This is a genomic window from Microbacterium sp. A84, assembly GCF_051842815.1.
In the GTDB taxonomy this organism is placed as follows: Bacteria; Actinomycetota; Actinomycetes; order Actinomycetales; family Microbacteriaceae; genus Microbacterium.
Genome location: NZ_JBPXMS010000002.1, coordinates 112,919 through 170,589, shown reverse-complemented (window position 1 = coordinate 170,589; position 57,671 = coordinate 112,919). Strand labels below are relative to the sequence as shown.

Annotated in this window: 51 protein-coding genes (2 of these 51 running past the window's edge); 40 read left to right on the top strand and 11 right to left on the bottom strand. The window is 64.9% G+C overall.

All coding sequences use genetic code 11. The features are described 5' to 3' along the window. Window positions 1–166, top strand: partial view of an FAD-dependent oxidoreductase gene (locus tag ACSU04_RS11190; protein ID WP_439289549.1) — the 3' portion only. 1,160 nt of this gene lie to the left of the window's left edge; 166 of the gene's 1,326 nt are visible here — the last part of the coding sequence; its start codon lies off the left edge, out of view; the stop codon is at window positions 164–166. 16 nt (window positions 167–182) lie between these two features. Here the strand turns inward: ACSU04_RS11190 and ACSU04_RS11185 are convergent, their stop codons facing one another. Then, complete coding sequence (locus tag ACSU04_RS11185; RefSeq protein WP_439289548.1) at window positions 183–1,790, bottom strand: peptide chain release factor 3; 1,608 nt, start codon at window positions 1,788–1,790, stop codon at window positions 183–185. A gap of 218 nt (window positions 1,791–2,008) precedes the next feature. Here ACSU04_RS11185 and trxB point away from each other — a divergent pair, with 218 nt between their 5' ends. The 7 genes from trxB to nhaA all read left to right on the top strand — a co-directional run bounded on the left by trxB (window position 2,009) and on the right by nhaA (window position 9,096). Next, window positions 2,009–2,989 carry a thioredoxin-disulfide reductase gene (gene trxB / locus ACSU04_RS11180; protein ID WP_439289547.1) on the top strand — a complete coding sequence of 327 codons (981 nt, stop codon included), beginning with the start codon at window positions 2,009–2,011 and terminating at the stop codon, window positions 2,987–2,989. Beyond that, window positions 2,986–4,083 (top strand): ACR3 family arsenite efflux transporter, encoded by a 1,098-nt coding sequence (gene arsB, locus ACSU04_RS11175; RefSeq protein ID WP_439289546.1) that lies wholly within the window; start codon window positions 2,986–2,988, stop codon window positions 4,081–4,083. Before trxB ends, arsB begins: the two co-directional genes overlap by 4 nt. Next, entirely contained in the window at window positions 4,080–5,081 is a 1,002-nt protein-coding gene (locus tag ACSU04_RS11170; protein ID WP_439289545.1) for a metalloregulator ArsR/SmtB family transcription factor, read from the top strand. Before arsB ends, ACSU04_RS11170 begins: the two co-directional genes overlap by 4 nt. A gap of 33 nt (window positions 5,082–5,114) precedes the next feature. Further along, the gene (locus tag ACSU04_RS11165) at window positions 5,115–5,522 is read left to right on the top strand and encodes an arsenate reductase ArsC (protein WP_439284850.1); all 408 of its coding nucleotides are present in this window, start codon (window positions 5,115–5,117) and stop codon (window positions 5,520–5,522) included. Window positions 5,523–5,579: 57 nt separating this feature from the next. Beyond that, entirely contained in the window at window positions 5,580–6,947 is a 1,368-nt protein-coding gene (locus ACSU04_RS11160) for a TrkH family potassium uptake protein (RefSeq protein ID WP_439289543.1), read from the top strand. A gap of 41 nt (window positions 6,948–6,988) precedes the next feature. Further along, window positions 6,989–7,684, top strand: coding sequence for a potassium channel family protein (locus ACSU04_RS11155; RefSeq protein ID WP_439284844.1), 696 nt, complete (start codon window positions 6,989–6,991; stop codon window positions 7,682–7,684). A gap of 95 nt (window positions 7,685–7,779) precedes the next feature. Next, on the top strand, window positions 7,780–9,096 hold the full coding sequence (gene nhaA / locus ACSU04_RS11150; protein WP_439289541.1) for a Na+/H+ antiporter NhaA: 1,317 nt from the start codon (window positions 7,780–7,782) through the stop codon (window positions 9,094–9,096). A 3-nt stretch (window positions 9,097–9,099) separates the two neighbouring features. On the opposite strand, the gene ACSU04_RS11145 is transcribed toward nhaA, so the two are convergent. Genes ACSU04_RS11145 through ACSU04_RS11135 form a run of 3 tightly spaced genes read right to left on the bottom strand, consistent with a single transcriptional unit; the run spans window position 9,100 to window position 11,179 of the window. Continuing rightward, the gene (locus ACSU04_RS11145) at window positions 9,100–9,867 is read right to left on the bottom strand and encodes an ABC transporter permease (RefSeq protein WP_439284840.1); all 768 of its coding nucleotides are present in this window, start codon (window positions 9,865–9,867) and stop codon (window positions 9,100–9,102) included. Then, window positions 9,867–10,622 carry an ABC transporter ATP-binding protein gene (locus ACSU04_RS11140; RefSeq protein ID WP_439284838.1) on the bottom strand — a complete coding sequence of 252 codons (756 nt, stop codon included), beginning with the start codon at window positions 10,620–10,622 and terminating at the stop codon, window positions 9,867–9,869. Before ACSU04_RS11140 ends, ACSU04_RS11145 begins: the two co-directional genes overlap by 1 nt. Next, window positions 10,619–11,179, bottom strand: coding sequence for a TetR family transcriptional regulator (locus ACSU04_RS11135; RefSeq protein WP_439284836.1), 561 nt, complete (start codon window positions 11,177–11,179; stop codon window positions 10,619–10,621). Before ACSU04_RS11135 ends, ACSU04_RS11140 begins: the two co-directional genes overlap by 4 nt. Before the next feature lie 131 nt (window positions 11,180–11,310). Between ACSU04_RS11135 and ACSU04_RS11130 the strand changes: the two genes are divergently transcribed. Beyond that, entirely contained in the window at window positions 11,311–12,561 is a 1,251-nt protein-coding gene (locus ACSU04_RS11130; RefSeq protein ID WP_439289539.1) for a glycosyltransferase, read from the top strand. A 13-nt stretch (window positions 12,562–12,574) separates the two neighbouring features. On the opposite strand, the gene ACSU04_RS11125 is transcribed toward ACSU04_RS11130, so the two are convergent. After that, complete coding sequence (locus tag ACSU04_RS11125; RefSeq protein ID WP_439289538.1) at window positions 12,575–14,041, bottom strand: alanine/glycine:cation symporter family protein; 1,467 nt, start codon at window positions 14,039–14,041, stop codon at window positions 12,575–12,577. Window positions 14,042–14,145: 104 nt separating this feature from the next. On the opposite strand from ACSU04_RS11125, the gene ACSU04_RS11120 reads away from it, so the two are divergent. The 3 genes from ACSU04_RS11120 to ACSU04_RS11110 all read left to right on the top strand — a co-directional run bounded on the left by ACSU04_RS11120 (window position 14,146) and on the right by ACSU04_RS11110 (window position 17,109). Then, complete coding sequence (locus tag ACSU04_RS11120) at window positions 14,146–14,493, top strand: PLD nuclease N-terminal domain-containing protein (RefSeq protein ID WP_439289537.1); 348 nt, start codon at window positions 14,146–14,148, stop codon at window positions 14,491–14,493. Then, on the top strand, window positions 14,490–16,163 hold the full coding sequence (gene menD / locus ACSU04_RS11115; protein ID WP_439289536.1) for a 2-succinyl-5-enolpyruvyl-6-hydroxy-3-cyclohexene-1-carboxylic-acid synthase: 1,674 nt from the start codon (window positions 14,490–14,492) through the stop codon (window positions 16,161–16,163). The genes ACSU04_RS11120 and menD overlap by 4 nt, the downstream gene beginning before the upstream one ends. 91 nt (window positions 16,164–16,254) lie before the next feature. Then, window positions 16,255–17,109, top strand: a complete 855-nt coding sequence (locus tag ACSU04_RS11110; RefSeq protein ID WP_439289535.1) for a PPK2 family polyphosphate kinase — start codon at window positions 16,255–16,257, stop codon at window positions 17,107–17,109. Between the two features lie 76 nt (window positions 17,110–17,185). On the opposite strand, the gene ACSU04_RS11105 is transcribed toward ACSU04_RS11110, so the two are convergent. After that, window positions 17,186–18,469, bottom strand: coding sequence for an isochorismate synthase (locus ACSU04_RS11105; protein ID WP_439289761.1), 1,284 nt, complete (start codon window positions 18,467–18,469; stop codon window positions 17,186–17,188). A gap of 105 nt (window positions 18,470–18,574) precedes the next feature. Here ACSU04_RS11105 and ACSU04_RS11100 point away from each other — a divergent pair, with 105 nt between their 5' ends. The 7 genes from ACSU04_RS11100 (at window position 18,575) to ACSU04_RS11070 (ending at window position 25,843) form a co-directional block, all read left to right on the top strand. After that, window positions 18,575–19,150, top strand: a complete 576-nt coding sequence (locus ACSU04_RS11100) for a hypothetical protein (protein WP_439289534.1) — start codon at window positions 18,575–18,577, stop codon at window positions 19,148–19,150. A gap of 126 nt (window positions 19,151–19,276) precedes the next feature. Beyond that, window positions 19,277–20,188, top strand: a complete 912-nt coding sequence (locus tag ACSU04_RS11095; protein WP_439289533.1) for a hypothetical protein — start codon at window positions 19,277–19,279, stop codon at window positions 20,186–20,188. 158 nt (window positions 20,189–20,346) lie between these two features. After that, the gene (locus ACSU04_RS11090; RefSeq protein ID WP_439284820.1) at window positions 20,347–21,072 is read left to right on the top strand and encodes a class I SAM-dependent methyltransferase; all 726 of its coding nucleotides are present in this window, start codon (window positions 20,347–20,349) and stop codon (window positions 21,070–21,072) included. Between the two features lie 10 nt (window positions 21,073–21,082). After that, window positions 21,083–22,144, top strand: a complete 1,062-nt coding sequence (locus ACSU04_RS11085; RefSeq protein WP_439284819.1) for a polyprenyl synthetase family protein — start codon at window positions 21,083–21,085, stop codon at window positions 22,142–22,144. 37 nt (window positions 22,145–22,181) lie between these two features. Beyond that, on the top strand, window positions 22,182–23,555 hold the full coding sequence (locus ACSU04_RS11080; protein ID WP_439289532.1) for an FAD-dependent oxidoreductase: 1,374 nt from the start codon (window positions 22,182–22,184) through the stop codon (window positions 23,553–23,555). Between the two features lie 158 nt (window positions 23,556–23,713). Then, entirely contained in the window at window positions 23,714–24,766 is a 1,053-nt protein-coding gene (locus tag ACSU04_RS11075; protein WP_439289531.1) for a hypothetical protein, read from the top strand. 27 nt (window positions 24,767–24,793) lie between these two features. Then, complete coding sequence (locus tag ACSU04_RS11070) at window positions 24,794–25,843, top strand: alpha/beta hydrolase (RefSeq protein WP_439289530.1); 1,050 nt, start codon at window positions 24,794–24,796, stop codon at window positions 25,841–25,843. On the opposite strand, the gene ACSU04_RS11065 is transcribed toward ACSU04_RS11070, so the two are convergent. Together ACSU04_RS11065 and ACSU04_RS11060 are read right to left on the bottom strand one after the other, a co-directional pair. Then, a complete protein-coding gene (locus ACSU04_RS11065; RefSeq protein ID WP_439289529.1) occupies window positions 25,828–26,418 on the bottom strand; it encodes a GntR family transcriptional regulator in 591 nt (196 codons plus the stop codon). The two genes, ACSU04_RS11070 and ACSU04_RS11065, sit on opposite strands and share 16 nt — an antisense overlap. A 412-nt stretch (window positions 26,419–26,830) precedes the next feature. After that, window positions 26,831–26,965, bottom strand: coding sequence for a hypothetical protein (locus tag ACSU04_RS11060; protein ID WP_439284810.1), 135 nt, complete (start codon window positions 26,963–26,965; stop codon window positions 26,831–26,833). Window positions 26,966–27,146: 181 nt separating this feature from the next. On the opposite strand from ACSU04_RS11060, the gene ACSU04_RS11055 reads away from it, so the two are divergent. Both ACSU04_RS11055 and ACSU04_RS11050 read left to right on the top strand, forming a co-directional pair. Then, window positions 27,147–28,898 carry a sensor histidine kinase gene (locus tag ACSU04_RS11055; RefSeq protein ID WP_439289528.1) on the top strand — a complete coding sequence of 584 codons (1,752 nt, stop codon included), beginning with the start codon at window positions 27,147–27,149 and terminating at the stop codon, window positions 28,896–28,898. Continuing rightward, window positions 28,886–29,536 carry a response regulator transcription factor gene (locus tag ACSU04_RS11050; RefSeq protein ID WP_439289527.1) on the top strand — a complete coding sequence of 217 codons (651 nt, stop codon included), beginning with the start codon at window positions 28,886–28,888 and terminating at the stop codon, window positions 29,534–29,536. The genes ACSU04_RS11055 and ACSU04_RS11050 overlap by 13 nt, the downstream gene beginning before the upstream one ends. Before the next feature lie 14 nt (window positions 29,537–29,550). On the opposite strand, the gene ACSU04_RS11045 is transcribed toward ACSU04_RS11050, so the two are convergent. Continuing rightward, on the bottom strand, window positions 29,551–29,964 hold the full coding sequence (locus tag ACSU04_RS11045) for a DUF2255 family protein (RefSeq protein ID WP_439289526.1): 414 nt from the start codon (window positions 29,962–29,964) through the stop codon (window positions 29,551–29,553). A gap of 151 nt (window positions 29,965–30,115) precedes the next feature. Then, complete coding sequence (locus tag ACSU04_RS11040) at window positions 30,116–30,604, bottom strand: YajQ family cyclic di-GMP-binding protein (RefSeq protein WP_439289525.1); 489 nt, start codon at window positions 30,602–30,604, stop codon at window positions 30,116–30,118. A gap of 188 nt (window positions 30,605–30,792) precedes the next feature. Between ACSU04_RS11040 and ACSU04_RS11035 the strand changes: the two genes are divergently transcribed. From ACSU04_RS11035 to ACSU04_RS10950, 18 genes are all read left to right on the top strand, one after another. Next, entirely contained in the window at window positions 30,793–32,037 is a 1,245-nt protein-coding gene (locus ACSU04_RS11035) for a sugar ABC transporter substrate-binding protein (protein ID WP_439289524.1), read from the top strand. Window positions 32,038–32,131: 94 nt separating this feature from the next. Beyond that, window positions 32,132–33,745: an ABC transporter permease subunit gene (locus ACSU04_RS11030; protein ID WP_439284777.1), complete on the top strand. Its 1,614-nt coding sequence runs from the start codon at window positions 32,132–32,134 to the stop codon at window positions 33,743–33,745. Window position 33,746: 1 nt separating this feature from the next. Then, window positions 33,747–34,682, top strand: coding sequence for a sugar ABC transporter permease (locus ACSU04_RS11025; RefSeq protein WP_439284775.1), 936 nt, complete (start codon window positions 33,747–33,749; stop codon window positions 34,680–34,682). 120 nt (window positions 34,683–34,802) lie between these two features. Continuing rightward, the gene (locus ACSU04_RS11020) at window positions 34,803–36,680 is read left to right on the top strand and encodes a glycoside hydrolase family 13 protein (protein WP_439289523.1); all 1,878 of its coding nucleotides are present in this window, start codon (window positions 34,803–34,805) and stop codon (window positions 36,678–36,680) included. A gap of 156 nt (window positions 36,681–36,836) precedes the next feature. Then, on the top strand, window positions 36,837–37,169 hold the full coding sequence (locus tag ACSU04_RS11015; RefSeq protein ID WP_439284771.1) for a PadR family transcriptional regulator: 333 nt from the start codon (window positions 36,837–36,839) through the stop codon (window positions 37,167–37,169). Next, entirely contained in the window at window positions 37,166–37,819 is a 654-nt protein-coding gene (locus ACSU04_RS11010) for an HAAS signaling domain-containing protein (protein ID WP_439289522.1), read from the top strand. The genes ACSU04_RS11015 and ACSU04_RS11010 overlap by 4 nt, the downstream gene beginning before the upstream one ends. Before the next feature lie 153 nt (window positions 37,820–37,972). Beyond that, the gene (locus tag ACSU04_RS11005) at window positions 37,973–38,158 is read left to right on the top strand and encodes a hypothetical protein (protein WP_439289521.1); all 186 of its coding nucleotides are present in this window, start codon (window positions 37,973–37,975) and stop codon (window positions 38,156–38,158) included. Between the two features lie 83 nt (window positions 38,159–38,241). After that, window positions 38,242–39,360 carry an ABC transporter gene (locus ACSU04_RS11000; RefSeq protein ID WP_439289520.1) on the top strand — a complete coding sequence of 373 codons (1,119 nt, stop codon included), beginning with the start codon at window positions 38,242–38,244 and terminating at the stop codon, window positions 39,358–39,360. Between the two features lie 71 nt (window positions 39,361–39,431). Then, window positions 39,432–39,866: a hypothetical protein gene (locus tag ACSU04_RS10995; RefSeq protein WP_439289519.1), complete on the top strand. Its 435-nt coding sequence runs from the start codon at window positions 39,432–39,434 to the stop codon at window positions 39,864–39,866. A gap of 54 nt (window positions 39,867–39,920) precedes the next feature. Then, window positions 39,921–40,568 carry a spermidine/putrescine ABC transporter substrate-binding protein gene (locus tag ACSU04_RS10990; protein ID WP_439289518.1) on the top strand — a complete coding sequence of 216 codons (648 nt, stop codon included), beginning with the start codon at window positions 39,921–39,923 and terminating at the stop codon, window positions 40,566–40,568. Between the two features lie 596 nt (window positions 40,569–41,164). After that, window positions 41,165–41,641, top strand: coding sequence for a DUF2975 domain-containing protein (locus ACSU04_RS10985; RefSeq protein ID WP_439289517.1), 477 nt, complete (start codon window positions 41,165–41,167; stop codon window positions 41,639–41,641). Then, a complete protein-coding gene (locus tag ACSU04_RS10980; RefSeq protein ID WP_439289516.1) occupies window positions 41,641–41,886 on the top strand; it encodes a helix-turn-helix domain-containing protein in 246 nt (81 codons plus the stop codon). Before ACSU04_RS10985 ends, ACSU04_RS10980 begins: the two co-directional genes overlap by 1 nt. Next, on the top strand, window positions 41,886–45,644 hold the full coding sequence (locus tag ACSU04_RS10975; protein WP_439289515.1) for an SCO7613 C-terminal domain-containing membrane protein: 3,759 nt from the start codon (window positions 41,886–41,888) through the stop codon (window positions 45,642–45,644). Before ACSU04_RS10980 ends, ACSU04_RS10975 begins: the two co-directional genes overlap by 1 nt. 980 nt (window positions 45,645–46,624) lie before the next feature. Then, a complete protein-coding gene (gene rpsL, locus ACSU04_RS10970) occupies window positions 46,625–46,993 on the top strand; it encodes a 30S ribosomal protein S12 (protein ID WP_439284754.1) in 369 nt (122 codons plus the stop codon). A 5-nt stretch (window positions 46,994–46,998) separates the two neighbouring features. Continuing rightward, complete coding sequence (gene rpsG / locus ACSU04_RS10965; protein ID WP_439284752.1) at window positions 46,999–47,469, top strand: 30S ribosomal protein S7; 471 nt, start codon at window positions 46,999–47,001, stop codon at window positions 47,467–47,469. A gap of 86 nt (window positions 47,470–47,555) precedes the next feature. Then, the gene (fusA, locus tag ACSU04_RS10960) at window positions 47,556–49,670 is read left to right on the top strand and encodes an elongation factor G (RefSeq protein ID WP_439284750.1); all 2,115 of its coding nucleotides are present in this window, start codon (window positions 47,556–47,558) and stop codon (window positions 49,668–49,670) included. Between the two features lie 153 nt (window positions 49,671–49,823). Further along, complete coding sequence (tuf, locus tag ACSU04_RS10955; RefSeq protein ID WP_439289514.1) at window positions 49,824–51,017, top strand: elongation factor Tu; 1,194 nt, start codon at window positions 49,824–49,826, stop codon at window positions 51,015–51,017. Window positions 51,018–51,513: 496 nt separating this feature from the next. Continuing rightward, entirely contained in the window at window positions 51,514–51,960 is a 447-nt protein-coding gene (locus ACSU04_RS10950; protein WP_439289513.1) for a hypothetical protein, read from the top strand. Between the two features lie 180 nt (window positions 51,961–52,140). Here ACSU04_RS10950 and ACSU04_RS10945 read toward each other — a convergent pair whose 3' ends face one another. Beyond that, on the bottom strand, window positions 52,141–54,837 hold the full coding sequence (locus ACSU04_RS10945; RefSeq protein WP_439289512.1) for a LuxR C-terminal-related transcriptional regulator: 2,697 nt from the start codon (window positions 54,835–54,837) through the stop codon (window positions 52,141–52,143). Between the two features lie 345 nt (window positions 54,838–55,182). Between ACSU04_RS10945 and ACSU04_RS10940 the strand changes: the two genes are divergently transcribed. After that, window positions 55,183–57,671: the 5' portion of a DUF7507 domain-containing protein gene (locus ACSU04_RS10940; RefSeq protein ID WP_439289511.1), read on the top strand. 3,988 nt of this gene lie beyond the right edge of the window; only the first 2,489 of its 6,477 coding nucleotides appear in the window; it begins with the start codon at window positions 55,183–55,185; its stop codon lies off the right edge, out of view.

Genomic DNA, 57,671 nt, shown 5'->3' with positions numbered 1-57,671 from the left:
TCACGAAGCCGCCGCACGCAATGATCTCGTCCTCCCTGACACGGGAGTGTGCGGTGGTTCAGGTGACTTCGATGACAACGCCGGCAGTTGCTGCGCCGCACCATCAGTGCTGCAGATCGGTGCCCGTCCGGTCGCCGTCGGCCTGACCCTGCTCGCAGGGAGCTAGAAGCGTTCGAGCGACCCTATCCGCGGGTCCCTGAGGGACGATGCGTCGCGCGCTGTCCGGGCGCTTCGAGGTTCAGGTCGGGAAGCTCGCGCAGGAGGGCGCGAACCCGCCATTCATCGAGGAACAAGACCAGATGGTCGTCGTGGCGGGCGACCACCTCGCAGTCCCGGCGATCTTGCAACAGAGCAGCGGTCGCAGAGTCGGTGGGGCAGGCGACTGTATAAGGGAGGTCGGAAACCCGGATCTCGACGCCGAAGTCGCTGAGCATCCTTGAGGCGAGAACTTCGAACTGCATCTGCCCAACGGCACCGACCATCGGCGTCTGCGGTCCGCGTCGTTCAGATACAAGGAGCTGAACCACCCCTTCCTCTACCAGTTGCGTCAGCCCCTTGCGGAACTTCTTGACCGCGCTGGTGTCGGCGGGCGAAACGAGAGCAAACAGCTCAGGGGTGAATGTGGACATCCCGACGTACTCCACACGGTCGGTCGCGTAGAGAGTGTCACCGGGGTGAAGCATGGTGGCGTTGACGAGTCCGACGATGTCGCCCGGCCAAGCGGTGTCGACCGTTTCGCGCTCGCGGCCGAACATCTGCTGGGCGTACTTGGTGGCAAAGGTGCGACCGCTCTGCGCGTGAGAGGTGACCATCCCGCGCGTGAATTGTCCCGAGCAGATCCGCACGAACGCGACGCGGTCGCGGTGCGCGCGGTCCATGCTGGCCTGCACCTTGAAAACCTGGGCCGAGAAGCCACCATCGACCGGGTGAAGGTGACCTTCTGTGGACGTCCGTGGCGTTGCCGATGGCGCATGGTCATGGATGAACTGGAGAAGCTCGCCGACCCCGATGTGTCGCACTGCGGCACCGAAGAAGACTGGCATCCCTGAAAGCTCGAGAAAGCTCTGTCGGTCGTACTCGCCACCATCGAGGGCCACGAGGTCGGCCTCTTCGACCGCGGCATGCCATGCATCTCCGACATTGGCGGCATCGGCGGCGTCGTGTTCGGGGACACGGTGAACGAGGGGCACATGCGCGCCGCTGCCATCGCTGTCGAACACAAGAAGATCCCTCGAGGCGACATCCAGAAGTCCTCGGAAATAGCCGGCGTCGCCGACCGGCCAGTTCACCGGCATCGGCTGACGGCCGGTGAGTCTGGTGATCTCGTCGAGCAGTTCAAGCACGGCGCGGCCGGGGCGATCCCACTTGTTGATCATGACGATGACCGGTAGGTCACGCTGAGCGCAGACCTCGAAGAGGCGAATGGTCTGCGCTTCCATTCCCTTTGAGGCATCGATGAGCATGATGGCCGCATCGACGGCCGCAAGCACGCGATAGGTGTCCTCTGAGAAGTCCGCGTGGCCGGGTGTGTCCACCAGATTGAACACGACGTCATCGACGGTGAACTGGACTGCCGCGGATGAGATCGAGATCCCGCGGTCCTTCTCGATCTCCATCCAATCGGAGACGGTGGAGGTTCGGGTTGACTTTCCGTGGACGGCACCTGCTTGGGTGACGGCACTGGCATGGAGTAGGAGCGACTCGGTCAGCGTTGACTTACCGGCGTCTGGGTGGGAGATCACGGCAATCGTTCGCCGTCTCCCCGCTTCCCTCTTAATTTGTGAACTCACGAAACCTCTAACTTGACCGTTATGAGAGATTCTACTCTGCGGTTCCCGCTCCCTCTGGGGCGCCCATGGCCGATGCCATCCCCCGTGGAAACTGCAGTGGGCTTTCTGGAAACTGCAGCGGGATCGCTGCATCGGAATGATCTACTCGGAAGGTGACGAGCAGGTGAACTCTCCTCAGCATGTTTGCACTCGGTATCGATGGGTGTCAATATAGACACATGTCGATTCAAGAGGTTGAGCTGGTCATCATCGGTTCCGGTCCTGCCGGGTACACCGCTGCGGTCTACGCTGCACGCGCGGGGCTTACGCCCATTGTCCTCGCCGGTTCTGTCACCGCGGGTGGCGCGTTGATGACGACAACCGAGGTGGAGAACTTCCCCGGGTTCGTGGACGGTGTCCAGGGCCCCGAGCTAATGGAGTCGATGCGCGCGCAGGCCGAGCGCTTCGGCGCTCGCATTCAGCTCGACGACGCGGTTCGCGTCGATCTCGATGGCCCGGTCAAGGTCATCGAAACTGGAGCGGGGGAGACATTCCACGCGCGTGCGGTCATCCTCACCATGGGTTCCGCCTACCGAAAGCTCGGCATCCCGGATGAGGAACGCCTGACCGGGCACGGGGTGTCATGGTGCGCGACGTGCGACGGGTTCTTCTTCCGTGAGCAGGAGATCGTTGTCGTCGGTGGCGGAGACTCCGCAATGGAGGAGGCGCTGTTCCTCACCCGCTTCGCGTCGAAGGTGACCATCGTGCACCGGCGTGAGGAGTTCCGGGCCTCGAAGATCATGGCCCAGCGCGTGCTTGACCACCCCAAGATCGAGGTCGCCTGGAACAGTGAGGTCGCCGGCCTCATTGGCGCCGAGAAGGTCGAAGCGATCACCCTCCGCGACACCGTCACCGGGACGGAACGCGAGTTGTCCACGACAGGCGTGTTCATCGCCGTCGGCCACGACCCGCGCTCCGAGCTTGTCACCGGTGTCGTCGATACGGATGCCGAGGGGTATGTCCTGGTCGAGCATCCCTCCACGCGTACAAATCTCGCGGGTGTCTTCGCCGCTGGCGACCTGGTCGACCACACCTACCGGCAGGCGATCACCGCAGCCGGCACCGGATGCGCGGCGGCACAGGATGCTCAGCACTACCTGTCCGCTCTCGAAGAGAGCATCACCACCATTGAACTCGAAACCGAGGAAGTGTTCGCATGAGCGCCGTGACTGCTCCCGCACCGGCCCCGATGTCGCGACGCCTATCGACCTTGGATCGCTGGCTGCCACTGTGGATCGGCCTCGCCATGGTCGTCGGCATCCTGCTCGGCCGATTCATCCCCGGCGTCTCTCCGCTGCTCGCGAGCCTCGAGGTCGGCGGCATCTCCGTTCCGATCGCGCTCGGCCTTTTGGTGATGATGTACCCGGTACTCGCGAAGGTCCGCTACGACAAGGTCGCTGCCGTCACCGGCGACAAGAAGTTGCTCGTGTCGTCGCTGGTGCTGAACTGGCTGATCGGCCCCGCGCTCATGTTCGCGCTGGCATGGATGTTCCTTCCCGACCTGCCCGAGTACCGCACCGGACTCATCATCGTGGGACTTGCCCGCTGCATCGCGATGGTCATCATCTGGAACGACCTCGCCTGCGGCGACCGAGAGGCTGCCGCTGTGCTCGTGGCGGTCAACTCTGTCTTCCAGGTCGTGGCGTTCTCGCTGCTGGGCTGGTTCTACCTCACCGTGCTCCCCGGATGGCTCGGCCTAGACACTCAGGGGCTGGACTTCTCCGTCGGGGCGATCGCCCTGAACGTGCTGATCTTCCTCGGCATCCCGCTGCTCGCTGGCTTCGCCTCTCGTTTCATCGGCGAACGCCGCAAGGGGCGCGAATGGTACGAGGAGAAGTTCCTGCCCAAGATCGGACCGTGGGCGCTCTACGGCCTGCTGTTCACTATCGTTCTTCTGTTCGCTCTGCAGGGTGAGCAGGTCACCTCCCGCCCTCTCGACGTGGCCAGGATCGCACTGCCGCTGCTCGTGTACTTCGCGGTGATGTGGTTCGTCGGACTCTTCGCCGGCAAAGCGCTCGGTCTCGGTTACGCGCGCTCATCGACGCTGGCCTTCACCGCGGCTGGCAACAACTTCGAGCTGGCCATCGCGGTCGCGATCGGCACGTTCGGGGCAGCATCAGGGCAGGCCCTCGCCGGAGTTGTCGGCCCGCTCATCGAGGTACCGGTGCTCGTCGGGCTCGTCTACGTCTCGCTCTGGGCAGCGCGCAAATGGTTCCACACTGACCCGTATGCCGGCGAAAGGTTGTCATCATGAACGTCACGCTGACCGACGACTCGTGTGCACCTGCTGCGACACATACTGTGGCCTCACACGCCATCGGGCAGGATGCCGCGGCATCCGTCGCTTCGACTTTGAAGGCACTCTCGGACCCACTGCGTCTCCGGATGCTGTCGGCCATCGCCTCCGACCCGCGCGGGGAGTCGTGCGTGTGCGATCTTGCCGAGCTGGCGGACGTATCGCAGCCGACCGTCTCCCACCACCTGAAGGTTCTCAAGGACGTAGCGGTGCTGACATCCGAGCGCCGTGGCACGTGGGTCTGGTACCGCATCAATCCAGAGCTGCGGCCGGCAGTCACAGCTCTCCTCGACTCGTTCGCCCCCGCGGCCGTCGGCCCCACGCACCGCATGGAGTACGGCGGACTCGAAGACGTCGATGACGCCCTCACTCACCTCGCCGCGTCACTCAGCGACGTCTACCCAGCGCTGAGCCGCGACCTCGTGAAGGCGGTGGTTCGCGAGTCCTATACGTCCCTCGCCAAGGCTGCGCGCATGAAGACGCATCTGCTTTCGCTCACCGAGCATTTCGCTCGTCAGCGGCTGACAGACATCAGCCGCGATCGTGACACCGGGCTCCCGCAGGTTCTCTTCGTCTGCGTGGCAAACGCTGGTCGCTCCCAACTTGCCGCAGCGCTCGTCAACCAGCGCTCCGGAGGGCGCGTCATCGCCCGCTCAGCGGGCTCGACGCCGGCCACCGAGATTCACCCGAACGTGCAGCCCCTCCTCGCGGAGATCACCGGCCCGGACGATGAGCAGCAGCGATTCCCGAAGCCGCTCACCGACGACGCCGTCCGCGCGGCAGACGTCGTCATCACCATGGGATGCGGCGACGTCTGCCCAATCATCCCCGGCGTCCACTATGAGGACTGGGCCGTTGGTGACCCCGCGCTCGCCTCACTCGATGGCGTCGCTGCCATCCGTGACGACATCGCGCACCGCGTAGACGCTCTCCTCGCCTCTCTCACCAACCGCTGAACCTCTCTCACCAACCGCTGAATTGGAGCCACTATGACTGACACCACCACCAAGCCCTCCGTCCTCTTCGTGTGCGTCCACAACGCCGGCCGCTCCCAGATGGCCGCCGGATTTCTCCGCGACATCGCCGGAGACCGCATCGAAGTCCGCTCCGCCGGATCGATGCCTGCCGACCAGATCAACCCCATCGCGGTGGACGCGATGGCAGAGCTCGGCATCGACATCACCAGCGAGCAGCCCAAGATTCTGACGACCGAGGCTGTCCAGGCATCCGATGTCGTGATCACGATGGGCTGCGGCGACGCCTGCCCGTTCTTCCCCGGCAAGCGCTACGAGGACTGGAAGCTCGATGACCCGGCCGGTCAGGGCATTGATTCGGTGCGTCCGATCCGCGACGACATCCGCGCGCGCATCGCACAGTTGGTGTCCGAACTCGTCTAACGGTTCGGGCCTCCTCAGCGCGCGAAAACCGCGCGCTGAGGAGTAGTGTGCTTCTTCGTGACTTCACACAGCACCACCGCACGTGGTCGGCTCACCAAGCGCCGTGCCATGGCGCCCGCGCAGGCGATCGTGTCGGGGTTCGGGGCGGCGATTCTGGTGGGCACGGCGCTGCTGATGCTGCCGCTCTCGTCCGCCGACGGCACCTGGACGGGGTTCGTCGATGCGCTGTTCACCTCGACATCCGCAGTGTGTGTCACCGGGTTGGTGGTCGTTGACACTCCCGTGTACTGGAGCCCCTTCGGCAAGATCGTGATCTTGGTGCTCATCCAGCTGGGCGGCCTCGGCATCATGCTCTTTGCCGCGCTGGTGGGACTCGTTCTCGCGCGCAAGTTCAGCGTGAAGGCCCGGGTGATCGCCAGCACAGAGACGAAGACCCCCGGCGCCGGCGACATGAAGAGGGTTGCCGCCGGCATCGTGATCACGACGTTCGTGATCGAGGCGGTGGTGGCGCTTCTGCTCTTCGCGAGATTCGCCACGGAGTACGGGTATGACGTCGGGCGCGCCGCATGGCATGCGGTGTTCCATGCCGTATCCGCCTTCAACAATGCCGGTTTCGCGCTCTACAGCGACAGCCTGATGGGCTTTGTCTCTGACCCCTGGATCTGCCTGCCGATCTGCGGTGCGATAATCCTGGGCGGCCTCGGGTTCCCGGTTCTGCGCCAGTTGCGCCGGGAATTCCGGCGCCCGCTGCACTGGTCGATGAACACGCGAATCGTGTTGGCTGCGACAGCGGTGCTGCTGTTGGTCGGTACTGCATTCGTCCTTTTCATCGAGTGGGACAACCCGGGCACGCTGGGTGAGCTTCCCCTGGGAACGCGCCTCCTCGCGGGATTCGTCCACTCGGTCCAGTCGCGCACCGCCGGATTCAACTCCGTCGATGTCTCGCTGATGCATGACGAGACCTGGCTGGGCACCGATGTCTTGATGTTTATCGGGGGCGGCCCAGCCGGCACCGCCGGAGGAATCAAGCTCACAACCTTCGCGGTGCTGTTCTTCATCATGTGGACCGAACTGCGCGGAGGCACCGCGGTGAACATCTTCGGCAAGCGGCTCTCACGCGCTGTTCACCGCGAGGCGATCACCGTGGTGATCATCGCGCTCGGGGCGATCATGACGGCCGTCATCGCGATCCTCGCCATGACCGACCTCGATCTCGACCGGGTGCTGTTCGAGGTGGTGTCGGCCTTCGGAACCGTCGGCCTGTCGACGGGTATCACCGCAAGTCTGCCGCCGGCTGCGCACATCATCCTCATCCTGCTCATGTTCCTCGGCCGTCTCGGACCACTCACCCTCGGGTCTGCCCTCGCGCTGAGAGAACGACCGACGGCATACGAACTCCCGAAAGAACGCCCCGCCATCGGCTGACCGGACGCCGAGCACCCCCACAACCAGTGAAAGGACACCCGATGGGAAAATTCCTCTCCTTCGGTCAGGACACCAAACGGATCGCCGAGGCCGACTCGGTCGCCGTCATCGGACTGGGCCGGTTCGGCACGGCTCTCGCTCTCGAGCTGATGGCTTCCGGAACCGAGGTGCTCGGCATCGACGAGGATGAGGGCATCGTGCAGTCGTTGAACGGCGAGCTCACCCAGGTCGTTCGCGCCGATTCGACCCGACTTGATGTCCTGGAGCAGCTCGCTGTTGGCGAGTTCGATCGGGTCGTCGTGGCCATCGGCAGCGACATCACGGCATCCATCCTTACCGCCTCATTGCTTTTGAAGCTCAAGGTTCCGGTGATCTGGGCGAAGGCTGTGGACGAGCGGCACGGCGCGGTGCTGGAACAGCTCGGGGTGCACAGGGTGATCTACCCCGATAAGGACATGGGGCGTCGCGTTGCGCACCTCGTGCGAGGAGCTGCGGCCGACTATCTGGAGATCGACAAGGGGTACGCGATCGTCAAGACAGTGGCTCCGCAGTATCTGCATGGAATCACGTTGGCGGATGGCGCGGTGCGCAGCGACCACGGAGTCACGATCGCCGCCTATCGCCCGGCGATTGGCGACTGGCGAAACGCGCAGGCCGATACTGTCCTCCACGAGGGCGACACGGTTCTCGTCGTCGGGCCGACGACGAGCGTGGAGAAGTTCGCGCAATTGCGTTGACGGGGAGGCGCGTGGCGCCGCGTTGACTACTACGATGGATAGTGGAGTGTCGGGAAGCCTGGTCGACGTCACTATCGTCGACCCGAAAGGCGCTCATGTCGCCCAAACCCTCCCGCATCGCTCGTGTCCGTAGCCTTTTCCCCTCTTCTTCGAGTGCGGAATCGCTGCGCGTGGGCGAGATCCTCCGCAAGGAGACCGTCGGCGGCATCCTTCTCGTCGCGCTCGCCGCGATCGCGATCGTCTGGGCGAACTCGCCGTGGGCGGATTCGTATTTCGCACTGCGCGACTTCGAGATCGGCTACGAGCCGTGGCACCTCCGCTTGTCGCTCGGTGCGTGGGCTGCCGACGGACTGCTCGCCATCTTCTTCTTCCTCGTCGGGCTCGAGCTCAAGAGGGAGTTCGTCGCTGGGGACCTTCGAAAGCCCAGCACGGCGATCGTGCCGATCGTCGCCGCCGTCGGAGGTGTCATTGTGCCCGCGGTGGTCTACTTCACGATTGTGGCAGGGGCCGGTGGTGCGACCGAGGGATGGGCGATTCCGACCGCCACCGACATCGCGTTCGCGGTTGCGGTGCTCGCTATCATCGGCTCGCACCTGCCCAGCGCACTGCGCATCTTCCTGCTCACCCTGGCGGTGGTCGACGATCTGATCGCGATCGGCATCATCGCGATCTTCTACACCGAAACGATCAATCTCGTCCCGCTCGTGTTCTCGTTGTTGGCCATCGCCTTGTACGGTGTGATCGCCCAACTGGGCAGGGAGTTCTTCCACCTGCGTTCTGGAGCGGCGTGGCTCGTGCTGCTGCCGATCGGTGTCACCGCGTGGGCGCTGCTGCATGCATCCGGCATCCACGCGACCATCGCCGGTGTGCTCCTCGGATTTACCATCCCGGTCTTGCACAAGAAGGCCGCTCGTGACGCGGACGCGGATGCGGGACCGGGCCTCGCGGAGGTCTTCGAACACCGATTCCGGCCGATCTCGGCCGGGGTGGCAGTACCGGTGTTCGCCTTCTTCTCCGCGGGGGTGGCGATCGGTGGCGTGGAGGGATTTGTCTCCGCTTTCAACGATCCGGTGGTGATCGGGATCATGCTCGGGCTTGTTGTCGGCAAGCCGATCGGGATCACTCTCGCGACGTGGCTCGTGACGCGAATACGACGGGTCAACCTCGACCCGTCACTGCGCTGGATCGACCTCGCGGGCGTGGGTCTGCTCGCCGGCATCGGATTCACCGTGTCGCTCCTGGTCGCCGAACTCAGCTTCGCCAGCGGTAGCGACCACCACGATCACGCGAAGGTGGCGATCCTCACTGCCTCCGTCGTCGCGGCGATCCTCGCATCGATCGTGCTCGGCATCCGCAATCGTCACTATCGGCAGTTGGCGCGCGCGAACGACGACGAGCGCGTCGAGCGCTGATCACTATTGCACGAACGCACGACGCCACCACAGCCAGGTTCCGAAGGCAGCGACCATTCCGATGGGCACAGCGAGCAGCAGCTGCGGGGCTTCCACTTCGGCAGAGAGCACCGCACCCCCGAGACCAGCCCATAGCCCGGTGGCGGCGTACGGAAACCACGCTCCTGCGCCCAGCGCGACTGTCACCTGAGTGATCACGACGATGGCGAGCAGCGCGGAGATCGCGGCCAGATAGCCGCGTGCTGCGCTTGCGACCACCGCTAGAGGTAGGCATAGTGCAGTGGTGAGGATGCCGACGACGATGATTCGTCCGACAGCGCCCCATGCGTGCGATTCCGGTGCGCCGAGGCCGATGATCAGACCGGCGAGAAGGGTCGCCAGAGCAGTGGCGACGGAAACCAGCGTGCCCCACGCCAGCAAGATCACCAGCTTGGCCGCCGCGATGCTCTCTCGGGGAACCGCCGTCGCGAACAGTGAACCGAACGCCTTCTCTGTGAACTCGCGTCCGAATACCCACGAGACCACCACCCCGATGGCAAGAAGGCCGCCGACCGAGAAGATCTGCGCCGAAAACCCCGTCAGGCCACCCCATCCGTCGTCTTGCAGGAGAGGTGCGATCTTGAGCGCGAGCGTGCCATTGCTGTCTGCACGGGCCAAGGCGAGAAAGGCCGCACTGAGGGCGGGCACCAGGATGACCATGACGACGGTTGCCGCCCGCACCGGCGTCGCGCGTAGGAACTTGAGGAACTCCAAGTGGAGAGCGGCGTTCATCAGGATGCACCGCCGTCGTCCTGGTCCGCGAGCAGGATCATGTCGAAGAACTGCCGCTCGATGTCAACCCCTTCAGGGGGAAGCGTGCCGACGATCCGTCCGCGATGCATCACGGTGATCTCGTCGGCGAGGCGGGCCATCTCGTCGAGGTGGTGACTGGAGAGGAGGATGGCCGCGCCGGATGCCGCGCTCGCGCGCAGGACATCCCGGATCAGACGAACACCGGCCGGATCGAGTCCGTTGGCCGGCTCGTCCAGAATCACGAGGCGTGGATCATGCACCAGTGCACTGGCCAGCCCCAGCCTCTGCAGATTGCCCATCGACAACTGGCGCGCACGTCGGTCGGCCCACTGACGCAGGGCGAGCCGATCGATCATCCGCTGCGCCGCGCTCCTCGCGCTCGCCGCAGACATGCCTCGCAAGCGTGCGGCGGCGACGATCGTCTCGGCCGCCGTCAGCTCCGGATATCCGAATGGCGAGTCGACCAGATATCCGACGTGGCGCCACGTCGACGCGGAGACGTGTTCGAGTGGGACCGCATCGACGCCCGTCCGAATCGACACTCGTCCGGCATCCGCCCGGATCATCCCCAGCATCGTGCGCATCAAGGTCGTCTTGCCTGCCCCGTTCAGCCCGACGAGCGCATGGATTCTCCCTGCGTACACCTGCAGGCTCACGCCGTCGAGCGCACGGTCATCACCGAACGACTTGCTCACGTCCTGCGCATCCAAGACGGCATCCGCTGTGGCATTCATTCGCTGACCGGCTGCCCGAGCATCACCAGAGCTGACTGGATCCGGTCGCTCAGCGGGGCGTCGTTCGGTGAACGTCCCCATTCCAGAAGCGCGGCCATAAGTGCGCCCAGGCACGCCCCGGCGGCGACGACAGCCTCCTCTCGGGAGGTGCCACCACGTGTCAAAGCGTCAACGATGACCTCTTCAGTGCGTTGCGTGTTCTGCCACGCTCTGGCTCGAAGGCCAGAATGCCCCGCCACGATCGCTATCCTCGTCCGGATATCAGTCGATGCCGCCTCCGGCACGGAGTCCCATGCTGTCATCACACCGCGCCGCGCTCTCTCCAGCGGCGGCAGCCTGACGTCCTGCGCGACTACTGCCGCGCCGATCGCGGGGTCATAAGGGTCATCCAGCAGCACCGCTTCTTTTGTACGGAAGTGTCGGAAGAACGTCATGTGCGACACTCCTGCGGCACGCGCGATCTCGTCGACCGTCACGTCATCGAAACCGCGCTGCGTGAAAAGCTGCAGGGCGCATTCCTGCAATCGTTCCGCGGTACGGGCAGATCTTCCTGACATGCACAAAATGTTAGTGACTAACACTTGGCTTGCACAAGTGGTCTTTCCTGATCACCCCGACGCGAGTAACGTGTCGCGAGGAGTGCCGGGAAGTCTGGTCGGCGACGTTCACGTCGACCCCGGAGGTTCTCATGCGAGTGCTCATTGCCACATTCGGCACGCGAGGCGATATCGACCCATACGCCGCTCTTGCCGAGCGGCTTCGGCGCGAAGGTCACGTCGCGGTTCTGTGTGCGCCGGAACCCTATCGGAAAGACGTCGAAGCGCTCGGGGTCGGATTCGAGCCAGCGGGAACCGAGATGCACGAGATTGTTCGCGCTGGCATGACCTCCGCGAGCGGACCCGGTGATGCCATCCGCATGGCTCGGCGCATGACGCAGGCGATGCGGGAGTCACTGCAGGAGCAGTGGCAGGCGGCGCAGCGCGTCGAGCCGACGCTCATCGTGTCGCACCCGAAGGCGTTGGCAGGCTTCCACATCGCGGAACGTCTGGGTATCCCGTTCGTCGCGTCGCTCCCGTTGCCGTTCCTGACACCCACCGGTGACTTCCCGATCCCGTTCATCGCTCGCAGCCTCCCTCGCTCCGCGAATCGGTTCAGCTATCAGTTCAACCGATTCACGGCCATCGCGTACGGCGGGATGATCAACCGATTCCGATCAGAGCACCTCGGCTTGCGTCGCGTCAGCCGAACCAGCGATTACCTGCACCGGAACGGGGAACGTGTCCCGGTGCTCTATCCGATCAGCCGCCATGTGGTTCCGCGCCCGACCGACTTCCCGGATTCCGCTCACATCACCGGGTACTGGTTTCGAGGAGTAGGTCACACCGATTGGGCGGCTCCTCCTGAGCTCGAGACCTTCCTCAGCGCGGACGGTCCGGTCGTCTATGTCGGGTTCGGGAGCATGGGATTCGGTGCCAAGGCGCAGGCGCGAGGACAGATCGTGCTGGATGCGATCCGCCAGGTTGGCGCGCGTGCGATCGTCGCGACCGGGTGGGGCGGGCTCCTCGCATCCTCAGCGGATGATGTACACGTGATCGACGATGCCCCGCACCAATGGCTCTTTCCTCGCGTGAGTGCCGTCGTCCACCACGGAGGATCCGGTACTACCGCGGCAGGGCTCAGGGCCGGCCGTCCCACGCTCATCTGTCCGATTCTCGGCGATCAGCCCTTCTGGGGCTCGCGCATCCACGAGCTCGGCGCCGGCCCCCGCCCCCTCCCGCTGAAGAAGATCGGAGTCGACACGCTTGCGCAGCGCATCGACGACCTTCTCCACACTCCTGCGTATGCCGCGAAGGCGGCGATGCTGGCCGAGCAGATCGACGCCGAGGATGGCACGGCAACGGCCGTCCGCGCCCTCGAGCGTATCCACGGTGGCGGTTGACCGCCCGCTCCGCTCAGCGGCGGCGCTGTTTGGGGAGCTGGATCGGGCCGGTCACGGAGAGTTCGTCCTCCCACACTTCGATGCCGCGCACTCCGGGGAGCCTGGCCTGGGTGAACACCGGATCGAGTCCGGCGCGGCGCTGCTGCGTGTAGTCCTTGAGGAGCTTGAAGGCGACGCCGGAGAGCAAGGCGATCGCCACCAGGTTCACGATCGCCATGAACCCCATCGCCCCGTCGGCGAAGTTCCAGACGACATCCGCAGACACGAGGGCTCCCGCGAAGACGGCCGCGATCGCGAAGATGCGGTAACCGAGAAGGACGCCCGGCTTCGACGTGATGAATTCGATGTTGGACTGCCCGTAGTAATAGTTGCCCAGGATCGAGCTGAACGCGAGCAAGAAGATGATCACGATGAGCAGGATGTTCGACCAGCTGCCGAGCGCGCTGACGACAGCACCCTGTGTCAGGCCGATCCCTCGCTCTGCGTTCGCGAGATCGGGAACTGACACGAGAATGATGAACGCGGTGATCGAGCAGATGAGGAACGTGTCGAAGTAGACGCCCAGCGTCTGTACGAGTCCTTGCTTGACCGGATGCGTGACCGCGGCGCTCGCGCCCGCGTTCGGAGCGGAGCCGAGACCGGCCTCGTTCGAGAACATGCCGCGCTTGACGCCGGTGAGGATGATGTAGCCGAGGGTTGCGCCGACGACCTCGTTGGGTCCGAACGCCTGGGTGAAGATCTGCGAGAAGACCTCGGGGAGACGCTCGATGTTGATGGCGACGATCACGAGCCCGAGGAGCAGGTAGAGCAGTGCCATCAGCGGAACGAGAGTCTGCGTAACCGACGCGATGCGACGGACACCTCCGAAGATGACGAGCGCCATGAGCACGGCAAGTGCGAGGCCGGTTACCAACGGGAGCCACCCCGCAGCCTCGTCGCCGAGGCTTCCGGAGATGGTGGCCTGGATGGTGTTCGCCTGCAGTGAGCTGAATGCGATCGGGAAGCAGATGATGAGGATGATCGCGAAGAGGATGCCCATCCATCGCGCGCCGAGCCCGCGCTGCATGTAGTAGGCAGGGCCTCCGCGGAATCCGTCCTTGTCGCGTGTCTTGTATAGCTGCGCGAGCGAGGACTCGATGAACGAGGCCGCACCGCCGATGAAGGCCATCAGCCACATCCAGAAGATCGCGCCCGGCCCGCCGATGGCGATCGCGGTGCCGACGCCCGCGATATTGCCGACGCCGACGCGGGATGCTGCGGAGATCGTGAACGCTTGAAACGCGGAGACCGACTGCGGCTCGCCGGTCTCAGTGCGTGGCGTGCTGTCTCGCAGCGTTCGGAACATCTCCGGAATCATCCGGAACTGCACGACGCCGGAGCGCACCGTGAAGTACAAGCCAAGGAGGACGACGATCGGCAGGACGATCCACGTCCACAGGTTGTCGCCCCAGGTCAGCAGCCACTCGTTCACAGCATCCATTGGCACAGTATGTCGAAGGGTGGCGTTTTCGCGCTACCCTTCGGAGCTTATGGCAGAGCTGGGGTGGGCGATCCACGTTCAGCTAACCCGCCTAGACTGGGGCTGTGGCGAGAGTACTGATCGTAGGCGGCTTCCTGGCCCTCCTCTTCTGGGTCTTCAGCATCGTCGACTGCGCAGTGCAGCCGGCGGCGCGGCACCGTGGTGTGCCCAAGGGGGCCTGGATCGCGATCGTTGTTCTCATGCCGGTGCTCGGCGGCATCCTCTGGTTCGCTCTCGGACGCAAGCGCCGCAGTGACCAAGAGGGCATGCACCTGGTCGCACCCGACGATGATCCCGAGTTCCTGCGCACCCTCGGCAAGTCCGAGCAGGACGAGCGCATCGCCCGTCTCGAAGAAGAACTCGCACGCTTGGATGACGAGACGGACGGCCCCGCACCGGACGCACGTCCATGACGGCATCGCCGGCATCGGATGCTGCAACCACCCTCCTCGCGGAGCTCGTGGAGCACGGCATCCGAGACGTGGTGATCTCGCCGGGGTCGAGGTCACAGGCTCTGGCGCTCGCCGCCACGCATCTCGCCCGTGAAGGCGTACTGCACGTGCACGTGCGCATCGATGAGCGCGTCGCCGGATTCACCGCCCTCGGCCTCTCTCGCGAGACCCGTGTGCCGACTGCGGTGATCTGCACCTCGGGCACCGCCGCCGCGAATCTGCTGCCTGCGGCGATGGAGGCTTTCCACTCCGGTGTGCCGTTGTTGCTGCTCACCGCCGATCGGCCACCCGAGCTGCGCGGTATCGGCGCGAATCAGGCGACCGTGCAGCCCGGACTCTTTCACCCGTGGGTACGTTTCGCCGTGGATGCACCGGTGCCGGGTGATGGCTCATGGGAAGGGCTTGCTGAGCGGGCGGTCGCTGCGGCGATGGGGGAGGATGCTTCTGATGCTTCTGCGCTGGCCGGTATCGCCGGGCCCGTGCATGTGAATCTGCCATCGCGCGAGCCGTTGTCCGGCGCGCTGCCGGACGGATACACGGCCACGCCCGGAGCAGCGCTGACCCCGGATGCCGGTGAGCCGCTCGTGCTCGAACGCGGCCCGCGCACCGTTGTGATCGCCGGAGCGGATGCCGGGCCGGCGGCGGAAGAAGTCTCGCACGCAGGGTCGTGGCCGCTCATCGCCGAGATCGTCAGCGGTGCCCGTTTCGGCCGTCACGTTGTGCACGGTTATCGCGCACTGTTGCGAGATGACGCGCTCGGTGGCCAGATCGAACGCGCCGTCGTGCTCGGCCACCCGACCCTCAGCCGTGAGGTGACGGCGCTACTGAGGCGCGATGATGTCGAGGTCATCGCCGTGCGCGCGGGCGGAGAAGCACTGAACTTGAACGGGCGCACGATCGCTGCGGCATCCGTCGCTGTCGGCCGGGGCGACGCCGACCGTGCCTGGATGGGGGCGTGGATGCAGGCATCCGCAGCATCCGTCATCGATCTGAGTGAGGATGCGCCTGACCAGGACGGCCTGAACTCCACGGACTTCGCCACCAGGCGTGACGCCGTGCGTGCGGAACTCGAGGCCGTGCGCCGACCGATCGATCGGGAGATGCTCGCCGACGCCGTGTGGCGGGCGACGTGGCCGCACGATCGGCTCATGTTTGGCTCATCCCGCATCGTTCGCGTCGCCGACGCGGTGCTCAGCGGCAAGAAGGTGCCGGTGCATGCGAACCGCGGACTCGCCGGCATCGACGGCACGATCTCGACGGCGATGGGCATCGCGCTCGCGAGCCAGGCTTCCGGTGCTGCGGGGGTGACGCGGGTGCTGCTCGGCGATCTCGCGCTTCTGCATGACGTCGGCGCGCTGCTGCTGCCGCCGGACGAGCAGGAGCCGCGCATCCAGGTGATCGTCGGAAATGACGGCGGCGGCACCATCTTCGATTCGCTCGAGGTGGCTTCGTCAGCGCCGAAAGAAGATCTCGATCGCGTCTTTTACACGCCGCACACGACCCGTCTCGAGCATCTCGCGCTCGCCTACGGCTGGGACTATCAGCGCATCACGACGCGCTCCGCGCTAGACCAGGCGCTCACCACTCCGGCCTCCGGCCGCCAGCTTCTCGAGGTCCCGCTAGCGCGCTGAGTTTCACCCCGCCCGCCCGCGAGACTTCAGCTGTGTCACGGTTTCGGGTGATTTTCGGGACATTGGTGAAGTCTCGCGGGAGGATGTACGCATGAGCGCACGAGGCTGGACGAGCGAAGCATCTGAGGTCCTACGAGTCGGGGAGGGGTTCCTGCTTTCCGACGTGGATCCTGACTCGCATCCGGGCTATCTGGGCGACAAGAAGTCCGGCGCCAAGGATCTCGCCGTCGGAATCGCGGCGCTCAGCGAGTTGCAGGAGCGACTGTTCGCGGCCAGTCGCGCGGGAGTGGCGAAGGATTCCGTGCTGCTCGTGCTGCAGGCGATGGATTCTGCGGGCAAGGGCGGCATCGTCAGGCACGTGGTCGGCGGCGTGGATCCGCAGGGGATCACGCTGGCGGCGTTCAAAGCGCCGACGGCCGAGGAACGCGAGCACGACTTCCTCTGGCGCATTGAGAAGCGGCTGCCCGAGCCCGGCTTCATCGGCGTCTTCGACCGCTCGCACTACGAGGACGTCCTGGTCGGAAAGGTGCGCGCGCTGGCACCGGACGAGGAGATCGAGCGGCGGTACGGCGCGATCAACGACTTCGAAGCTCAGGTTGCGGCATCCGGAGTTCGCATCATCAAGGTCATGCTGCACATCTCGCCGGAGGAGCAGAAAGCCCGGCTGATGGAGCGCCTGGAGCGTCCAGACAAGCATTGGAAGTACAACCCGGGCGACGTTGACGATCGGATGCTCTGGCCGAAGTACATGGATGCCTACCAGGCGGTCTTCGAACGGACCTCGACCGAGGTCGCGCCGTGGCACGTGGTGCCCGCGAACAGCAAGTGGTACGCGCGCCTTGCCGTGCAGGAACTGCTGCTTGCTGCGATGCAGGAGATCGATCCGCAGTGGCCGACCGCCGACTACGACGTCGAGGCCGAGAAGAAGCGGCTCGCGGCGAGCTGAGGCTCAGCGCTGCGCGTTCATGCGCTCGGCCTGCGCGCGGGAGGGGCCGCACTGCCAGGTCCGCCCGCGCACCAACTCATGCCAGCGCGTCGACCACCGGGCGGAACTTGACCCGGGTCTCGAGCAGCTCGGTCTCCGGGTCGCTCGCCGCGACGATGCCTGCGCCGGCGTAGGCGGTGACGGCGATCGTGTCGGAGTACTCGGCGAATCGACGCACCGGCCCGGTTTCGAACTGCGCGCAGCGCAGCGCGATCGCCCATTCGCCGTTGCCGTTGCCGTCGATCCAGCCGACCGGTCCGGCGTAGCGCCCCCGGTCGAACGGCTCGAGCTCGCGGATCGCGGCGACCGCGATGTCCGTCGGCGTCCCCGCCACCGCAGCGGTGGGATGCAGCGCTCCCACCAGGTCCAGTGCTGACTCACCGTCGGACAACTCGCCCTCCACATCAGTGGCGAGGTGGAACAGGTTCGGCAGCTTGAGCAGGAACGGCTGCTCGCTCGACGCCATGGCACGCACATGCGGGCGCAGCGACGTCAACAGACTCTGCACGGCGTACTGGTGCTCGTCCAGATCCTTGGTGCTCGAGGCGAGATGTGCCGCGGCCTCCCCGTCCTCATCGGCATCGGCGCCACGGCCGATCGTGCCGGCCAGCACGCGAGCGGTGACGGTGCCGTTCTGCACGGTGACGAGGGTCTCCGGGCTCGCGCCGATCAGCCCGTCGACGGAGAACGCCCAGGTGTCGGGGTAGCCGGTCGACAGTGCGCGCACGAGTCGGCGCAGGTCGGAGCCGATCGGAATCGTTCCGGCAAGGTCACGCGCCAACACGACCTTGCTCATCTCGCCGGCACCGATGCGGTCGAGTGCGTGGCGTACTGACGCCTGATACCCCTCGGGAGTCTGCGCGCCGGGGCCGAGCGTGCCCGCCCAGTGCGGTCCGTACGCGCAGGGTTCGATCGTGGCATCCGGTTGGTCCTGGGGAAGATTTTGACCGGCCGGCGCGATGCGGGTGATCCAGCCGCGACCCTGATGCTTGCCGAGGATGACGGACGGCACGATCAGCACGCTGTCGGCGGCCGAATCCTCGTCGAACGTCAGCGCTCCGAATCCGACGAGGCCCGTGCCGGGAAGATTCACGGCGTCGTCGATCTCGGCGGCATCCGTCAGCTTTCGCCACGATTCTGCGATGAGCGTGCTGCGCATCGCACCTGTTCCTGCGGGGACGCGCAGGAACACGGGCATCCCGTCGCCGATTGCGACGATTCCGTCGCCGCGGCGCAGCCAGGCGAGGGGAACGCTGGGGTGCGCATATGCGAGAAGATCGTCGACCGGATCGATCTCACGGGTCTCTACGATCAGGCGCATGCTCACCCCTCCAGCCTATTCCACCCCTTGCGAGTGGCCATTTGTGGCTCGGTTTTTTCGAATTTCCGAGCCACGCGCGACCACTCGCAATTTAGGGTGGGGGAAATGACGACGGATGCGCGACCTGCGAGCGGGACACCGATGATTTTCCAGTGGCGGAAGTGGGACGGGACACCGCACTGGCGACACGAGTGCGTCTATCTCGGCGCGGATGAGTGGGGCGACTGGCTCGGACAGCCCGTCGGGTGGCACAGCGAACGCCCCGGCGCTCAGTTCGACGCGGAAGCTCCGAACGTGACGCTGATCCCGGCATCCGGCGAGCACGCGCTCACCATCAACAGGCGGCATCCGTTCAACATGCGCATCTACATCGATCTCGGCTGGGACATCCATTGGTCAGAGGACCCGCTCCTCGCCACCGGCATCGACATGGATCTCGACGTGATTCGCATCGAGGGCGAGCGCCCAGCCGCGGACGGGCCCTCCGGCACCTGGGTCGATGACCGCGACGAGTGGGCCGAGCACAGCATCCAGTTCGCCTACCCGGCCGACGTCATGACGCACCTCGAGGCGCTCACGCTCGATCTCGAGACCCGCGTGCGCGCTCAGGTCGCTCCCTTCGACGACGCGACCGCCGACGCCTGGCTCGATCGCCTAGAAGCCCTGAACCCGTCCCGCTAACGCCCGCATTTCACCCCTTGCGAGTGTCCATTTGTGCTCGAAAAGTCGCGAAAACAGAGCCACGAGCGCCCACTCGCAACCGAACGGTGGTCGGCTACCCTCGCCGGCCGCTGACAGGATTAGAGCATGCGTGTTCTCACCACTGCCCGAAGCATCCTTGCCGCTGCCGTCGTTCTGACCGCGGCCCTGACGCTGACGGCATGCGGCGAGGAGGAGCCTGCGGCCGACCCGACACCCACCGCGACCGGAGCACCCGCCATCGCGCTGGATACCCTGCTCACAATCGAGGTCCCTGCCCTCTGCGAGCACCCCGCCGGAACACTCGTCGACGGCATGCTGCCCGGCATTTCCGAGAACGACGGCCGGGTAATGCTCGGAGGATCGCTGGTCGAGGAAATGCAGTCCGGCGCGACGGAGAGCGCGTTCGCGTTGACCGGAACGGATGCTGAGGGCGAGCAGTTCCTGGCCGCATCCGTCTACTGCGATCGTGGCGGAGTCGCGTGGCCGAACCAGGTCGTGGTGTGGGATGCCGAGCTCGCACCGGTCGGAGTGTTCGAGCCGTTTGTCCTCACCGGCGGCGACCGCGAGGTGATCGTCGAGCTCGGATCCGCGGAGAACGGGTTCTTCGCCCGCTGGACCGCCCCGACCCTGTATGACCCCTCCTGCTGCTTCCAACTGTCGGCTGAAAGTACCGTGAAGGTGGACGTCGCCGGAGCAGAGTTGACCCTCGCGGCGCCGGTGCTTCAGCGTGGCGAGACTCAGGTGCGTGCGGTCTTTGAAGCGGCGCTCGCAGGAACGACCGCGCCGGACGTCACCGCCGCGGACGGCCTGTACGAAGGAATCACCCTCATTGCGGAGCGTGGCGGCGAGTACGATTTCGACGGCATCGCGTGCAACGACGTCGAAATGGGTGAGATCACGCTGGCCTGCGGCATCCCGGTGAAGATCAACGGTGAGGACCGCATGTTCGTCGTGTACCCGCAGATGAAGGGGTGGGGCGCATACGACATCCCGAAGTACTCCCTAGAGCTCTGGTAGCAGGTGCGAGCGGGCGCGCGTGGCTCCATTTTCGCGATTTTCCGAGCCACGAGCGCCCACTCGCAAACAACGAGCACTCGCAAACAACGCGCGCCCGCAAACACCGCGAGCCCGCCGCAACGAGAGCCCCGCGCGGCGACACGATCTAAACTAGACGGGTGACCCAGCCCAATCGCGCCGACCTCGGCAAGGACCCCCAGCGCGTCAGCGGCATGTTCGACCAGGTCGCGGCCGGCTACGACCGCACCAACACCGTCATGACGTTCGGCAACGATGCGCTCTGGCGCGCGGCCACGACCCGCGCTGTCGCTCCGAAACGCGGAGAGCGCATCCTCGATCTCGCAGCCGGCACGGCCTCCTCCTCGGCATCCCTCGCCGCCAGCGGAGCCGACGTCGTCGCCGCCGATTTCTCACCGGGGATGCTGGCCGAAGGTAAACGCCGCCACGGACATCTGAGCAACCTCTCCTTCGCCCTGGCCGACGCGATGAATCTGCCGTTCGCCGACAACGAGTTCGACGCCGTCACGATGTCATACGGTCTGCGCAACGTGCAGCAGCCGAAGAAGGCGCTCGCCGAACTGTTCCGGGTCACCAAGCCCGGCGGCAGGCTCCTGGTCAACGAGTTCTCCACCCCTCCCGCTAAGGCATTCCGCGGGCTCTACCGCTTCTACAACGCCCAGGTTCTGCCTCGTGTCGCCCGTGTCGCCGGCACGAACAGCGATGCCTACGACTACCTCAACGAATCGATCAAAGACTGGCCGGATCAGAAGGAACTCTCCAGCTGGATCCGCGAGGCGGGCTGGACCGATGTCGCCTTCCGCAACCTCTCGTTCGGCATCGTCGCACTGCATCGTGCGCAGAAGCCGAAGCCCGCGCCCAGGTAGGGTAGAAACCGTGACTTCGAGCCCTGCCGCCCCGGGTTCGCGACTCGCGAACCGGCTCGGCTTCAGCGACCGCGTTTTCATCGGCCGCGCCGCACGTCGCGTCGCCGATGAGATCGAAGCCGGCCTCGACCTTGTCGAGAGCGGGCTTGCCGTGGATCTGCGCGTCGCCGACTCCATTGCGGATGCCGCATCCCGCTACCTCTACGAGGCGGGAGGCAAGCGCATCCGCCCGGTGCTAACGCTGCTGACCGCCCAGCTCGGTGAGGGCAACATCCCCGCGGTGATCGACATCGCCAAAGCGCTGGAGATGACGCACCTCGGCTCGCTTTATCACGATGACGTCATGGATGGCGCTGACCGCCGCCGTGGGGTTCCCGCCGCGCACGCGGTGTGGGGCAACAACGTCGCGATCCTTACCGGCGACATCCTGTTCTCCCGTGCCAGCCAGCTCATGGCTCGCTACGGCGACCGCGCGATCAGACTGCAGGCCGACACCTTCGAGCGCCTCGTCATGGGGCAGCTGCACGAGACGGTCGGGCCGCAGCCCGGCGACGATCCGATCGAGTTTTACATCCAGGTGCTCGCCGACAAGACCGGATCGCTGATCGCCGCGGCGACGCAGGGCGGTGCGATCTTCTCTAACGCGCCCGCCGAGTACGTCGAGCCGCTGCGCGTGTACGGCGAGAAGGTCGGCGTCGCCTTCCAGCTGCTGGATGATGTGATCGATCTGTCCGCCAAGCCCGAGGAGACCGGAAAGGTCCCCGGTACTGATCTTCGCGCGGGCGTGCCGACAATGCCGTACCTGTTGTTGAAGGCAGAATCGGATGCTGCGGCCGCTGACCTCGCCGCCCGCATCGACGACGGAGTGGCACGTATCGCCGAAGGTGCGGATGCCGCGCTCCTCGACCAGCCGCTGGCTGAGCTGCGCGACCACGCGGTGACGCAGAAGACGCTCGAGCTCGCCCGCACCTGGACGCGCGACGCCATCGGCGTACTGGCGCCGCTGCCCAAGGGCGCGGTGCGTGAGGCTCTCACCCGCTTCGCAGAATCTCTTGCTGACCGCAGCAGCTGATCGAACCTCGATCGCTGCAGCATCCGAAAGGACACTCATGACCAAGCTCAGGCTGGCCATCGTCGGGGCAGGCCCCGCCGGAATCTACGCCGCTGACATTCTGCTCAAGACCGAGCGGTCCTTCGACGTCTCCATCGATCTGTTCGAGCAGCTGCCTGCGCCGTACGGCCTTGTTCGCTACGGTGTCGCTCCGGATCACCCGCGCATCAAGGGCGTCATCAACGCACTTCGTGACGTGCTCGACCGCGGCGACATCCGCATCTTCGGCAACGTGCGCTTCGGCGAGGACATTACCCTCGAAGACCTGAAGAAGCACTACAACGCGGTGATCTTCGCTACCGGAGCCATCCGCGACACGAAGCTCGACATCCCCGGAGTCGACGCCGACGGATCATTCGGTGCGGCGGACTTCGTCAGCTGGTTCGACGGACACCCCGATGTGCCGCGCGAGTGGCCGCTGGATGCCGAGTCGGTCGCCGTGCTCGGCAACGGCAACGTCGCACTCGACGTGGCGCGCATGTTGGCCAAGCACGCACAGGACCTGCTGCCGACCGAGATCCCGGACAACATTCACGCGGGGCTCGAGGCCTCGAACATCACCGATGTGCACGTATTCGGTCGCCGCGGCCCCGCACAGGTGAAGTTCACCCCGCTTGAGCTGCGCGAGCTCGGCGATCTGCGCGATGTCGACGTGGTCGTCTACGACGAAGACTTCGACTACGACGAGGCATCCCTCGCCGCGGTCGCGAGCAACAAGCAGGTCAAGGTCATCGACCGCGTGCTGCAGTCATGGCGCCAGCTTCCTTCGGCGAACAACGCCGGAGGCGAGGCATCCCGTCGCCTGCATCTGCATTTCTGGGCGAAGCCGGTTGAGATCAAGACGGATGCCGACGGCAAGGTCGCCGCGATCGTCTACGAACGCACGCGGCCAGACGGCTCTGGCGGGCTCGAAGGCACCGGCGAGCTGCGCGAGATCGCGATCGGACAGCTCTACCGCGCCGTGGGCTACTTCGGTTCGCCGCTGAAGGATGTTCCCTTCGACAAGCGCCACGGTGTGATCCCGAACCACGAGGGCCAGGTGGTCGCCAAGGACTCCAACGAGCGTGTTTCCGGCGTCTACGCCACGGGCTGGATCAAGCGCGGACCGGTGGGACTCATCGGCCACACCAAGTCGGATGCAATGGAAACCGTGCAGCATCTGGTCAACGACCAGGGCTCGTGGTGGCATCCGGAAGACCCCTCCGAGGAGGCCATCCCGGCGTTGCTGGGGCAGCGCGGCGTGAAGTGGACCGACCTCGACGGCTGGCACCGCCTCGACCAGCACGAACTCGCCCTCGGCGAGCCGCACGAGCGTGTGCGCATCAAGGTCGTCCCGCGCGACGAGATGGTGCGGATCTCCCGCGGGGAGTAGCTCCGCCTGGCGGCTCCGGCCGACGAGCATCCGGTACACATGCAGTGCCATCGAACGGATGCACGGCGACACGCCGTAGTTTCGCCCTGCACCCGTGCTTTCGCCCTGCAGGTGTGCCGGGGAAACAGGGCGGCCCCCGTGCACCCTATGCTGATCGCATGAACAGGCCTGCGGCGATCATGACCACCGCTCTTCTCCTCACGCTTCTCGCCGGATGCACCGGCCAGCCAACGCCGACGCCAGAGCCGACGGTCAGCACTGCCCCGTCGCCGAGTCCGAGTGCCACCGAGGACCCGCTACCGGGTTCTGCGCCGGTGAGCGCCTTCGACGTCGACTGCGATCAGGTTGCTGCGGCGATGGACAAGTTCGTCGGATTCGGGGCTGATGGTGTGAAGGAACGCATCGCGCTGGCATCCGCGCCCGGTTGGTACGCGGGCCCTGCCGAGTTCATGACGCAACGTGCAGGCGGCACCGTGTGTGCGTTCGACGCAGTGCCAAGCGCGGACGGTGCGCAAGACAGTTGGCACGTCATGATCGTCCCCGGCGCCCAGGCGATCGTTGACGCGGTGGTCGCTGCGGGATACGACGAGATGCCATCGGAATGCTACGACGGCGCCTGCGTGCTGATGGCCCGCGAGGGTGATGCGCTGCTGGTCGGCGAAGTGTCCGCACCCGCGCTGACGCCGGACGACACCATGGGCGCGCGCGTCTTCGCCCAGTCCTGGGTCGACAAGGCGGCGGCGAGCCAGCAGGAGGAGGGCTACGAGGTGGCGCACTCTGCGATCGCAGGGGCCGAGTGCGATCAACTGCTCTCTGTGGAGCAGTTGGGTGCACTCTGGGGCGTGCCGGCGCATCTCGGCGGCCGTTTCGGCGGCTGGGGTGTTCCGGCCGAGGTCTACCACGTGGTCAACGGAGGCGCCCTGTGCCTCTATACGGATGAGGGCGGATATGAAAGCGAGCAATATCTGCTGCTCACCGATCTTCCCGGTGGTGTGTGGGCCTTCGACATCCTCGAGGGGCGGACGGCGATTACCGTGGCGGGAGCCGATGCGGCGTACTCCGGTACCGACGAGGCGGCATCTCCGAGCCCCATCGTCGACATCCTCGTCGGTGACGACTGGATTCGACTGACCGGGGCTGTCGGAGGCTCAGCCGGTGATCTCACGGCCGTCGCCGAGATCGTGGCGGCCAACGCCGCCGCACTTCAGTGATGCCTCACCCTGACTAGGGTGGTCAGCATGGCGCAGTGGGTTCCGGATGTCCTCGAAGACGAGTTCGAACAGCGAACCCTCCCGCTGGGAAAAGACGACCAGGGTGAGGTCGTTGCGACGCTGGTGCGCGCGCTGCCTGAGCCGGTGCCGCCGCAGCCCGCTGGTTGGGAGCGGTTCGTCCGCCGTCTTCGCGGTCTGCCACTGCAGGATGATCCGCCGCTGCTGGACGGCGTCGACGTGCTCTACGTGCACGGCTGGTCGGACTACTTCTTTCAGAAGCGCCTGGCCAGGTTCTGGTCGGCGCGCGGCGCGCGTTTCTTCGCGCTCGACCTGCGCAAGTACGGTCGCAGCCTTCGCGATGGCCAGACGCCCGGGTACATCACAGACCTCAAGACCTACGACGAGGACATCGCGGCCGCGGTCGAAGCCATCGCCGAGGATGCCGACACCTCGCGTGGTCCGCGACGCCTGGTGCTGATGGGGCACTCGATGGGTGGCCTGGTGCTGAGCCTGTGGGCATCCCGGCATCCGGATGCTGCGGCAGCTGTCATCCTGAACGCGCCGTGGCTGGAGTTTCAGCTCGCCCCGCTGCGCGCGGCGATCGCGCCGATGGTCGAATTGCAGGCGCGACTGCGTCCGCTGGATGTCACGCCGCAGATCGACCTCGGCTTCTACGCGCGTGCACAGGCCGAGGTCGCCGACGTGGATGACGCGATGACGACGAACTTGCAGTGGCGGCCGACGCCAGCAATGGCCGTGCATGCGGGGTGGTTGCATGCCATCCTGGACGGCCACCGCGCGGTAGGTGAGGGGCTGTCGATCCCGGTGCCGGTGTGCGTGCTGCTGTCGGCGCGTTCGGCGCTGCCGTCGCGCTGGTCGGAGGATCTCACCTCGGCCGACACTGTTCTGGTGGTCGATGACATCGCGCGCCGTGCGCTGAAGCTCGGAGCATCCGTCACGGTCGAACGCGTCGACGGCGCACTGCACGACGTGTTCCTGTCACGCAAGCAGGCGCGCGATGATGCCTACGCGCGGATGGAGCGCTGGGTGACCGGGTGGGTTCACACCAGCCCGTGAACGGCACGCGCGGCGCGCTCGGCGGCGGACGAATCACCCGCCAGGATTGCTTTTCGCAGTGCGGCCCAGGCGGGAAGTGATGCTTCCCGCTGTGCGGGATCCCGCACCAACCGCTGCAGGTTGCGCGTCAGAGCGAGGCTCGCTTCGTCGAGCAGGCTGTGCTGCAGGAAGTTGTCACTGTGCTTCGACAAGTACGTGAAGAGGTCCCGCCGTATGAGCGAACTCGTCGTTTGATCATCGGTCGCTGCGACGATCCGATCGATCATGCTCGCCGCCTCGGCGCGCTGCTCGTCGTCCATCCGCCCCGCTGCAAGGTGGGCGACGAACCCCGATTGGAATCCGGCGAACTCGCACGAGGCCTCGAATGTGGCATCCGTGACTTCACTCACCTCGGTGTATCGGCTGGGATACATGCGCACCAGACCGATGCGCTCGAGTCGCTGCAGGGCTTCTCGTACCGGCATCCGCGACACGTGCAATTCGCGCGCCAACTCGATATCTCTGATGCGCTCGTGCGGTTTGAGCTGACCGCTGAGGATTGCCTCTCCGACATGCCGGAAGACGTCCTCGGCCAACAATTGCTTCTTACCCCCGATGCGGAGTGAACCCGTGTTTAACATGGGATCCTCGCCCCCAAACCACTCATATCCCGGACGCCCCATTGTGCCGGGAGAGTAACTACATCATGAACTTGGGCAAGATGCCAACCCCGCGCGATCTTGCGCATCGAACCCCAAACGTGAGTGGCCAGCGGGCCGGAACCCGCTGACCACATCGACGTGACCACCGCGATCGAGAGTCTCGCCCGACTCCTGTGCTGAAGTCACGCGTCCTGAACCCCCAGACTCGGATGCGTGACGACCAGCTGTTCGATGCGGCACGGTTACGTCGGGGCCGCCTCCGGTTGCGGCCTCGTTTCAGTCTTGACGATCGCGACCCATATATCAGTATCCAACGACCCATATACCGGTATGCAATGTGGCCGCGTCAGCCTGCCGGAGGTGCAGCCGGGTTGCTGGACGGCACGGCATCCGCGCCGTAAAGGGTGGCGATGATGGTCTTGGCGACTACGACGGGCGACGGGCTCCGCGACGCCGCGACAAGCCGGACGATGACACGCATGGAAGATCCATGCTGGGTAGCGTATTCGCGCGTACGGAGCGGTCGTATAGACCTAGGTCGCCAGAATTGACGCGCGGCTGAGCAAGATCCGCGTCGCGCTTGCACCGGCGTTGAGATCGCGGTCATGATGAGACTGCGTCGAGCGCGAAACGCACACACTTTCACGGCTGAGGATTTTCTGATGAGCATGGGCGCGAGCGCACCGATACGGCGATCCTTCAATCGCGCACTCCTCGCGATTCTGTGTCTGGGGCTCGTGCTTGTGCTTACGCTCACTGCCCTGCTGCCGCTCGAGGGCCCGTTCGGCCTGGTGCTTGCACTCTTCCCGATCAACGTCTTGATCTATCTCGGGGCGGGCTTGCTCGCCTGGTATCACCGACCGAGCAATCGGATGGGCGCATTGATTCTGCTCACCGGTGTGTGGGTCTTTCTCGGCGGTGCGGGCAACACCGACGTCCCCGCGCTCGTCTGGCTCGGCACCATCGCCGGCAGCATGCCGCTCGCCGGGTTCGTGCACCTGCTGCTGGCGTTTCCCGCCGGCCGGGTGCGCGGGAGGATCTCACGTATGACGGTGATGGTTGCCTACGGCACCTCGCTGCTTCTGGAAGCTCCCAGCTATCTGTTCGTGGCGAACCCGGGTGTCCCCGGGCTGGCGATTGCGGATGCCCCTGAGCTTGCCCGGTGGGGTGGGATCGTTCAAGAAGCAGTCGGTTTCGTCGTCCTGGCGAGCACGCTGGTGCTGCTCACACATCGCCTCCGGCGTTCATCGACTACTGAACGGCGCGTGCTCGTGCCCTTGTACGGGTACGGAATCGCTGCCGTTGTCGTCATGCTGTTCGCCGCCCGTATCCTGCGACCGGTCTTCGCGTGGGCGCCGCAGGACGTTGCTGCGTTGCAGCTGCTCATGTTCTGCGGGGTTCCCATTGTCTTCGCGCTCGGAGTGTTGCGAGGTGGGGTGGCTCGGACGGGTGAACTAGAGGAGCTGGGGGTCTGGCTGGGGGAGGCCGGGCGCACCAAACCGGAGATCGGCGCGGCACTGGCTCGCACGCTCGGCGACCCGACACTTGAAGTATGGTTCTGGGTTCCTGGCCGCAACGGGTACGTCGATACGGAAGGTGTTGAGGTGACGGCGGCGCGCGAGCAGGCGAGCCGTGGGCTCGAGCCCGTCGAGCTGGATGGGCGCAGAATCGGCGCGATCTCGTGCGACATCGCGCTTATGGCCGAGCCAGAGCTCGTGCGTACCGCTGGTCGAGTCGTCGCGATCGCGCTCGACCGCGAACGGCTGATCGCCGAGCTGCTCGCGAGCGGTCGCGCGTTGCAATCTTCTCGCGAGCGACTGGTCGAGGTCGCCGACCGTGAGCGTCGACGCATCGCGCAGGATCTGCATGATGGGCTGCAGGTGCAGCTGGTTCTTCTGGCACTCGAAGCACAGCAGATCGCGAACGCGGGCGATGACGGGGATGCGGTGCAGGAGCGTGCCACCGAGTTGCGCAAGGGAATCGACACGGCAGCGGCCGGACTGCGCGAGGTGGTGCACTCGGTCATGCCGGCCGCACTGACCCAACGCGGGCTTTCGGCCGCGGCCGAAGACCTGGTGGACCGGATGCCGGTGCCCACAACTTTGACGCTCAGTATCAGCGACAATGAATGCTCGCCCGTGGTCGAAAGTACCGCCTACTTCGTGGTGGCCGAGGCTCTCGCGAATGCGGTGAAGCACTCGCGCGCCGGAGCGATCGCGGTGCAGCTGAGTCGAGCAGGCAACGTGCTGCACGTCGAGGTGCGCGACAACGGTGATGGTGGTGCGAGGGAGGGCCGGGGGTCTGGTCTTACCGGAATGGTCGAGCGGGTGGAAGCGCTGGGCGGCCGGGTACACATCGAGAGCGCAACCGGCGCCGGCACAACTATTCGGGCGGAGATCCCATGCGGGTTGTAATTGGGGAAGACGAGGCCCTGCTGCGGCGCGGTCTCGAACTGATGCTGGGTGACGCCGGCTTCGACGTGGTGGCGGTCGCGGCTGACGCGTCGGAACTTGAGGAGGCCGTCGCCGCGCAACGGCCTGATCTTGTTGTCACCGACATTCGCATGCCGCCGGGCTATACCGATGAGGGACTGCTTGCCGCCTTGCGCATCCGCGCGCGGTTTCCGGGGACCGCTGTCGTTGTGCTCTCGCAGCATGTGCAGCGGCGATATGCCGTGGAGTTGCTCTCTGACCACACCGGGGGCATCGGCTACCTTCTCAAACAACGCATTGCCGACGTGGATCAGTTTCTGGCGGACCTGCACCATGTCGCAGAAGGGGGCACAGCAATCGACCCCGATGTCGTCGCGGTCATGGTCGCGCGCGCACGTCGATCGGATTCGGCGGTTGGAGCGTTGACCGCGCGGCAACAGGAAGTGCTCGGTCTGATGGCAGAGGGGCGCAGCAACGCATCAATTGCGGCGCGGCTCTTCCTCACCGAGAAAGCCGTCGTGCAGCACGCTTCTCGCATCTACGATGCACTCTCGCTGGCCGTCGATTCCGATGCGCACCGCCGCGTGCTCGCGGTGCTTCAGTACCTGAACCGGGGCTGACGCCGAACTGCAGTTCAGCGTGCCTCGTCGATCCGCAGGGTGCACGATCGCGCGTCGTCGGTCAGCATCGCGTCGACCGACGAGGTCTGGCCGTCGTACTTGCGCCGCAATTCGTCGTCGATCTTCAGCTGGACCTCGTCGTCGACCGGCACGTATACGGTCGCGACCTGCGCGCGCGGAAGGTCTAGCGCAGCAACGCGATCACGCTCCGCGATCGCACCGTCGCCGAGGGCAAATGCCACCGGGCGTCCGGCGCGCACATGCTGATACCACCAGGCGGTTGCTCCGTGCACCGATCGCACATAGGGCACACCATCGATGACCATCGACCAGATCGGCGTGGCGATCGGATCGCCGTTGGCTCTCGTGGTGACGATGGCGACCACCGAGGTCTCGTCCAATACCCGTACGACAGTGTCAAAGCTCATGCCGCTGAAGTTACCGCACCCGGCGATGATCCCGGGCGGCCCCGCCGCTCACCTGGCGGAAGAAAAACCCGGCTCCAATTCGCATTGCAGCCGGGTTATTCTTCCCGCGTCACGCGGAAGCACCAGGAATACACCTGGTCAGCGCGGTGCGCTACCGGTAGTTGATGAACTGCAGGTCGACGTCGAGGCCTGAACCCTTGAGCAGGGCGATGACGGCCTGAAGATCGTCGCGGTTCTTGGACTGCACGCGCAGCTCGTCGCCCTGGATCTGGCTCTTCACGCCCTTCGGGCCCTCGTCGCGGATGATCTTGCCGATCTTCTTCGCGTTCTCGGAGGAGATGCCGTCCTTGAGCTCGGACACGATGCGGTACTCCTTGCCGCTGGCGAAGGGATCGCCGGTCTCGAGGCTCTTCAGCGAGATGCCGCGCTTGATGAGCTTGGTCTGGAACACGTCGAGAACGGCCTTCGCGCGCTCTTCGGTGTTCGCCTTGATCAAGATGGATTCACCACTCCACTCGACGGACGCTCCAGTGCCCTTGAAGTCGTAGCGCTGCTCGACCTCCTTGCGGGCCTGGTTGAGGGCGTTTTCCGCCTCCTGGTGGTCGACCTTGCTGACAATGTCGAACGATGAGTCTGCCATGCCGCCATCCTATCGATTTTGCCTCTGAGGCGGGTTCCTGGAAGCGCTTCCATGGCGCAGGAGCGGGCGTTGCGTGGGTTACAGGTTGATATCACTACGCGCTCCCGTTGCAATGAGGGCGGGGTAGCAGGCATACTGTAAGCGCTTGCAGTAACGCAGGTCTTCCGCATTCAGAGAGGCAGACACCAATGAAGGTGCACAAGAAGGGCATCGTCGCGTTCGGCGCATTCGCCGTGATTTCGACGCTGACGCTCGCCGGTTGCTCATCGAGCAGCACCCCCACCGATGACTCCGACGCCGCGGCCGAGTTCTCCGGCGAGATCACAGTCTGGGCCGACACCAACCGCGCCGCCGTCCTCGAGGACGCCGCGAAGAAGTTCACCGCCGACACCGGCGTGAAGGTCACGATCGTCGAGAAGCAGATGGACGAGGTGCGTACGCAGTTCGTCCAGCAGGTGCCGACCGGCAAGGGTCCTGACGTAGCCGTCGGCGCACACGACTGGCTGGGTGAGCTCGTCACCAACGGCGTCGTCGCCCCGGTCGAGCTCGGTGACCGTGCAGACGAGTTCCAGCAGATCGCCCTCGACGCCTGGAACTACGAGGGGCAGAACTACGGCATCCCCTATGCCATCGAAAACATCGCACTGCTGCGCAACGCCGATCTCGTTCCTGAGGCGGCCACCGACTACGCGGACATGATCGCCAAGGGTCAAGCCTCCGGCGCCGAGTACCCGTTCCTGGTCGGCCTTGACCCCGAGGCATCCGATCCTTATCACCTGTACCCGTTCCAGACCTCGTTCGGCGCTCCGGTGTTCGGCACGAGTGCCGACGGCTCCTACGACGCAACCGACCTGCAGATCGGCAACCCCGGTGGTGAGCAGTTCGCAGCGTGGCTGCAAGAGCAGGGCGCCGCGGGTGTTCTGAACACGAACATCACCCCCGACATCGCGCGCGAGAGCTTCTTCGCCGGCAAGTCGCCGTTCTACCTGACCGGTCCGTGGAACGCCACCGACGCGATCGACGCCGGGCTCAACGTTGAGATCGACCCGATCCCGGCCGCGGGCGATCAGGACGCGCAGCCGTTCGCCGGAGTGCAGGGCTTCTTCCTCAGCTCCGAGAGTGAGAACCGCCTCGCCGCTAACGAGTTCCTGCTGAACTATGTCGGCAGCGAAGAGGTGCAGACGGCGCTCTACGAGGTTGGCGGACGCACACCTGCACTGACGGCATCCTACGAGGCAGCCATCGCGGCCGACCCGATCACCGCCGGCTTCGGCGAGGTCGGCGCCAACGCCGTGCCCATGCCCTCCATCCCTCAGATGGGATCGGTCTGGGAGTACTGGGGTGTCACCGAGGTGGCGCTGATCAACGGCCAGGGTGACCCGGCCGAGCTCTGGTCGAAGATGGCCACCGACATCCAGGGCGCGATCGACTGATCAGCTTGACTAGCGGAGTGACGTCCACACCCGGGCGTCACTCCGCTGGCACACGGATGCACGCCGACAAGATCACGCGAACCAGAAGGAACCGATGAGCACGCCGACCAACGTAGACACCGACGCGGTCGCGCCGAGCAGCAGATCCCGCCGCGCAGCGCGAATCGCGGATGCCGCGAGCATCGGCTGGAAGCTGATGCTGTTCAAGGTCATCGCCCTTGGCATCATCGACGCGCTCGCCGTTTACGCGATCTTCGTCCTCCTGCAGAGCGAGCAGTGGCTGCCAGCATCCATCGTCGCAATCGTTACGGCTATCGCGAACTGGATCTATTTCAGCCGCGGCAATCTGCCGGCCAAGTACCTCGTCCCCGGCCTGATCTTCCTGTTTGTCTTCCAAGTCTTCGCGGCGCTCTACACGGGCTATATCGCCTTCACGAACTACGGTACCGGGCACAACAGCGACAAGGACAGTGCCGTCAACGCGCTTATGCTCTCGGCGCAGGAACGCGTGCCGGACTCTGCCGCCTATGACCTCACTATCGTCGAGCAGCTCGGCGAGTTCTCCTTCCTGGTCACATCGCCCGACGGTGACGTCGCCATCGGTGGCGAAGAGCGTCCCCTTGAAGTAGTCAACGGCGCCGAGATGGACGGCAATATGGCCGTCGGTCTCTCTGGCTACAACACGCTCGGCTTCGCACAGATTGTTCAGAATCAGCAGGCGATCGCGGATCTGGCAGTGCCGATCAGTGACGACCCGAATGACGGCGCCCTGCGCACGCCGGATGGATCGAAGGCCTACGTCTACGTATCCTCGCTCATCTATGACGAGGCCGCCGCGACCATGACCGACACTCGATCTGGAGACGTCTACTCGGATATCGGTACCGGCGCATTCACTGCAGCCGACGGCACCGAGCTCATGCCCGGCTGGCAGATCAACGTCGGCTTCGACAACTTTGTCAAGGCGTTCGGCGCCGAATCTGTCCGCGGACCGTTCCTCTCGGTGCTGGTGTGGACCTTCGCCTTCGCGATCCTGTCGGTCGCGACCTGCTTCGCGCTCGGCCTGTTCATTGCGGTGGTGCTCAATGACCCGCGGATGAAGTCGAAGAAGTACTACCGAGTGATCATGATCTTGCCGTACGCCTTCCCCGGGTTCCTCTCGGCGTTGGTGTGGGCCGGCATGATGAACCAGGAGTTCGGATTCCTCAATGCCGTCCTCTTCGGCGGGGCAGAGATCCCCTGGCTGACCAACGAGTGGTTGGCGAAGATCAGCATCCTGCTGGTGAATCTCTGGTTGGGCTTCCCATACATGTTCCTGATCTGTACCGGTGCCTTGCAATCGATCCCGGAAGATGTGCAAGAAGCGGCCCGCGTCGATGGCGCCAGTGCGTGGAGAGTGTTCCGCTCGATCAAGCTGCCGTTGCTGTTCGTGTCGGTGGCGCCACTGCTGATCTCGTCGTTCGCATTCAACTTCAACAACTTCAGCTTGATTTACATGCTCACCGGCGGCGGGCCGCGCGATATCAGCGCTGGCATGAACGTCGGCGCGACCGACATTCTCATCACGATGGTGTACAAGGTCGCCTTCGTCGGCTCGAACGCTGATTACGGTCTGGCCAGCGCCTTCTCGATCATCATCTTCCTCGTCGTCGCCGCGATCTCGATCGTCGCATTCCGGCATACCAAGTCTCTTGAGGAGTTGAACTGAAATGACTTCCGTGAAGCCCGATTCGACGACAGCGATCGTGACTGCGGATGCCGGGATCCCCGGTGTCGGCAAAGCACCCCGTCGTCCATTCAAACGCTACTTCCGCGAGACCGGCTGGCGGCACATCGTCGGGATCGTTGTGGGTGCGTTCGCACTCTTCCCGCTGCTGTACATCCTCAGTGCATCGCTGAACCCCGGCGGCACGCTACTGACCGCGAACTCTCTGTTCAGCAACATCAGCTTCGACAGCTACGTGACGCTGTTCAACAGTCCGCGAAGCCCTTATGCGGCGTGGTTCGTGAACACGCTGATCATCGGCCTGGTGACTGCGGTGTTCACGGTGATTCTCGGCGCTCTCGCCGCCTACTCGTTCTCGCGCATGCGCTTCACCGGTCGCCGCTTCAGCCTCACGGCGTTGCTGGTCGTGCAGATGTTCCCGCAGATGCTGGCGATGGTCGCGATCTTCCTGATCATGGTCGCCATCGGCGACGTCTTCCCGGCGATCGGCCTGAACTCGCAGATCGGCCTGATCATGGTCTATCTCGGCGGGGCATTGGGCGCGAACACGTACCTGATGTACGGATTCTTCAACACTGTTCCTTCGTCGATCGACGAGGCCGCGAAGATTGACGGCGCCGGACACGCGCGCATCTTCTTCACGATCATCCTGCGCCTTGTCGCTCCCATCCTCGCGGTGGTGGGACTGCTGAGTTTCATCGGCACGAGCAGTGAGTTCATCTTGGCGAGCCTGATCCTCGTCGATCCTGAGAAGCAGACGCTCGCGGTTGGCCTCTACAAGTTCGTCTCCGATGAGTTCTCGAAGAACTGGAGCGTCTTCGGCGCTGGCGCCGTTCTTGCCGCGGTCCTTCCGGTGGCGCTGTTCCTGGCGTTGCAGAAGTACATCGTCGGGGGTCTGACAGCCGGTAGTGTGAAGTAGCGTTCTGCGCCGATGAGGCGCACAATGTAACAACAACTCAAGGGCTCTGTCATGGCACCCGCCTTGCAACCACGTCGATTTCCGGCGATGGAGCATCGCCGTCAACCGAAAGGTCCTGACATGACAATCCTTCTTCCCCATCACGACGGCTCGCCCCTGCACGTCTCGAACTCCGCTCCTGCGTTGGGCGAGCAGGTCACAGTGCGAGTGCGCGTCCCGGCAGGCTACGGTCAGCTCAAGGCCGTACGTGCGCGCTCCAACCCTGATCATGAGCCGGAATGGACGGACGCTCGTCGCATCGGCAGCACCGACAGCTGGCACTGGTGGGAAGTGGACATCACGGTTCGCAACCCCCGTCATGGTTACCGGTTCATGCTGTTGCACGTCGACGGTCGGGTCGAATGGCTGAACCAGGCGGGTCTCCACTCGATCGAGACCGTGGATGCCGACGACTTCGCTCTCGTCGCAAACGAGGCCCCACCGGCGTGGCTGAACGAATCGGTGATGTACCAGGTGTTCCCCGACCGCTTCGCCCGTTCAGCGCAGGCCGACGAGCATCCCGCCCCGGACTGGGCAATGCCCACCGACTGGAGCACACCCGTTGACCCGGTGATGCCTGCGCGCTCGAGCCAGTTCTACGGCGGCGACATCCCCGGAATCATCGAGAAGCTGGACCACCTCGTTGAGTTGGGCGTGAACCTGCTCTATCTGACTCCGGTGTTCCCGGCGGCATCCAACCACCGCTATGACGCGTCAAGCTTCGATCGCGTCGACCCGCTCCTGGGTGGCGACGAGGCGTACATCGAGCTGATCGAAGCGGCACACGCCCGCGGCATCCGTGTAATCGGCGATCTCACCAGCAATCACTCCGGTGACCGGCACGAGTGGTTCCAGGCTGCGCTCGGCAACCCGGGGGCCGAGACTGAGAGTTACTACTACTTCACTGACGAGGGCAATACTGAGTACGAGACGTGGCTGGGGGTGCCCTCGCTGCCGAAGTTCAACTGGGAGTCGCAGGCGCTTCGCGAGCGTTTCGTCTCAGCGGAGGACTCGATCGTCGCGAAGTGGTTGAAGCCGCCGTACAACGCCGACGGCTGGCGGGTCGATGTGGCGAACATGACCGGGCGTCTCGGCGCTGTCGATGTGAACGCCGAGGTGCGCGCGCTGCTGCGTGAGTCGATGCGCCGTATCAATCCCGACGCGATCCTGCTGGGTGAGTCCACGAACGACGCGGTCAGTGACCTGCAGGGCGACGGATGGCACGGCGCGATGACGTATCCGCCGTTCACTCGTCCGCTGTGGGCTTGGCTGTGTGAGGCGAACTTCGCACCCTATCTGACAGCTCAGGGGGACGAGCAGACCGAGCCGTGGTTCTTCGGGCTGCAGACCGGCGGCATCCCTCGGTACACGGCTCGCGATTTCGTCGACAGTGTGACTGCATTCACCGCCGGCATTCCGTGGCGGGTGAGGCAGGGCAACATGCAGCCGCTCGACACTCACGACACTGCTCGCTTCGCGACGAACGCGGCACCGGGAACCGTGCCGGTCGCGGTCGGTCTGTCCATGACGATGCCGGGGTTGCCGGTCGTCTTCGCCGGCGACGAGTTCGGGCTTACCGGAGTCGACGGCGAGGCCAGTCGGACGCCGATGCCGTGGGGATCCGAACAGGAGCCTGCCGTCGCGGAGCGCTTGGCCGAGTATCGCTCGCTCATCGCGCTGCGTCGTGAGCATCCGGTGCTCGGCACGGGCGGTATGCGCTGGTTGCACGTGGATGACGAGACGATCGTGTTTGTCCGCGAGTCGGCGCAGGAATCCGTGCTCGTGCTGGCGACGCGCAGCGGAGCGGACATCGTGCTGGATGCCGCATCGATCGCAGGTATCGGGCAGGCGCGGATGCTGTTCGGCTCGGCGGTACTGACGGCGGCTGGTGCAATCACCATCGAGGCGTCCGGTGCGTCGTTCGCCGCCTGGCATCTCCCCGGAGTCCCAACCCCCTAGGTCCCCCGTTCTGGGGTGCTTGGGTGCCTTGTCCCTGGTTGCGAGTGGGCGCTTGTGGCTCGAAATTTGCGAAAAATAGAGCCACAGGCGCCCGCTCGCAAGGGGTCGCGGGGCGTAAACGAGGGCTATCTTGCGAGGCATGCTATCTTGTGATGCATGACAGCGGACGTCGGAGCGCAGATGCGCAAGGGAGTGGTCGAGTATTGCGTACTCGGCCTCCTCGCGCGCGAGCCGATGTATGGCTGGCAGCTGTCAGAGGCGCTGACTGGCGCCGGGCTGATCGCGAGCATCGGCACGCTTTATCCATTGCTCGGGCGCCTGCGCGATAACGGCTGGGTGAGTACTTTCGATCGGCCGAGCGAGTCCGGCCCGTCGCGCAAGTACTACCGACTGACGGATGCCGGAATCGCGCAACTCGCGCAGTTCCGCACACAGTGGATGCCGTTCGCCCGAGTCGTCACCGGACTCATCGGAGAGGAACCCTCATGAACATCGCCGACGCTGATCGCCTGCGCGGAGACTATTTGACGCGCCTGGATGCTGCGATGCGCAATGTGCCGCACGGCGTCGCCGCCGAGATTCGTGGCGGGATCCTTGAGGAGCTGCAGGGTCTGGATGCCGCGGCCACCGCCGCCCGGATCGCACAGCTCGGTGATCCAGAGGCTGTCGCCCGCGAGGCGCAAGAAGAGGTGCCGGTACCTGTGCCGCCGCCGACCGCACCCTCGGTGCGGAATGCGCCGGCGACGAGCACGCGCGGCTTCGCCATCGCTGCCGCGCTGACTCTGAGTGTCGGCGGCATCGTGCTGCCGTTCGCCGGCTGGGTGGTCGGCGTGGTGCTGGTCTGCTTCAGCTCGCTGTGGCGGGCGTGGGAGAAGGCGGTTGCGATCATCGTGCCGTTTGTTGCGCTGATCGTCATAGGTGGTGCGGGACTGCTCGCCTTCCAAGCTGCTCCCGGCGGCGCAATGGGTACATCGACCGGGAGCGGCGAGTTCTCTGCACCTGTGAACAACCCGCTGCTGCCAGCGACGTACGACCTCGTCTGGAGCGGGCTCGTCGTGGTCGGCATCCTGCTCATTCCGGCATCCGGCCTCTGGCTCCTCTGGCGCCTGCGCCGGCGCCCCCACGCGCCCCGCACCTAACTCCGCCCCGCCCCACATGAGCTGATTGCGAGTGGGCGCGCGTGGCTCGAAAATTGCGAAAAATAGAGCCACAAGCGGCCACTCGCAACGGCAGTCAGAGGGGGAGTGCGTGTCTGCGGCGGGGGAGAGCCCGAGCGGTCGTACCTTGGAGGCATGGCCGGGGTCGCGGGGCGCAATCGGGTGATCAGCTGGATCGCCGGCATCTTCTGCGTGGGCGTCATCGTGGCGCTGCTCTGGTTCGCCGCTCCGATGGCGACGGACCTGTTCAACTTCCTCGGCGACACCCTGCGCGGCGCGGATGCCAGCACGGCGGCATCCACCCTGAAATCCAGCGGGTAGAGCGACACGTCGGCACGCCTCCGCAGCCGCATGACCATGCGGAGATAACCTCACATTGCACATATCCGACGAGAGGCGCCCCCATGAGTGACCCCGAGGTTCCCCAGCCCGAGCAGCCGGCAGACGTCAACGACGTCGTCGACAGTGCCAACGCTGGACTCGCCGAGGCCGAGGCGGCCGCCGCCGAGGTACCCGGTGCTGACACTGCTGGCGCAGACATCGACGGCGCTGCAGACGGCGCAGCCGAAGGCGCTGACGCGCACGTCGCCGGCGCAGAATCTGCTGGCATTGACAGTGTCGCGGATGCTGTCGACCCCGATCTCGCCGCATTCGAAGAGGCGGAGAGGGCGCATCCTGGTACATTCGGCGCCCCGGAATCCTTCGCATCTTCGGCGTCTTCCGAGCCGTCCGAGGCTATTGACGAACGCGCCATCGCGCCTGCCGACGCATCCAGCGTAGACAGCTGGCCCGCCGCGCCCGCCGCCGACGCCGACGACGCATCCATCGCCGACACCGCGTACCTGCCGCCGGCCGCAGACGACACCGCGACCCGCGTCGTTCCGTCGGAGCCGGTTCCCCAGCCGAGCGTCTCGTCTGACTCGATCGTCGCCGCGCCGCCGGCTTTCTCGCAGCAGCAGCAGCCGATCTTCGTGCAGGCCCCCGAGCCGCCGCGTGAACGCAACAACCGTGGCACCGCGGCTGGCATCGGCCTGCTCGCAACGCTTTCTTTCGCAATCCTGTACCTCGCCACTGCTCTGGGCCTGGGCGCTCTTGCTGGCGACGTCACGGGTGAGAACATCGGCGAAGCCGCACTTGCTCCGTTGACCACCTGGGGTTTCTGGGTTCCGGTCGTCGTGTTCTTCATCGGATTCTGGCTGCTCGGTGCGATCATCAACCGCGGCCGCTGGGGTCGCTGGGTAGTCTTCGGCATCATCGTCGGCATCTTCGCTTACGCCGGTCACATTCTCGGTCAGCTGTTCGAGGCGCCGTTCTGGGCCGTCACCGCCAGCGAGGGCAGCGAGCTCGTCGGTTCGCAGCTGCTGGCGCCGCTCGCCATCGCCGCATTCGTGTTCGGTCGCGAGCTCACCATCTGGTTCGGCGCGTGGGCTGCTCGCAGTGGCGCTCGCAAGACCGAACTCAATGCCGAGGCTCAGCGTGAGTACGAGCGCACGCTTGAGGCCGGCCCGAGCCTGCCGAGGTAATCACGACCACTTCAACGCCTGACCCTCGCGGCCCCGTGCCTGCGGGGGTTTCGGCCGCCTTGGCGACAGTCATGACGACGATCGGTTTCTTCGCTCTCGCTGTTTTCGGCCTGGGCGCGTTGAGCATCGCGACGGATGCTGACATCATCGCAATCCCGGGAGTGGGCCAAGCGCCGGGCATCGTAGGCATGGTCATCGCCGTCGCGGTGTTCGCAGGCATCCTCTGGTTGGCTGTGCGGATCAAGCATCCGCGCTTCCGCTCGGTGTGGACAATCTCGATCACCACCGCACTCGTACATCTGCTGGCTGTCGGTCTGGTCGCCGCGATCGCGACGGGCGAGTTTGTCACGGCGATGGCGGTCATGGGTGGGCTGATCACCGGGGGAGCGAGCCTCGTGATTCTTCTGGTGGCCGCCGTGGCATCCTGGGCCGGAGTTGCGCTCCGCCGGACGAAGGCGAAACATCCGCAGTGGCCCTGGGAGCGCGAGGATCCGAACGGGTCCTAACCAACCACCCCCGGAAATCTCGGCTGAACACGCAGATCGCCGTACTCTGGGAACGTGGAGCGGTCGATAGAGACGCAGGTTGACCAGGCCGTCGAGGCCTGGTTGCGCTGGGTGCCGCGCTGGGAGCCGCCCACGCACCGCGGTCGCGCCGCCCCGTGTCGACTCTGTCTCGGCTCGCCGATCCTTTCCGCCGCCGGTATCGGATCGAACGTTCCGCACGGTGTGCAGCACGGCTTGTCCACCCGGATCAAGCGGGTCGTCGATCACTCCGTCGCCGGGTACACCGCGCGCAACCTGCCCATGTTGCAGATGGAGCTCGACCAGCAGGCCGAGCGCAATCGCGCCCGCAGCTATCGCCCGTCCGAGGATCTCGCGCCGGAGTTCGAGGGCATGCCGCTCGATCCGGATCCGACGCCTGGCGCCCCTTTTCTCTTCACGATCGCGGGCCTCGCGGATGACGCCAGCGTCGAGCTTCCCCCGCTGCCGCCGCTGAGCGACGAGGCGAAGGCCGCGCTGCGGCAAGAGGTCGGCCTCGCCGATGAGTACGCCAATATGGTCGGACGCGAGATCTGCGGCATCCTGCTGCGGCATCGTCTGAACGTGCAGGCCGCGATTTCGCAGCACGTCGAACCGCAGATCGAGGCGCTGCTGGCCGAGCTCACGGAGTCGCTCGACTCTCCGTTCGACCCCGAGGCCCCTTAGCCCGGCGGGCCCCGCCCGCGCGCCCCCTGCCGCCCGTCCCGTGCGCCTTCCCGTCCACCCGCCCCGACTGAGTCACTACTTTTCGCCGAAGTGACCATCGCCTGCGTGAGGCACCATCGCGAGCGTGGTGCTTCACGCGCTCTGTGTCGCCCCGCGCCGGTGATGGTGGGTCATTGCGCCTGGATGCTGCGCACGGGCATCTGTTTCGACCCTCGAGTCCCGCCGCACCCATCTCGCTCGACGCACCTGGGCCCGATCGAGACAACATCCCCCGCACGCTGCGACAGCCGCAGAGTGAGCCACCATCGTGGACATGGCGTCTCACGCGCTTCGTGTCGCCGCGCGCCCAGGGTGTTGTCTCACACCCGAATGCCGCGCCGCTCGGATGCCGGGCCGCCCAAGCACCGGCCGCCCAAGCACCGGCCCCAGGCACCGGCCACCCAGGCGCCGGGCCGCCCAGGCGCCGGGCGCCTTGCACCCCGCGCGCGCCCCACTCCGTGCATTCCCTGTGAGAGCGTCCGCCTGGCTTGAGCCACCCGGGCATCCCGAGCTATCGTTTTTCGATAGATACCGGCCGCTTATCGATAGGTAGATTCATGCAACCCCGTGTGACCGCTGTGTTGAAGACGCTGATCGCCGTGATGATCCTGTTGTTGCTCGCCGCTCAGGTGTGGATGATTCCTGGCCTGGCCGCTGCCACGGCGGACCGCTTCCCCGAGTTCGCTCACCTTGAGATCCCCGGCGTCATCGCCGCGGTGGTGTTTCTCGTCTGTGTGGAGGTTGTGCTGGCCTGCATCTGGCGGCTCCTGTCGCTCGTGCGCACCGAGCGGATCTTCAGCTCGAACGCGTTCATCTACGTCGACGTCATCATCGGCACGATGGTCGCAGCCAGCCTGATCATCATCGTCTCGAACGTGATCATCGCGGCTGCGCAGGCGGGGTCGCCTTCGATCCTGCTCGTCTCGATCCTCGGGGTCGTCGTCGGCATCGCCCTCGCCCTGCTGGTCATGGTGCTGCGCGGACTCCTGCGCAAGGCGCTCGAGCTCGAGCAGGACATGTCCGAGGTCGTCTGATGCCCATCGTCATCGACCTCGACGTGCAGTTGGCGCGCAAGAAGATGAGCGTCCAGGAATTCGCGGATGCCATCGGAATCACCCCCGCGAACGTCGCTGTGCTCAAGAACGGACGCGCCAAAGCCGTACGTTTCACCACCCTCGAGGCCATTTGCCGCGTGCTGGAATGCCAGCCTGGCGACATCCTACGGTGGACCGCCGACACCACCACCGACACCGACACCGACACAGAATCGGGGGAGTGATGAGTGCCGCGACCGACACGATCAACTGGGCCGAACCCGTCGCCCAGCGACTTCTCGACAGCACCGTCTGCCCCGTCTGCGCATCCGACAATCTGAAAGATGGATGCTGCGCCCACTGCGGTGCAGACCTTCGCGGTCCCGTCGGAATCCAGGTGTGGAACGCCTCGATATCCGCGGCCGCCGCATTACGTGCACGCGACGCGCTGCTCAGTCGCGTCCCTCGAGTTGTGGATGCCCCGGCCACGGCGCCGGCGCCGGCAATCCCACAGCCGACCGCGCCACCTGCCCCACCACAAACCCCGCCACCCACCAAACCGAAACCCCACCCCCAGCCGCGCAGCAGCGCCACGGTCCAGTCCGTACTGGCGATCGCCGGCGCCGGACTCTTCGCGATCGCCGCGCTCATCTTCACCTTCCTGAATCCCGACCTCTCCGACCGAGCCGCGCGCAGTGTCGTGGTCGGGCTGGTGACGCTCGTCTTCCTCGGTGGAGCGTGGATGCTCGCCCGTCGAGGACTCCAGTTCTCCGCCGAAGCCGTCGGCGCCCTCGGGCTCGTCTTCGTCGCGATCGACGTCTACTCCTTTGCGCAGATCGGCGACACGTCCGCAGCCACCTGGATGCTGGCCGCGCTCGCAACCGCGGTCGCCAGCGCAGTGATGCTCGCCGCAGGCAGGCTGTCAAAGATCGGGGTCTCGAGAATCAGAGTGTGGCCGTGGGCAGCACTGATCGGCGTCGCCGTCGTGCCCGCGATGCTCGGCTACGCCGCGGGTGCGGTCTATGTCTCAGCCCTGGGACACATCGGCACCGCTCTCCTGGCCGCCGTGCTCGTCAGAGTGTGGCCGCCCGTAGCGCAGCGCTCGCTCACCGCGATTCAGGTGGCTGCGGTGCTGAGCGCTGTGCCCCTCGCGGTGCTGGGATCCTTCTGGTTCTCCGGCACGGTCACGATCATGCTCGGCATCAGCCTGGTGCTCGCGCTCATCGCCGCGCACGCGCTCTTCGCCACGCACGAGCTGTTGAGGCACTGGTGGAGCCTCGTCGCCGGGGCCTCGGCGACCACGGCATTCGTGCTCGCGGTCACTTCGCCCGTGGCTCACGCGGCAGCAGAGTGGATGCCGGCAGCGCTCCCGACGGCCGCGGCATTCGCGTTCGCCCTCATCGCGGTGTCGCCGTTGCCGCGCACGGTCGCTCGCTCCACTCTCGCGATCGGTGGCGTCATCGTGGTTGCGCTGATCGGACTCCTGCCCCTGACCTATGCCGCAGTCGCAGCCGTCGACACCCTGACCGACGTGGTGCGGGGGACCGGACCCCTCCTGTCAGGGGAGCCAGGAGAATGGGCCCCGGTGCTCGGAATGGTCGGGGTCGCCGCCGGAATCGCCCTGTTCGGCGGACTGGCACGAGACCGAGACGTCCAAACCCAGGAACACCAAAACCAAGACCGCCAGACCCAAACCCAACACCAGACCCTCCGCCCCTTCGCCGCAACCACCGACGTCATCGCGATCGGTGCGGCGGCGCTGGCAATCCTCACTCTGGCCTGCAGCAACCTCCTTCCGCTCCCTGCACGCCTGATCATCGTGCTCGCCTCCGCAGCAGCCGCGGCTATCGCGCTGAGAGCGATCCCGAGCATCCGCAACACCGCGCTGGTGAATCGCGTGGTGCTGATCATTGGCATCCATACGGCGATCGCGGTCGGAGCGCTCATCTCCTGGCTTGACCCCCAGTCCGCACCACTGTCCGGTCTCGGCGTGATCGCGGCCCTGGCGCTTGCGGCCATGGCACTGCCCGCAGGCATCCGCTTCCTGCATGTCGGCGTCGGGTTCGCCTACGCGCTGGTGTGTCTCGGGCAGGCGCTCGCGCTGACCGAACTCGGCAGCATCGCGGTGCTGTGCCTGGTGGCATCCGCTGGTCTCGTCGGCGCGATCGTCGTGACCTTCTTGCCTCAGGTCAGCTCGCGCAATTGGTACGCCGTGTTGGTCGTGACGGTGGTGCCATTCGCCGCCGGCATCGTGCAGGTGATCTTCGAGCGCAGCGGCTGGACAGCACTCTCGACCGCCCTCATGTTTGCGCTCGCCCTGTCGCTTTTGCTCACCCGTCGCCCCGGACTCAACATCGTCCTGCGCACGCTCGCGGCCGGGATGCTGGTGCCCACCGTCGCCGTCGTCGTCGTGTGCCTGGGCGCCCAAGTGCTCGCGATCAGCGCCTCGCCGGTCACCCTGCCGGTCATCGCGGCGATCGTCGCGCTCGTGCTTCCGAGCACCACACTCATCAGAGATTCCCTGCGTCGAAATGGCCTACCAGCGGATGCCTCGGCCGCCGTCCGCGTGGCAATCGAAGCATCCGCACTGCTCACCGGAATGATCGCCACCGCGCTCGCGCTCGCACGAGAGGCAGCCGGGCTCGGAACGACTTTCCTGGTGCTGGTGATCCTCGGTATCGGAGCGGCCGCCAGCGCTGTATTCACCCGTCGTCGCTACGGCTGGTGGGTGACGGGAGCCGCGTTCACCGGTGCGCTCTGGTGCGTGTGGACCATGAACGGCGTCGACCTGCTCGAGGCCTATCTGCTTCCGCCCGCGTTGGCCGCGGCGCTCATCGCGGCGATCCTCGCCGCGCGTGGCGTGGAGGTGCGCGGCCTCTACGCCGCCGGACTCGGCGTCGCCATACTGCCCAGCATCGCGCTGCTCGCGCTCATCGAACCGGATGCCCGCACCGCAGCGGACGTGCCCTGGCGGGCCTTCGCGCTCCTGGCCGCCGGTGCTTTGCTCCTCGGAATCGGCGCCTTGCTCGCCCGCCTCGGGCGTCAGCTGCGCCGAGCACGATTGCGGATGCTCGTACCAGCGACGCTCGCGGCGGCGGGTCTCGCTGCGATCGCAGGCCCGATGCAGGGCATCCGGATGGGCATCGGCGCCGACCTCACCTTCCTACGCGGATCGACGCTGTTCCTCGCGTGCTTCGGGGTATCGGCGCTCGCTGCGCTCATTCTCGTCTTCGCTGGCCGTGGCATCCGATTGGCGGCGCGTGCGAAGTCGCGCCTGCGTACCTCGCGCTGGATATTCGCGCCCGCAGTACTCGCGCTCGCCGCCGGAACCTGGTGCGCGATCGAACGCGACTGGGGATCGATCTGGATGATGTGGATGCTCATGATCGGCATCCTCGCCGTCATGCTCACGGCCGCCGTCCGGGCAGAGCGCACGACGCTGCCGCCGGTGTGGTTCCTGTTCGGCGTCGCGTTCGTCACCGCGGTGGTCGCGTGGAGTCCGCGCGATCTGCGGGTGGAGTGGTTTTCGTTGCCGCTCGGCGCCTTCCTCTTGCTCGGCGGAATCGCCGGGATGCGTGGAATCGGCGGGATGCGGCGGCACGAGGGGGAGTCCGGCGGCATGCTCGGGAACTGGCCCGCCGGTCGCACCGGCTCCTGGATGCTGCTCGCGCCGGGCATCATCACGATGATGAGTGCGTCGATCGTGGCGACGTTCACCGATCCGCTGACGTGGCGGGCGATCCTGGTGATGGTGCTCGCGCTCGCAGCGATCATGGTCGGTGCTGGCCGCCGCTTGGCTGCTCCCTTCATTATCGGGATGCTCGTGCTGCCGATCGAGAACGTCTTCGTCTTCTCGGTGCAGATCGGCCGTGGGATCGAGTCGATGCCGTGGTGGATCACGCTCGCCGTCATCGGCGCGGTGCTGCTCATCATCGCCGTGACCTACGAGCGGCGCAGCGAGGATGCCTCGACCGTGGCCGCCCGCATCCGCGACCTCCGCTGAGCCTCGCCTCGCCCCCGCTCGCCCCGCCCACCCGATCCCGCCGCGAGAATGGCCCTGCTGCACGAGACAGGTGTTCCCGCGGCCTTTCTCATGCGGCAAACCCATTCTCACGGCCGCATCCCACCCTCGAGCACCTCGATCGACTCACCTGGGCCGATCGACGCACCATCTCCCGCACGCCGCGACACCGACAGCATGAGCCACCACCGTAGGGATGGTGCCTCACGCGCTTCGTGTCGCCGCGCGCGCAGGATGTTGTCTCACCCCGGATGCCGGGCCACCTATGCACCGAGTACCTCGCTTGCCAGCCGCCTGGGGGACTGAATCTGCCCTGAAGCAAGCGAAAGGCCCTAGATCCAGTCGTCCGGCTGGGTTTCTAAGGCCTTCTTCCCGATCCGTCGCAACGGGAGGCACTATCAATATAACTCGCCGACTTCGACCCGGCACCAGCTCCGAGCCCGCTCGAGCTCGGCCAACCCGCGGCCCCAGCCTCGAGAATGGCCCAGCTGCATGAGACGGGTGTTCCCGCGGCCCGTCTCGTGCGGCAAACCGATTCTCGCGGCTGCATCCAGCCCGCGAGCACCTCGTTCGACGCACTCGGGCCTGATCGAGACAACATCTCCCGCACGCCGCAACAGCCGCGGCGTGAGCCACCACCGAAGACATGGTGCTTCACGCGCTTCGTGTCGCCGCGCGCGCAGGATGTTGCCTCACCCCGGATGCCGCGACCATCCACGCGCCGCCACCCCCGCCCGCCGCGCCCCCACCCACCCGACCCACCATTTGACCGCTACACCACGCCGCATTACACTTGATCAGGTGTGTGCACGTCTTGGCGTGCCTGCACACGGGCTCCGGTCCATATCGGTCCGCCCCCACGGCATACCCACCACACCAAAAGCTAAGCGATTCCGCGCGGCCGGTGGGTCATGAGGTGAAACCCATCACGCTGTCACCGTGCAGCACTATGAGGAGAGAACGTGCCAACTATTCAGCAGTTGGTTCGCAAGGGACGCTCGCCCAAGGTCACTAAGACCAAGGCGCCCGCCCTGAAGTCGAACCCGCAGCAGGCCGGGGTATGCACCCGCGTCTACACCACCACCCCGAAGAAGCCGAACTCGGCGATGCGCAAGGTCGCTCGTGTGAAGCTTCGTAACGGCGCTGAAGTTACGGCGTACATCCCCGGTGAGGGACACAACCTGCAGGAGCACTCTTTGGTGCTCGTCCGCGGCGGTCGTGTCAAGGACCTCCCCGGTGTGCGTTACAAGATCGTCCGTGGCGCCCTGGACACCCAGGCAGTCAAGAACCGTAAGCAGGCTCGTAGCCTCTACGGCGCGAAGAAGGGTTAAGACCAATGCCTCGTAAGGGTCCCGCCCAGAAACGCCCCGTCGTCAACGATCCCGTATACGGCGCTCCGATCGTCACCTCGCTTGTCAACAAGATCCTTGTTGATGGCAAGAAGTCGCTCGCAGAGTCGATCGTCTACGGCGCCCTCCGCGGCGTCGAGGCGAAGAACAGCCAGGACGCTGTCGCAACCCTCAAGAAGGCGCTCGACAACGTGCGCCCCACCCTTGAGGTTCGTAGCCGCCGCGTTGGTGGCTCGACCTACCAGGTGCCGATCGAAGTCAAGCCGCACCGTGCGAACACTCTCGCGCTGCGCTGGCTCGTCAGCTACGCCAAGGGTCGTCGCGAGAAGACCATGACCGAGCGTCTCCAGAACGAAATTCTGGATGCCTCGAACGGCCTGGGCGCTGCTGTCAAGCGCCGTGAGGACACTCACAAGATGGCCGAGTCGAACCGCGCGTTCGCTCACTACCGCTGGTAAACAGCCTTTGCCCGTTCCCGGTCGCGTGCCGGGGACGGGCACCCAAACTTTCGCAGTTGTACGGCTAGATAGAAAAGGACACTCCAGTGGCACAAGACGTGCTCACCGACCTGAGCAAGGTCCGCAACATCGGCATCATGGCGCACATCGATGCTGGCAAGACCACCACCACCGAGCGCATCCTGTTCTACACGGGCGTCAACCACAAGCTTGGCGAGACACACGACGGTGGCGCAACGACTGACTGGATGGAGCAGGAGAAGGAACGCGGCATCACGATCACGTCTGCCGCCGTGACCTGCTTCTGGGACAACAACCAGATCAACATCATTGACACCCCCGGCCACGTGGACTTCACCGTTGAGGTGGAGCGTTCGCTCCGCGTGCTCGACGGTGCTGTCGCTGTGTTCGACGGCAAGGAGGGCGTTGAGCCCCAGTCCGAGACCGTCTGGCGCCAGGCTGACAAGTACAACGTTCCGCGTATCTGCTTCGTCAACAAGATGGACAAGCTCGGCGCTGACTTCTACTACACCGTCGACACGATCATCAACCGTCTTGGTGCGAAGCCGCTCGTGCTTCAGCTGCCGATCGGTGCTGAGAGCGACTTCATCGGTGTCGTCGACCTCGTCGAGATGCGTGCGCTTGTCTGGGCAGGTGACTCCAAGGGTGACGTGACCATGGGCGCTTCCTACGAGGTTCAGGAGATTCCTGAGAACCTCAAGGAGAAGGCCGCCGAGTACCGTCAGCTTCTGCTGGAGACGGTCGCCGAGACTGACGACGCGCTGCTGGAGAAGTTCTTCGGTGGCGAAGACCTCACGGTCGCCGAGGTCAAGGGTGCGATCCGCAAGATGGTCGTCAACTCTGAGATCTACCCGGTCCTGTGTGGTTCCGCGTTCAAGAACCGCGGCGTGCAGCCGATGCTGGATGCTGTTGTCGACTACCTGCCGAACCCCCTCGACGTCGGTGCTATTGAGGCACACGACCCGAAGGACTACGACACGATCATCGAGCGCAACCCCAGCGCGACGGACCCGTTCGCGGCTCTGGCGTTCAAGGTTGCTGTGCACCCGTTCTTCGGTCGCCTCACGTACATTCGCGTGTACTCGGGTCACCTGGATTCTGGTTCTGCGGTCATCAACTCGACCAAGGGCAAGAAGGAGCGCATCGGGAAGGTCTTCCAGATGCACGCCAACAAGGAGAACCCGGTCGCCGGAGTCACCGCGGGCAACATCTACGCTGTGATCGGTCTGAAGGACACCACCACCGGTGACACCCTCACTGACCCGGCATCCCCGGTCGTCCTCGAGTCGATGACGTTCCCGGAGCCTGTCATCGAGGTTGCGATCGAGCCGAAGACGAAGGCCGACCAGGAGAAGCTGGGTGTCGCCATCCAGAAGCTCGCTGAGGAGGACCCGACCTTCCGCACGGAGCTCAACCCCGAGACTGGTCAGACGACCATCAAGGGCATGGGCGAGCTGCACCTCGACATCCTCGTGGATCGTATGAAGCGCGAGTTCAACGTCGAGGCGAACGTCGGCAAGCCCCAGGTGGCTTACCGCGAGACGATCAAGAAGACCGTAGAGAAGCACGACTACACCCACAAGAAGCAGACGGGTGGATCGGGTCAGTTCGCAAAGATCCAGTTCAACATCGAGCCGCTCGATTTGGATGCTGAGAAGACTTACGAGTTCGTGAACGCCGTCACCGGTGGTCGCATTCCGCGTGAGTACATTGGTTCCATCGATGCTGGTTTCCAGGATGCTATGAACGTCGGCGTTCTCGCCGGCTTCCCGATCGTGGGCGTCAAGGCGACCCTCGTTGACGGTGCTGCTCACGACGTCGACTCCTCGGAGATGGCGTTCAAGATCGCTGGTTCCATGGGCTTCAAGGAAGCTCTCCGTCGCGCCAACCCTGTGCTCCTTGAGCCGTTGATGGCCGTCGAAGTGCGTACTCCTGAGGAGTACATGGGCGATGTCATCGGCGACCTGAACTCACGTCGTGGCTCGATCCAGTCGATGGAAGATGCTGCTGGCGTCAAGGTCGTTCGCGCGTCGGTTCCGCTGTCCGAGATGTTCGGCTACATCGGTGACCTGCGCTCGAAGACTTCGGGTCGTGCTGTTTACTCGATGGAATTCGACTCCTACGCTGAGGTCCCCAGGGCTGTGGCGGACGAGATCGTCCAGAAGATCAAGGGCGAATAACCCTTTCGATCCGGATGCCTCGTGAGGGGCATCCGGATCACACTCACAACTTCACATGCAATCTCTCTACTAAACTGAGAATCAAACCCCGTAGGGAACCGGTCACAAACCAGTGCCCGGCAATCTCTACACGAACGTCCTGAGGAGGACCCAGTGGCCAAGGCCAAGTTCGAGCGGACCAAGCCGCACGTCAACATCGGAACCATCGGTCACGTTGACCACGGCAAGACGACGCTGTCCGCAGCCATCTCCAAGGTGCTCGCTGACAAGTACCCGTCGGCCACCAACGTGCAGCGTGACTTCGCTACCATCGACTCGGCGCCGGAAGAGCGCCAGCGTGGTATCACGATCAACATCTCGCACATTGAGTACGAGACCCCCAAGCGCCACTACGCGCACGTTGACGCTCCCGGCCACGCCGACTACGTCAAGAACATGATCACCGGTGCCGCTCAGATGGATGGCGCAATCCTCGTGGTTGCCGCTACCGACGGCCCGATGGCTCAGACCCGTGAGCACGTTCTGCTCGCCAAGCAGGTCGGCGTGCCGTACCTGATGGTCGCGCTGAACAAGAGCGACATGGTTGACGACGAAGAGATCCTTGAGCTCGTCGAGCTCGAGGTTCGCGAGTTGCTCTCCAGCCAGGGCTTCGACGGCGACAACGCACCTGTCATTCAGGTCTCGGCGCTCAAGGCGCTCGAGGGTGAAGAGAAGTGGGTCGAGCGTATCGTCGAGCTCATGCAGGCTGTCGATGACAGCGTGCCGGACCCCGAGCGTGACCGCGACAAGCCGTTCCTTATGCCTGTTGAGGACGTCTTCACGATCACCGGTCGTGGAACGGTCGTCACCGGCCGCGCCGAGCGTGGAACCCTCAAGATCAACTCTGAGGTCGAGATCGTCGGCATCCGCCCGACGCAGAAGACCACGGTCACTGGTATCGAGATGTTCCACAAGCAGCTCGACGAGGCATGGGCCGGCGAGAACTGTGGTCTGCTGCTTCGCGGTCTGAAGCGTGAAGACGTTGAGCGCGGCCAGGTCGTCGTTCAGCCGGGTACGGTTACGCCGCACACCGACTTCGAGGGCACCGCGTACATCCTTTCCAAGGAAGAGGGCGGGCGTCACAACCCGTTCTACACGAACTACCGCCCGCAGTTCTACTTCCGCACCACCGACGTCACCGGCGTCATCACGCTGCCTGAGGGCACCGAGATGGTCATGCCTGGTGACACCACTGACATGACGGTCGCGCTGATCCAGCCGATCGCTATGGAAGACGGCCTCGGCTTCGCCATCCGTGAGGGTGGACGCACCGTGGGCGCTGGTACGGTCACGAAGATCATCAAGTAAGTACTCTTACTTCTCAAACGGGTCGGGCCTTCGGGTCCGGCCCGTTTGTCGTTGGCGGATGGTGGATGCCGGATGCTGCGGAGCCGCGCAGCGCGTTTGCCGGCTCGAGAATGGGGTGCGAATCATGACCCCTGCGATCAATCCGCAGCCCCTGATCCGTGTCGTAGGTGGCTTGTAGGATCTGCGTGTGACACCTCGAAACTTTGGAAGAGACGCCAATCGCGCATCGCGTCGTGCTGCAGCCGAAGAGGCCGCTGCAGTCGAGGCCCAGCGGTGGACGATCCCAGATGGGCTCCCCGTTGATGAAACCGTCGATCGATGGCTTGATGACGCCGAAGCGAGGTGCACAAACACTGGCCGCCAGCGACTGAATCAGGTCGTCTCCAGCGAGTTGTGATCCGGGCGATCCGCTCCCAAGCTGACATAGAAGACACCTTCGGCGCATCAGTTGACGAAATCTTCGATAATTTGGTCATAAATGAAGGGAAGTGGCGTGATGGCCGCTGACACCGACACTCTCATCCGTACCCGTTACGCGCGCGACCTGATGAAGTCCGTCGTGCGCAATAATCTGCACTCAGTACTCACGGTGAAGGCAGCTGACGGAACCTCACCTATCGTTGTTGCTTTGGGGCACGAGAAGGTCGATGTTGTATTCGCGCGTGTACAGAGCGCGGGAGGTTCAGCGAACCTGTTTGTCGTCGACTCAGACGAGAAGCTTCACATCATCGAGATGGTCGCTAAGCATCAAGCGCCCGCTGAGTCGGATATTGAGCTGGAGAAGTCGACCGATGTCTCCGACGTGCACAACAACATCACGATGGACTTTCTTGTGATGTTCATGCGCCAACAGTCGGCGAAGACCGGCATACTGCGCGTTCGGTTCTCAGGCATAGATCTGGAGGCGACCGCGGGCGCTGAATTGGACCTGGCCGCAGCCTGAGACGTGCTTTCGGCGCGATCGGAGGCATCCGGGTCGGGCCTTCGGGTCCGGCCCGTTTGTCGTTGGCAGATGGTGGATGCCGGATGCCGCAGCAGACGGGAAGATCGCATCGCTCAACAGTGACTCACTCGACACAGTGAGCTGAGGCCGAGTAACGTGCCGATTGGGCCCAACGCCCCACTACCGAGTGACCGAAGCGCCGTCGATCAGGCCGCGTGTCACGGCGATGTCGAACGCCTCCTGGCGCGATCCTGCTCCGAGCTTTCGATAGATGCTCTTCAGATGATGTTTTACGGTGTTCGGTGAGATGAAGAGCGAGCGCGCGGTCTTCTCGGTCGTCTTCTCTGCGGCGATCTTCATGAGCACGCGCAGCTCCGTTTCGCTGAGCTCCTCGTTCGGCCCAACAGATGCGAACAGATCGGGCACGCGGAGTAGCGCGGCGATCGCCGGGTCTGCGGTGTCGATCCGCGCGTTGGCGATGAGCAGTTCCAGGTCGGAGCGTGGGATCTTGGCGAGTGGCGTCGCCAACTGCAGTTCGACGAGCGACGAGAACGCATGGCGGGTCGTTTCTTCAGACTTTCGCTGCAGCCCCAACCGTAGCTCGGCCACGGCAGTGATGAGCATTGCCTCGAGCCGCATCCGGTGCGCTCCGTGGCGGTGTTCTCGCGTGTGCTGCAGCGTCCGCGCTGCGCTCATCAACGCGGCTTTCGAGTTCCCGGCGAGCAAAGACACTCGCGCCCGTGCCAGCTCGAGCTCGGGATGGTTCAGATCGGCGCCGTGCAGAATTGTACGGGCGCGCCGAACGTCGCCCTGATACAGCGCCAGGGTGGCGCGCATCGCCGTGAGGGATGCCCGCATGGCCGCGATCGGCTCTGGCCGTGTCTCGTGGCGAGAGATCGCAGCATCCAACGCTGACTCCGCCGTGCGCGCGCAGTGCGAATATAGGAGTGCGCGAGCCTCAGCCAGGGCGATGAACGGCCACGTTTCGGCAGCCCGTTCGTGGTGGCGGAGCGCCGTGATCTCTCTCAGCGCGGCATCTGAGTCGAAGGCGTCGATGGCAACCCACGCACGCGCGATTCTCAGGTTGATACGCCCGAAGTGGTCATCCCAATCGGCCAGCGCATCGAAGGATTCCGCTTCGGCGATCCTGATCCGCGCCGACGCGACGTCGCCGCTAATCGCTGTCGCCAGCGCTTGCCCGTTCAACCCGCGCACGGCGTCGAGCGGCAGCCCCTTGGCCTGCGCATCCGTCGCACACAGCACGTAGTGGCGCTCGGCGTTCGCGTAGTCCCCAGCGAACAACCGCGTCAATGCCAAAACAGCGTGGATCATCGGAAGCGAATTGCGTGCATCCGGGATAGCAGGCGTTGCAGGGTTCGCGAGTTGAGCAGAGACGATGTCGGCCATCCGGACGGCGTCGTCGCTTTGGCCCATGAGACGGTACAGCCCGGTCAGCACAGCAGATTCAGTGAAGGGCAACGCGCTCTCGTCGCTCACTCTTGAGTGGACAGCGGTATTGAGCAGATCGAACCAACCGTCGAGCCAGGCAAGCGGAACAGCCGGGTTGGAGTGGGCGTGGATCCACAGCGCGCTGAGCAGAATCGGATAGGCCGCGAGCTGGACGGCCGGAATGTCTCGTAGCACCGCAGCCGTGCGTGCGGCGTGCACGCTGGTCAGGATCGGATAGTTCCTGGTCAGGACCGCGTTGGCCGCGTCCAGATCTCCCAGGACGCAGAGGATGCTGAGTGCCTGATCGGGACGGCCTGGCTCGACGTAGCTCGAATATTGACGGCGAATCTCTGCGAGCTGTTCGTCGTCGAGCTCTTCTTCTGCCGTCCTCTTCAGAGCTTCGCGCATGTAGGGATGGTGTGCGAAGACTGTGCCCTGCGGAGTCGGCCGCTTGGTCGTCACGCCGAGTGATTTTAACTGTCGGATGGCGGCCGCCGTGCGTGTGCGGGGGAGCGATCCGATTGACGCGGCGAAAGACAGCGAGAACTCTGCGCACACAGACGTGACAAGCAGCAGGTGTCGCGCATCTTCGTTGAGGCGGGCGAGCAGCGTTCCTATGTAATCCGAGACGAAGCGGGCGTGCCCATCCCGCACGCTCCGCACGAGGGCGGGAGAGTGCCCGTTGCCGTGAGTGAGTGCGAGAGCGCGCGTGGCCAACGGCCACCCGCCGGTCTGCTCGAAGATTGAGGATGCTGTCGCCACAGGCTCGGATCCACGGTGCAATTCCAACAGTTCGTGCGTCTCATTCAGTGTGAACGCGAATGAGGTGGCATCCACCACTGTCATGGGGATACGGGCGGCGGTCTGCGTCGAGTCCAGAGGACTGCGGGCCCTGGATGCGAGGACGAACGTCACCGACGAGGTTGATTCCAACAGGGTGATGACGTCGTCATCGATCGCGGCCTCGTCGATCAGATGAAAGTCGTCGATCACCACGATGATGCGGTTCGCGAGGGATGAGAACAGACGAACGAGCGTGCTGCGCATGCCGAACTGCGCGAGCACAGTCGTGTCGAATCGCGCGAAATGCGAGTCGCCGGCCGCCACACGCGACTCCTGCACCGTGGTGATCACGCGCGTCCAGAAATGGATGCGACCATGGTCGTCATCGTGCATCGACACCCATATCGTGGGCGGAGCATCCCACGCAGTCGACCGGGCCCATTGGGCAAGCGTCGTCGTCTTGCCCGTGCCTGCAGGACCGTGCACGAGTACGAGCCTCGGTGCGGGCTCTGGCGAGAGAATCGGCGCGCGAAATCTCTCGCGAACGAGAGTCGCACCCTCAAGCACCGGGGCGAAATACACTTTTGGCCTGTGCCTGTCAGCAGCTGACAAGCTCCCGGCCGGGCGGTTGGCCACGATCTCCATTTTCAACAGCGTATCGGGTCGCCTCCACCAAGTCGTAATCATCATCGTGAAACGTGCAGAGCGGGTAGTTGAGTGGGTGGTTCCCGGGGTGAACTCCTGTCATGACCGAGCACAGTCGATAGCGTCGATTTTGAGCACCCGATTCCGGGCGCTCAACGTCTTGTTTGAGGGGGAGCTGTGCGCGCATCCATGGAGGGCCGTCCGATTCGAAACCGGGGTCGAGAGAGGCCTTCGGGTCCATTCGTCGCGGCGAGGTCAGGTCGAGGGTTGATCCGGTCGGCTCGCGCCGTTGCGGCGGTCGTGGCGTCCGCCACGCTTGTGTTGACGGGATTTGTGTCTCCGGCCATGGCCGCGCCGCAGTCGGTGCATGAGATCACCGCAAACTGGGCAGGTGACCCGGTGCCGACGGAGGCACCCTTCGGTCAGCCGGTGACAGCGGAGTTCCATGTGAACACCAATGACAACGGCGACCCGTACACGAACGAACCGGTCGAGAACGTGCGCGCCACTCTCACCGTAGGCAACGGGGCGTTCACGAGCATCCCGCAGGTGTGTAAGACCACTGGCGTGACGCCCATCTCCGAGATCTCGACGGATGGCACGGCCCTGCTCTGCAACCTCGGAACGATCACCGAGGGCACCGCATCGGTCATCCAGGCCCCAGTGCGTGCGACCTCTACTGAAGGCGGCGACCTGACCGTCGTCGGCACTGCCACCTCCGACTCGGCGGTTGCCGAGGCCGGCCCCGCTGACCCAGGCCCCCTGCCCATCACCTACAGCCACGGCATGGACTTGTCGCTTGTTCAGGCTCCCGCAAGCCAGGGCAACCTGCACGAGAGCCGACTCGGCGGTGAGCGTCCGTTCCTCCAGATGAACTACTCGCTCATCCTCGACGCCGGCAGTCGTCCGGGGCCGGAAAGCTACGCGTTCCCCGTGAGCATCAGCGCAAACGTCGCCGGGGCGACCACCGGGCTTGCCTGGGAAGACTGCGTGCCGATCGGCGACACATCGAAGTCGACAGGTCAGCCGTACTCCGACCCGACAAAGCCGGATCGTACGAACTTCGCCACCTGTGCTGTGAGCGGCACTGGCGCGAACTACACCGTTTCGCTCTCGGGTCTTGAGTACACGCTGGTCAACGCCCCGGTCAACGACAGCTTCGACCAGCCGCTCCCCGGCAACGGGGTTTACATCGCATCGGGGACCGTGCAGTTCAGCATCCCCGCAGCTGTGACCGAGATCACCACCTACACGTTCACCTCGACGCCGGGCGCATTCGTGTTCGAAGACGGTGTGTCGCAGGCCGACGGGAATGCGGCCAACAACGTCTCGAGTGGCACGCTTCCGCCTCCTGGCGGCTTCAGCAACATCTGGGATGGCTCTCCCACCCACTCGCGCACAAAGTGGGACGACAACCTCTGGGTGAGCCCAGGCACCAGTGCCGACTTGTCGATGCCGCAGACTGGCATCGACACCCAGGACGACTATGACGAGGCACTTGCCAACGGCACCTTGATGCGAGTACCCCTTTACCACCAAGCGACCAGCAAGGTGTGGACTGGCTACCAAGGCGCGGGTGGCGCGCAGATGGCTGGCGTGTGCACGCTGAGCCAGAACCCCGCCTTCGTCATGGACGGCTTCGAAGGCGGTGGCTGGAATAACCTTGTTTCCGGGGGTTCCGGTTACGAGAACTACGAGACGGCGCGGTTCTTCTACACGACGCAGGTATTGGACACCAAGACTGAGACGTGTGGTGAAGAGGCTCCGAGCGCGAAGTGGATCGAAGTTGTACCGCCAGCCGGTGATTCGCTGACCGACCCTCGCATTGCCAGCGACATCTTGATGGATCTCCCGGCTGGAGCGACTGGCGTCAAGATGACCTGGAACCCCGCCATCGATCGTGCTGATCAGTCGTTCGTCCGTGCCTTCGGACACATCGACCCGGCCGCACCGACGTCCGGTGAGGGTTGGACGATCGGGGCATTCAACGCACCGTACGACCTTCCCGAGAGGTGGCCCGGTTACCCGACGGAGAACAACTGGATCAACCTCAGCACAGTCGGAGGTGGAACCGTCATTCCGGGCAGTACATACGGCCCCAATACGAACGCATCGCGAGACGCTTTCCGTCTTCAGGGGGCTCAGGGACTGATCGAGAAGGTCGTCTCCGACACCACCGCGCAGCCGGGCGTGCCGGTCACCTATACGCTCCGCGCTCAGGCGCAGAACATCATCACGAGCCCGCCGCCGGCGACCTTCGACGTGGTCGACACCCTCCCGGATGGGATGGTGTACGTGCCGGACTCGGGCGAACCCGTCCCGACGAGTGTGAGCCCTGATGGGCGCACCATCACGTGGACGTTCACAGATGTCACCCCGAACGTGTTCCAGGAGATCAGTTACCAGGGTCAGCGTCCTGCCGACAGCGTCATTGCTCCCGGTACCCGTCTGACCAACGTTGCCGTGATCAACGTGGTCGGCGATAACCGTCCGGCGAACACGGCAGGCCGCACAGCAAGGGCCACAGTTACCGTGCCGAGTGCATCAGCCACGATGTTCGGCAAGTCCACTGAGGCAAATGTGCTCTCGTTCGAGGGTGACAGCTCCGCGTGGGTGCTGACGATCAACTCGCAGGATCCGGTCGTGAACGAGTTCACCGACACGATCGACATCCTTCCCGCGGTCGGCGACGGTCGCGGTACAAACATCGACGGCACATACGCCATCACCGGTGTCGATGCGCCTGCTGGCTCGACGGTGTACTACACCGATGCGCCATTCGCTTCGGTGTCCGGCGACCCGCGTGATCCGTCCAACGGCGGCACGCCTGGCTC

What these genes read in the sequence shown, in the direction of transcription:
- ACSU04_RS11080 (WP_439289532.1), top strand. Translation starts at nt 22,182, where the DNA reads ATGACCAAGCTCAGGCTGGCCATCGTCGGGGCAGGCCCCGCCGGAATC.
- ACSU04_RS11170 (WP_439289545.1), top strand. Translation starts at nt 4,080, where the DNA reads ATGAACGTCACGCTGACCGACGACTCGTGTGCACCTGCTGCGACACAT.
- ACSU04_RS11100 (WP_439289534.1), top strand. Translation starts at nt 18,575, where the DNA reads ATGACGACGGATGCGCGACCTGCGAGCGGGACACCGATGATTTTCCAG.
- ACSU04_RS11110 (WP_439289535.1), top strand. Translation starts at nt 16,255, where the DNA reads ATGAGCGCACGAGGCTGGACGAGCGAAGCATCTGAGGTCCTACGAGTC.
- ACSU04_RS11125 (WP_439289538.1), bottom strand. Translation starts at nt 14,041, where the DNA reads ATGGATGCTGTGAACGAGTGGCTGCTGACCTGGGGCGACAACCTGTGG.
- ACSU04_RS10945 (WP_439289512.1), bottom strand. Translation starts at nt 54,837, where the DNA reads ATGGAGATCGTGGCCAACCGCCCGGCCGGGAGCTTGTCAGCTGCTGAC.
- ACSU04_RS11050 (WP_439289527.1), top strand. Translation starts at nt 28,886, where the DNA reads ATGCGGGTTGTAATTGGGGAAGACGAGGCCCTGCTGCGGCGCGGTCTC.
- ACSU04_RS11055 (WP_439289528.1), top strand. Translation starts at nt 27,147, where the DNA reads ATGAGCATGGGCGCGAGCGCACCGATACGGCGATCCTTCAATCGCGCA.
- ACSU04_RS11070 (WP_439289530.1), top strand. Translation starts at nt 24,794, where the DNA reads ATGGCGCAGTGGGTTCCGGATGTCCTCGAAGACGAGTTCGAACAGCGA.
- ACSU04_RS10950 (WP_439289513.1), top strand. Translation starts at nt 51,514, where the DNA reads ATGGCCGCTGACACCGACACTCTCATCCGTACCCGTTACGCGCGCGAC.
- ACSU04_RS11015 (WP_439284771.1), top strand. Translation starts at nt 36,837, where the DNA reads ATGACAGCGGACGTCGGAGCGCAGATGCGCAAGGGAGTGGTCGAGTAT.
- ACSU04_RS11045 (WP_439289526.1), bottom strand. Translation starts at nt 29,964, where the DNA reads ATGAGCTTTGACACTGTCGTACGGGTATTGGACGAGACCTCGGTGGTC.
- ACSU04_RS11095 (WP_439289533.1), top strand. Translation starts at nt 19,277, where the DNA reads ATGCGTGTTCTCACCACTGCCCGAAGCATCCTTGCCGCTGCCGTCGTT.
- ACSU04_RS11010 (WP_439289522.1), top strand. Translation starts at nt 37,166, where the DNA reads ATGAACATCGCCGACGCTGATCGCCTGCGCGGAGACTATTTGACGCGC.
- menD (WP_439289536.1), top strand. Translation starts at nt 14,490, where the DNA reads ATGACGGCATCGCCGGCATCGGATGCTGCAACCACCCTCCTCGCGGAG.
- ACSU04_RS11140 (WP_439284838.1), bottom strand. Translation starts at nt 10,622, where the DNA reads ATGAATGCCACAGCGGATGCCGTCTTGGATGCGCAGGACGTGAGCAAG.
- ACSU04_RS10995 (WP_439289519.1), top strand. Translation starts at nt 39,432, where the DNA reads ATGACGACGATCGGTTTCTTCGCTCTCGCTGTTTTCGGCCTGGGCGCG.
- ACSU04_RS11025 (WP_439284775.1), top strand. Translation starts at nt 33,747, where the DNA reads ATGACTTCCGTGAAGCCCGATTCGACGACAGCGATCGTGACTGCGGAT.
- ACSU04_RS11000 (WP_439289520.1), top strand. Translation starts at nt 38,242, where the DNA reads ATGAGTGACCCCGAGGTTCCCCAGCCCGAGCAGCCGGCAGACGTCAAC.
- arsB (WP_439289546.1), top strand. Translation starts at nt 2,986, where the DNA reads ATGAGCGCCGTGACTGCTCCCGCACCGGCCCCGATGTCGCGACGCCTA.
- rpsG (WP_439284752.1), top strand. Translation starts at nt 46,999, where the DNA reads ATGCCTCGTAAGGGTCCCGCCCAGAAACGCCCCGTCGTCAACGATCCC.
- ACSU04_RS10980 (WP_439289516.1), top strand. Translation starts at nt 41,641, where the DNA reads ATGCCCATCGTCATCGACCTCGACGTGCAGTTGGCGCGCAAGAAGATG.
- ACSU04_RS10985 (WP_439289517.1), top strand. Translation starts at nt 41,165, where the DNA reads ATGCAACCCCGTGTGACCGCTGTGTTGAAGACGCTGATCGCCGTGATG.
- ACSU04_RS11155 (WP_439284844.1), top strand. Translation starts at nt 6,989, where the DNA reads ATGGGAAAATTCCTCTCCTTCGGTCAGGACACCAAACGGATCGCCGAG.
- ACSU04_RS11020 (WP_439289523.1), top strand. Translation starts at nt 34,803, where the DNA reads ATGACAATCCTTCTTCCCCATCACGACGGCTCGCCCCTGCACGTCTCG.
- ACSU04_RS11145 (WP_439284840.1), bottom strand. Translation starts at nt 9,867, where the DNA reads ATGAACGCCGCTCTCCACTTGGAGTTCCTCAAGTTCCTACGCGCGACG.
- ACSU04_RS11165 (WP_439284850.1), top strand. Translation starts at nt 5,115, where the DNA reads ATGACTGACACCACCACCAAGCCCTCCGTCCTCTTCGTGTGCGTCCAC.
- ACSU04_RS11105 (WP_439289761.1), bottom strand. Translation starts at nt 18,469, where the DNA reads ATGCGCCTGATCGTAGAGACCCGTGAGATCGATCCGGTCGACGATCTT.
- ACSU04_RS11040 (WP_439289525.1), bottom strand. Translation starts at nt 30,604, where the DNA reads ATGGCAGACTCATCGTTCGACATTGTCAGCAAGGTCGACCACCAGGAG.
- ACSU04_RS11035 (WP_439289524.1), top strand. Translation starts at nt 30,793, where the DNA reads ATGAAGGTGCACAAGAAGGGCATCGTCGCGTTCGGCGCATTCGCCGTG.
- ACSU04_RS11005 (WP_439289521.1), top strand. Translation starts at nt 37,973, where the DNA reads ATGGCCGGGGTCGCGGGGCGCAATCGGGTGATCAGCTGGATCGCCGGC.
- ACSU04_RS11135 (WP_439284836.1), bottom strand. Translation starts at nt 11,179, where the DNA reads ATGTCAGGAAGATCTGCCCGTACCGCGGAACGATTGCAGGAATGCGCC.
- ACSU04_RS11030 (WP_439284777.1), top strand. Translation starts at nt 32,132, where the DNA reads ATGAGCACGCCGACCAACGTAGACACCGACGCGGTCGCGCCGAGCAGC.
- ACSU04_RS11060 (WP_439284810.1), bottom strand. Translation starts at nt 26,965, where the DNA reads ATGCGTGTCATCGTCCGGCTTGTCGCGGCGTCGCGGAGCCCGTCGCCC.
- trxB (WP_439289547.1), top strand. Translation starts at nt 2,009, where the DNA reads ATGTCGATTCAAGAGGTTGAGCTGGTCATCATCGGTTCCGGTCCTGCC.
- ACSU04_RS10975 (WP_439289515.1), top strand. Translation starts at nt 41,886, where the DNA reads ATGAGTGCCGCGACCGACACGATCAACTGGGCCGAACCCGTCGCCCAG.
- ACSU04_RS11130 (WP_439289539.1), top strand. Translation starts at nt 11,311, where the DNA reads ATGCGAGTGCTCATTGCCACATTCGGCACGCGAGGCGATATCGACCCA.
- ACSU04_RS11075 (WP_439289531.1), top strand. Translation starts at nt 23,714, where the DNA reads ATGAACAGGCCTGCGGCGATCATGACCACCGCTCTTCTCCTCACGCTT.
- nhaA (WP_439289541.1), top strand. Translation starts at nt 7,780, where the DNA reads ATGTCGCCCAAACCCTCCCGCATCGCTCGTGTCCGTAGCCTTTTCCCC.